This window comes from Caballeronia sp. INML3B, assembly GCF_023631305.1.
Lineage (GTDB): Bacteria > Pseudomonadota > Gammaproteobacteria > Burkholderiales > Burkholderiaceae > Caballeronia > Caballeronia turbans.
In genome coordinates this window covers 1-57,671 of record NZ_JALQDI010000001.1, presented here as the reverse complement: position 1 = coordinate 57,671, position 57,671 = coordinate 1, and the positions used below count along the sequence as shown (strand labels likewise).

The following is a 57,671-nucleotide window of genomic DNA, read 5'->3' as shown; positions in this document are numbered from 1 at the left end:
GCACAGACCGGGATTGAGCTTCTGCTGGAGCAGCGTTTCAGATGCGTCCGTGACCATCACGTCGGCTTTGCCTTCGAGGATCTGCTTGAAGATCGTCACGTTGTCCGGGTACTCGATCAACTGCGAGTGGGGAAAGAACTGCTTCGCGAAGCGCTCGTTCGTGCCGCCCGGATTGACGATCGTGCGCACGTTCGGCTGATCGATCTGCGCGACGGTCTGGTACTTGTCGACATCGTCGCAACGGACAATCGGCGTTTTGCCGTCTTCCATGTACGGCGCCGTGAAGAACGCGCGCTTCTGCCGCTCGAGCGTGGTCGAGACGCCCCCTACGGCGATATCGCACTTGGCGACGAAATCGTTCATCAGATTCGACCAGGACGTTTTCACGTACTCGGCCTTCGCGCCGAGCGACTTCGAGAGGCTCTCCGCCAGATCGATGTCGATCCCCTCGAATTGCCCGTCCGGGCGCAGGAAAGAGTACGGCTTGTAGTCGCCCGTCGTGCAGACGCGCAGCGTGTGACGCGCGAGGATTTCGTCGAGCCGGGAGGCCGCCGTGACGGGGGCGGGCGCGGCGGGCTTCGCGCCCGCCACGGTGCCGGCCTGAATGGTTTGAGCGTGCGCGACGCTCGTGAGCGCGACCGACAGTGCGAGTGCAGAGGCGGCAAGACTGACAGACGTGCGTTGCATCGATTCTCCTGGTTCTAGTTGTATGGTCCGTCGATGATACCGATGCCTTCGTTCTCCGGACACTCGTCCGAAAGGCATAGGCCGCGCTGCATGAGACATTCCGAATTGCCGGTCTCAGTCGGAGAACGCCTGGCCGGTCCGGTAGAATGAACGATTCTTTGCCTTCAGCATCGAGCGACGTGGCACACACTCTTCTGAACGACACCTTCCTGCGCGCGCTCCTGCGCCAGCCGACCGACTACACGCCGATCTGGCTGATGCGCCAGGCGGGGCGTTATCTGCCGGAGTACAACGCGACGCGCGCCCGCGCGGGCAGTTTTCTCGGCCTCGCGAAGAATCCCGATTACGCGACCGAAGTGACGCTTCAGCCGCTCGAACGCTTTCCGCTCGACGCCGCAATTCTCTTCTCCGACATTCTCACCGTCCCCGACGCGATGGGCCTCGGCCTGAACTTCGTGCAGGGCGAAGGTCCGCGTTTCGAGCGCACGGTGCGCACCGAGGACGACGTGAAGCGCCTCGCCGTGCCGGACATCGGCGGGACGCTGTCCTACGTCACCGATGCCGTGAGCCAGATCCGCCGCGCGCTCACCGATGCGCAAGGCCGCCAAAAGGTGCCGCTGATCGGCTTCTCCGGAAGCCCGTGGACGCTCGCTTGCTACATGGTCGAAGGTGGCGGATCGGACGATCATCGCACGGTCAAATCGATGGCTTATGCGCGTCCAGACTTGATGCACCGCATCCTCGATGTGAACGCACAAGCCGTGACGGCGTACCTGAACGCGCAGATCGAAGCGGGCGCGCAGGCCGTGATGATCTTCGACACCTGGGGCGGTGCGCTCGCGGATGGCGCGTATCAGCGCTTCTCGCTCGACTACATCGCGAAGGTGGTCGCCGGTCTGAAGCGCGAGCAAGAAGGCGTGCGCGTGCCCGTCATCACGTTCACGAAGGGCGGTGGATTGTGGATCGAAGAAATCGCCGCGACGGGTGTCGATGCCGTCGGGCTCGACTGGACCATGAATCTCGGCAAGGCGCGGGAAAAAGTCGGAACGCGCGTGGCGCTGCAAGGGAACATCGATCCGAACGTGCTCTTCGCGCCGCCTGCGGCCATCCGCACCGAAGCGCGTGCCGTGCTCGAGAGCTTCGGAAACTTTCCGGGCCACGTTTTCAATTTGGGCCACGGAATCTCGCAATTCACGCCGCCGGAGAACGTCGCGGAGCTCGTCGACGAGGTGCATCGTCACAGCCGCGAAATGCGCACGCGACAGACACCGCACTAAAAGGGCGTAGCAAAACCGGCGCCGCGACTTATGCTGCGGCGCAGCGTCCATGTGTCGGGGTAAGTAATCAGGGGCTGGAGCATCTCGCTCGGATCGCCCACCTCGGGCGGCGTTCCCCGATGTCAAGACTGACTTATGCACATTTTGTTCGCTGCGGCGCGCCATCAGACGTATGGCCCCCGGCAGCCAATAACATGTCTCTATGTATGCTTTAAGCTCATGATTTTTAAGGAATTCGGAGAGCTTTGCCCGAAATGTGGGCTAACGCACATAAGGCTTTCGTGACATTGTTTGCGGCGCCATCGAATGCACTTCTCAACAAAGTTATCCACAGGCCTGTGGAAAGCATCGGAAATCCAAAAATAATCGACGGTTTACAGGCGATTCTGATGTTTCACTTTAACTTCTCCCCGCTGGCGCACGTTGCAGTGTCAAACCGCCGTAGGCGGGGTCGCGCACGGTGACCGGCCTGTACGTGCGCGTCGCGGTCGATCAGCCTATGCCCGGGCTGTTCGACTACCGCTATGCGCTGCCGGATGCGCCTGTCGTCGGCATGCTGGTGCAGGTGCCATTCGGGCGACGCGAGGTCGTCGGGCTGATCTGCGAAATCGCCGATTCGAGTGACGTGCCTGTCGTGAAACTGCGCGCGGTTACCGCAATCTGTGACGGTTGCGCGCCGCTTTCCGACGCGTGGATCGCGCTCGCCAGCTTCGCCGCCGATTACTATCAGCGCGGTCTGGGCGAAGTCGCGCTGCCGGCGCTGCCTCAGGCGTTGCGGGATGCCTCGCGCTGGAACCGACTTTTCGCCGCGGAGCCGCGCTATCGGCTTTTGCCGGAGGGGCGCGCGCAACTTCCCGACGCGCTGCCCGCGCGCGCCAGCGCCCTGCGCCGTCTGGCCGATGCGCTCGCCGAACAGCCATCGCTGGGCCTGTCCGACGCCCGCGCGCTGCATCCGAAAGCAAGCGTGACTTTCGACGATTGGCTCGTGCGCGGCTGGATCGAGACGGCGACGGCGCAGACCGATGACACCGTCGACGATGCGCAAGCGCTCCCGACCGGCGCCGCGCCGCTGCCGGTTCTGACCGACGAGCAACGCGATGCCGTCGATGCGATCTCCGGCGCACGAAGCTTCGCGCCCTTCTTGCTCCACGGCGTGACGGGCAGCGGCAAGACCGAGGTCTACCTGCACGCGCTCGCCGTATTACTCGCGGCGCGGCCGGACGCGCAAGCGCTCGTCCTCGTCCCGGAAATCAACCTGACGCCGCAGTTCGAAGCCGCGTTCCGCGCGCGGTTCGCGGCGCTCGCGGACGGTTCGATCGTCACGATGCACAGCGGCCTTGCAGAAGGCGAGCGTGCGCGCAACTGGCTGGCGGCGCACACGGGTAGCGCGCGCATCGTGCTCGGCACGCGCCTCGCGATTCTCGCGTCGATGCCGAAGCTCGCGTTCATCGTCGTCGACGAAGAGCACGATCCCGCTTACAAGCAGCAGGAAGGCTTGCGCTACTCGGCGCGCGATCTGGCGATCTATCGCGCGAAGCAGCTCGACATCCCCGTCGTGCTCGGCTCGGCGACGCCGTCGCTCGAAACCTGGTGGCAGGCCGAGCAGGGCCGCTACACACGGCTCACGCTCACGCGCCGGGCCGTCGCCGAAGCGGCATTACCGGCCGTGAAGCTCATCGACCTCGAAGAGGAAAGACGGCGCGGCCGCGCATCGGTCGACGGACTGGCGGGCCCGCTCATCGCCGCCCTGAAAACGCGCGTCGAGCGCGGCGAACAGAGTCTCGTGTTTCTGAATCGACGCGGCTATGCGCCGATTCTGTCGTGCGACGCCTGCGGATGGGTTGCGGGCTGTCCGCGCTGCAGCGCCTACGCTGTGCTGCACAAGCCGGAGCGCGCGCTGCGCTGCCATCACTGCGGTTGGGAATCGCGCATTCCGAAGTCGTGTCCGGACTGCGGCAACATCGACATCGCGCCGATGGGCCGCGGCACGCAGCGCGTCGAGGAAACGCTCGCGAGCGTGGTGCCGGGCGCGCGCGTGCTTCGCATCGACGCCGACAGCACGCGCCGCAAAGGCAGTGCGCAAGCGCTTTTCTCCGACGTTCATGCAGGCGAGGTCGATATTCTCGTCGGCACGCAGATGATCGCGAAGGGCCACGACTTCCGGCGCGTGACGCTCGTCGGCGTGCTCAACGCCGACACCGCGCTCTTCTCGCACGACTTTCGCGCGAGCGAGCGGCTCTTCGCTCAACTGACGCAGGTGAGCGGCCGGGCGGGACGGGCGGGCTTGCCGGGCGAAGTGATGATTCAGACGCGCTATCCGCGTCACGCGCTCTATCAGGCGCTATCGCGGCAGGATTACGTGGGTTTCGCCAACTCGACGCTGGCCGAGCGGCGCGACGCGCGACTGCCGCCGTTCGTCTATCAGGCGATGTTGCGTGCCGAAGGCCGCACGCTCGAAGCGGCGCTCAAGTTTCTGGAGGACGCGGCGGCGGCGTTCGCGCCTTTGCCCGGCGCCGAACGCGTGACCGTCTACGATGCGGTGCCGCTCACCATCGTGAAAGTGTTCAATGTCCACCGCGCGCAACTGCTGCTGGAAAGTGCGTCGCGGGCCGCCCTGCAAACGTCGTTGCGCGCGTGGCAACCGGCGCTGCGCTCGCTCAAGGGCGTACTGCGCTGGAACGTCGAGGTCGACCCGCTGGACGTTTGATCCGCGGCTCGACCGGCTTTTCAGACTTCGGCGCGGGAAACGTCGCCGGCTGCGCGGCCGCCCTGATCGGAAGCATCACCGGATCGATGCACATGCGGCGACGCGCCCCGCACGAACAATACGACGCAGACTGCGAACATCGCCCAAACGCTGGCTACCACCACCCAAGTGCTCATGCTCGTTGCTCCCCGAGACCGCGGTGCCTTGATCGACCGCGAATGCCGCGCCGTGCTCGGCGCATTGCGTTTATATCGGCGGCGCCGGGGGATTTACTTAGGGGTTGTCCCAAAAATATCGGATTAGGGAAACTACTAGGCAACAACCGCCAGACACCGGCCGGCGGTGCATCGTCCAGAGCCTTGTGCCATAAGGGTTTCATTGTGGTGCAACCCTAGCGAAAATCTCGGTTGCACCTTTTAAATCAGCGGAGTACGATTCGCCAACTTTTTAGTCATGGCCGGGTTCTGCACGACCGGCAAACGAAGGAAATATGGCGAGCACAACCCTAGGCGTCAAAGTCGACGATCTGCTGCGTTCCCGGCTCAAAGACGCCGCGACGCGCCTCGAGCGCACTCCTCACTGGCTGATCAAGCAGGCGATCTTCGCGTATCTGGAGCGTATCGAGCACGGCCAGCTCCCGCCGGAGCTGTCGGGTGCGAACGGTGCGTCCGAAATGGCCGATGCCGCACCCGTCGACGGCGACGAAGAAGGCGCGCCGCATCCCTTCCTCGACTTTGCGCAGAACGTGCAGCCGCAATCCGTGCTGCGCGCGGCGATCACGGCCGCGTATCGCAGGCCGGAGCCGGAGTGCGTGCCGTTTCTGATCGGCCAGGCGCGCCTGCCCGCGAACGTCGCTGCCGAAACGGAAAAGCTCGCGACGAAGCTCGTCGAAGCGCTGCGGGCGAAAAGCTCGGGCGGCGGCGTGGAAGGGCTGATCCACGAGTTCTCGCTGTCGAGCCAGGAAGGCGTCGCGCTGATGTGTCTCGCCGAAGCGCTCCTGCGCATTCCCGACCGCGCCACGCGCGACGCGCTGATTCGCGACAAGATCAGCAAGGGCGACTGGAGATCGCACATGGGCCAGGCGCCGTCGCTGTTCGTGAACGCGGCGACGTGGGGCTTGATGATCACCGGCAAGCTCGTGACGACGAACAGCGAAGCAGGCCTGTCCTCCGCGCTGACGCGTCTCATCGGCAAGGGCGGCGAGCCGCTGATCCGCAAGGGCGTCGACATGGCGATGCGCCTGATGGGCGAACAGTTCGTCACCGGCGAGACCATTTCCGAAGCGCTCGCGAACAGCCGCAAGTACGAGGCGCGCGGTTTCCGCTATTCCTACGACATGCTCGGCGAAGCCGCGACGACCGAGGAAGACGCGCAACGCTACTACGCGTCCTACGAGCAGGCGATTCACGCGATCGGCAAGGCTGCGGGCGGGCGCGGCATCTACGAAGGCCCGGGAATTTCGATCAAGCTGTCCGCGCTGCATCCGCGCTACTCGCGCGCGCAGCAGGAACGCACGATGAACGAGCTGCTTCCGCGCGTGCGGTCGCTCGCGCAACTGGCGCGGCGTTACGACATTGGTTTGAACATCGACGCCGAAGAAGCCGATCGCCTCGAAATCTCGCTCGATCTGCTCGAAGCGCTGTGCTTCGATCCTGAACTGGCCGGCTGGAACGGTATCGGTTTCGTGGTGCAGGGGTATCAGAAGCGCTGCCCGTTCGTGATCGACTATCTGATCGATCTCGCGCGCCGCAGCCGTCATCGTTTGATGATTCGCCTCGTCAAAGGCGCGTACTGGGATACGGAAATCAAGCGCGCGCAAGTCGATGGCCTCGAAGGCTATCCGGTCTACACGCGCAAGATCTACACGGACATCTCGTATCTCGCGTGCGCGAAGAAGCTGCTCGGTGCGCCGGATGCCGTTTATCCGCAATTCGCGACGCACAACGCGTTCACGCTGTCGGCGATCTATCACCTCGCGGGACAGAACTACTATCCCGGCCAGTACGAGTTCCAGTGCCTGCACGGCATGGGCGAGCCGCTCTACGAAGAAGTCACCGGCCGCGACAAGCTCAACCGCCCGTGCCGCGTGTATGCGCCGGTCGGCACGCACGAGACGCTGCTCGCGTATCTCGTGCGGCGTTTGCTGGAAAACGGCGCGAACACGTCGTTCGTGAACCGCATCGCCGATGAATCCATTCCGGTGAAGGAACTCGTGCGCGATCCGATCGACGAAGCGCAGCAGATCACGCCGCTCGGCGCGCCGCACGCGAAGATTCCGCTGCCGCGTCAGTTGTACGGCAACGAGCGCTTCAACTCGATGGGCCTCGATCTCTCGAACGAGCATCGTCTGGCGTCGCTGTCGTCGGCGTTGCTGGCGAGCGCGCATCATCCGTGGCGCGCGGAACCGATGCTCGAAGGCGGCACCATCATCGAGAACGGCATGCCGGCGCGCGACGTGCGCAATCCGTCGGATCTGCGCGATCTCGTCGGCACGGTCGTGGAGGCATCGCCGGAACAGGTGAGCGCCGCGATCGCTAACGCGGTGGCCGCCGCGCCGATCTGGCAGGCCACCCCCGTCGAAGATCGCGCCGATTGCCTCGCACGCGCCGCGGACCTGCTCGAAGCGCAGATGCACACGCTGATGGGCCTCGTCGTGCGCGAAGCGGGCAAGTCCTTGCCGAACGCCATCGCCGAGATTCGCGAGGCCATCGATTTCCTGCGTTACTACGCGTCGCAAATTCGCGCCGAGTTCTCGAACGATACGCATCGTCCGCTCGGTCCGGTTGTGTGTATCAGCCCGTGGAACTTCCCGCTCGCGATCTTCATGGGCCAGGTCGCCGCCGCGCTCGCGGCCGGCAATCCGGTGCTCGCGAAGCCCGCCGAGCAAACGCCGCTGATCGCCGCGCAAGCCGTGCGCATCCTGCGCGAAGCGGGCGTGCCCGCCGGCGCGGTGCAACTGCTGCCGGGCAATGGCGAAACGGTCGGCGCGGCGCTGGTAGCCGACCCGCGCACGCGCGCCGTCATGTTCACCGGCTCGACGGAAGTCGCGCGCCTCATCAACAAGACGCTGTCCGAGCGCCTCGACCCGGACGGCCGTCCGATTCCGCTGATCGCCGAAACCGGCGGCCAGAATGCGATGATCGTCGATTCGTCGGCGCTCGCGGAGCAGGTGGTCGCGGACGTGCTGCAGTCGTCGTTCGACTCGGCCGGGCAGCGCTGCTCCGCACTGCGCGTGCTGTGCCTGCAGGACGATGTCGCCGATCGCACGCTCGAAATGCTGACGGGCGCGATGAATCAGCTTGCGGTCGGCAATCCGGATCGCCTGTCGACGGACGTCGGTCCCGTGATCGACGCCGACGCGAAGAGCGGCATCGACGCGCACATCGCCGGCATGCGCGACAAGGGCCGCAACGTCACGCAGCTGCCACTGCCCGACAACTGCGCGCAGGGCACGTTCGTGCCGCCGACGCTCATCGAACTGGACAGCATCGACGAACTGAAACGCGAAGTGTTCGGCCCGGTGCTGCATGTGGTGCGTTACCGCCGTTCGAACCTTGATAAACTCCTCGACCAAATTCGCTCGACGGGTTATGGCCTCACGCTCGGCATCCATACGCGTATCGACGAAACCATCGCGCATGTGATCGCGCGGGCGCATGTGGGCAACATCTATGTGAACCGGAACGTGATCGGCGCGGTGGTCGGCGTTCAGCCGTTCGGCGGCGAAGGTCTGTCGGGCACGGGCCCGAAGGCGGGCGGCGCGCTGTACTTGCAGCGCCTGCTGGCGAAGCGTCCGACCGGTCTGCCGAAGTCGCTCGCGAGCACGCTCGTCGTCGATCAGGCTGCATCGAAGGACACGCCCGCCGCGGCGCTCACCGCGTTGCGCGACTGGGCGATCGGCGAACGCGATCCGCAGACGGCCGCACGCTGCGACGGCTATCTGCAACACGTGATGGCCGGCGCGACGGCGGTTCTGAACGGCCCGACGGGCGAGCGCAACACCTACACGCTCGGCGCGCGCGGCACGGTGCTGTGCGTGGCCGCGACGGCGAGTGGCGCGCGCGCTCAACTGGCCGCCGCGCTCGCGACGGGCAACAAGGCGTTGTTCTCGGGCTCGGCGGGTGAGCAACTGGTGGCGTCGCTGCCGGCGTCGCTCAAGCCGTTCGCTTTCGTGAAGAAGGCGGGCGATGCCGCCGCCGACTTCGACGCCGTTTTGTTCGAAGGCGACAGCGATGAATTGCTGGCGCTCGTGAAAGAAGTCGCGAAGCGCCCGGGACCGATCGTATCGGTGCAGGGCGTGGCTGCGGGAGCGTTCGCCGACGCTGGCCACGACGGCGAGGACTACGCGCTCGAACGTCTGCTGACGGAACGCTCGGTGAGCGTGAACACGGCGGCGGCGGGCGGTAATGCGAATTTGATGACGATCGGTTGAGACACCCCTCGAGCGCTCGATTCAAACGAATTCAAACAAGCGGCAGCAGGCACGGCGATCCCGGCACAGGCTGCCATCCACACTGGAACCAGGAGAAGCTATGAAGCACACGATGACCAAGCTGGCAGCAGCCATGACGCTCGCCGGCCTGTCGTTCGCGGGGACCGCATTTGCGCAGCAAGCCGAGGACGTGAAGGTCGGTTACGCCGGACCGCTGACCGGCGCGCAGGCGCACTACGGCAAGGACATGCAGAACGGCATCACGCTCGCTGTCGAAGATTTCAACGCCACGAAGCCGGTGATCGGCGGCAAGCCGGTTCGCATCGTGCTGAACTCGGCCGACGATCAGGCCGACCCGCGCACGGGCACGACCGTCGCACAGCGCCTCGTCGACGACGGCATCAAGGGCATGCTCGGCCACTTCAATTCGGGCACGACGATCCCGGCGTCGCGCATCTACGCGAACGCGGGCATCCCCGAAATCGCGATGGCGACGGCGCCCGAGTACACGACGCAAGGCTTCAAGACGGCCTTCCGCATGATGACCTCCGACACGCAGCAAGGCTCGGTCGCGGGCGAGTTCGCGGTGAAGAACCTGAAGGTCAAGAAGATCGCGATCGTCGATGACCGCACGGCATATGGCCAGGGTCTCGCCGACCAGTTCGAGAAGGCGGCGAAGGCGGCCGGTGGCACGATCGTCGACCGTGAATTCACGAACGACAAGGCTGTCGACTTCAAGGCGATTCTGACCAAGATCAAGTCGATGAACCCGGACCTCGTGTACTACGGCGGCGCGGATTCGCAAGCCGGCCCGATGGTCAAGCAGATGAAGACGCTCGGCTTCCGCGCACCGCTGATGGCGGGCGAAATGGTGAAGACCGACACGTTCGTCAAGATCGCGGGTGACGCGGCCGAGGGCACGGTGGCATCGCTCGCCGGCCTGCCGATGAACGAAATGCCGGGCGGCGCCGAATACGAAGCGAAGTACAAGAAGCGCTTCAACGAAGACGTGCAGACCTACTCGCCGTACGCCTACGACGGCGCGATGGCGATGTTCAACGCGATGAAGGCGGCCAACTCGACGGACCCGGCGAAGTACCTGCCGTTCCTCGCGAAGACCGACATGCAGGGCGTGACGGCGAAGCACCTCTCGTACGACTCGAAGGGCGACCTGAAGAACGGCGGTATTACGCTGTACAAGGTCGTTGGCGGGAAGTGGACGACGTTGCAGAGCGTGGGCGGGAAGTAAGCGCTCGCGGTCGAGCCAGAAGAAAGCCTCGTGATTCAGGTCACGAGGCTTTTTTGTTTTCCGCGCCGCGCTTATCCCCCGTCACCATCGCTCGGACAAGATTCTCCCGCGTCCACACGCTCATCAGCACCGCGGCCGCGACATGCACGCAAACGCAGACCTCGATCGCAACGGACAGCCACGCATGAACCTCCTGCGGCCAGTCCTCGCCCCAGAACGCATCGAGCCTCATGATCCAGCCGGACACCGCGAGCGCCAGGATGAGCAACCAGAGAAAGAGCGCCATCAACCCGCCGAGCGGATTGTGTGAAACATGGCGCACCGGCTTGCCCTTCGCAAGCGATTGCAGATAGTCGAAGAGATGCGAACGCGTCGGCCACCACGCTGAAAATCGCGCGTGACGCGATCCGATGAAACCCCACACGATGCGCGCGACAACGAGCCCGGCCGCGACATATCCGAGCATGCGATGCGTGGAATCCGTCGGCCCGAACAGATTCCACAAGACGATGCCTGCGACGGCCCAATGCGTGAGCCGCACCCACGCGTCCCAGACTCGCACGCGTGCCACGGACATGACGCTTACTCGACTTCCGACTTCACGACAGCCAGCGTCTTCGTGTCGTAATAAATCTCGACTTTCTTGCCGTTCTTGTCGTGGCCGTAAATCTCGTAGCAGTTGCCATCGACCTTGAATTTGCGAATCTTGTAGCCTTGCGCTTCGAGTTGCGCCTTGGCATCCGATTCCTTCATCCATTCGCTTTTCGGATGCGCGGTGCAATCAGCCTTCGCGAAGGCCGCGCCCGAAAAGCACAATGCCAATGACAACGCCAGAATCTTAAGCATCGCTAACTCCCAGTGTTTTTGAACTGGCTACTCTACTGCCACCGGGAGTGCGCTGCAAGAAGATTGAAAGTTTGTCTCTTACCGCTGTCCTTGCTGGCGAATTTGTTCGAGTGTCGCGCCCGGCGTGCTCTGTTCTTGCGGAATGCGGATCTCGATCACCGCGGGCAAGCCGGAATTTCGCGCGCGTTCGAATGCCGGCATGAACTGGTCCGTCGTTTCGACGAGTTCCCCATGCGCGCCGAACGCGCGCGCATACGCGGCGAAGTCCGGATTCGTGAGCCCCGTCCCATGCACGCGATTCGGATAATGCCGCTCCTGATGCATGCGGATCGTTCCGTACTGCGCGTTGTTCACGACGATGAAAATCACCGGCAATTCATATTGCATCGCTGTGGCGATTTCATGACTCGACATCATGAAGCAGCCGTCGCCTGCGAACGCGATCACCGTGCGTTCCGGATACAGCGACTTCGCGGCGATCGCGGCGGGCACGCCGTAACCCATCGCCCCGCTCGTCGGCGCGCACTGCGACCGGAAATGCCGATATGAATAGTGCCGATGCAGCCACGTCGCGTAATTTCCCGCGCCGTTCGTGAGGATCGAATCGGCGGGAATCGTTTCGGCGAGCTGGCGCATGATTTCGCCGAGCTGGACATCGCCAAGCATCGGGCGCGGCTTGCGCCATTCGAGATACGCGGCGTGCGCGGCTTCGGCCTCGCCATGCCACGCGATGTTCGCGGGCGGCGTCAGCGCCGCGAGCATCGACGCGATTTCCGGCATGCCCGAGACGATCGGAAGATCGGCGCTGTAGACGCGCCCGAGCTCCTCCGCGCCCTGATGCACGTGAATGAGCGTCTGCTTCGTCTTCGGGATGTCGAGCAGTGTGTAGCCGCCCGTCGTCGATTCGCCCATGCGCGGGCCGAGCACGAAGAGCACGTCGGCATCGCGCACGCGCGCGGCGAGTGCCGGATTGATGCCGAGGCCGACATCGCCGGCATAGTTCGGATGCTCGTTCGAGAGCGTGTCCTGATAGCGGAATGCGCAGCCCACCGGCAACTGCCATTGCTCGACGAAGCGTGCGAAGTCCTGCGTCGCCTCGAGCGTCCAGCCGCTGCCGCCCGCGATCACGAACGGCTTCTTCGCCTGGGCAAGCAACTCGCGCAACCGCTCGATTTGCGCCGCCGACGGCGATGCCGCCACGCGCTGATAACGCGGCGCCGGCGGCACGGCTGCGACCGTTTCCGTCAGCATGTCTTCCGGCAGCGCGAGCACGACCGGCCCCGGACGGCCCGACGTCGCGGTGTGGAACGCGTGGCTCATGTATTCCGGCACGCGGCGCGGATCGTCGATCTGCGCGACCCATTTCGCCATCTGCCCGAACATCCGGCGATAGTCGATTTCCTGAAACGCCTCGCGGTCCATGTGTTCCCGCGCGCATTGGCCGATGAGCAGGATCATCGGCGTCGAATCCTGAAACGCGGTGTGCACGCCGATCGACGCGTGCGTCGCGCCCGGCCCGCGCGTGACGATCGCGACGCCCGGCTTGCCCGTCAGCTTGCCGACCGCCTCGGCCATGTTCGCCGCGCCCGCCTCGTGGCGGCAGACGATCGTCTGAATGTGCGAGGTCTCGTCGTGCAGGGAATCGAGCACGGCGAGAAAGCTCTCGCCGGGCACGCAGAACACGCGCTCGACGCCGTGATGCACGAGCGCATCGACGACGAGACGCGCGCCGGTGGTTTGACTTTCGGGAAAAACGGACTGCGCGGAGGGGACAGCGGACGCCATGCGAAGAAGTCTCCTGTGAGTGTCCGGACGCTCGTACAGGCGAGCCGGACGGTGAGCGAACTGCCCTAAAGCTTACGCCGTCGGGCGAGCGTTCGGACAGAAGCAAAGCGGAATCTTTTTCCGGCGCGCGCAACCTTCGCGCGCCCGGCGCCGCATTTCCATCAGCCGAAATACCCCTTTTTCTCACCCTTTATCCAGCGATGGACGAAGGGTGAAGTTCGCAATAATGGCCTCACTGAAAAGCGGACACGGCAATGAGCCAAGTGGGTCCGCTTGCTAAAGATCGCAGTTACACCTCATCGGGGGCAAGTTTGAATATTCGTAAATTCATTGGCGCGAACAGCCGCGACGCATTGCGCCAGGTTCGTGAAGCGCTCGGCCCCGATGCCGTGGTGTTGTCGAATCGAACGCTGGATGACGGCTCCGTCGAGATCGTCGGCGTCGCGGACAGCGATATCGCGTCGATCTCGCCGGCCGCGAAGGAACAGGCAGTGCGTTCGACGAGCACGCCGCGCGCCGCACTGGCGGCTGCGGCGGCCGCGATGCCGGCAAAACAATCCGCCGCGAATCCCTACGCGAGCGGCGACGTGTTCTCGTCGGTCTTCGGCGCGAACACCGACGCCGACGATGAAGACGAGTTCGCGCACGAACACGACGCGACGTCCGGCGAAGAAGCGCCGCGCACGATGGCCGAATCGAACCCGTGGCTGATCGAGCACGCGAAGCGCATCGCGCAGCAGGCGACGATGCCGTCGAACCGTCCGCTGACGGCGTCCGCCGCGATCGCACGCGGCATGGGCGTGCCGGTGCCGGTCGCCGCGCATGAGACGCGCGCCGACAAGATGCCGGAAGCCGGCAAGTACGCGATTCGCCAGCAAGCGCAGGCGCAGGCTCAAACGAGCCGCGTCGAGGCCGCCGGTCAGACGCGCGCTCAATCGAAGGTCGAAACGCCTGACTGGGCACGCGAGGCCGCGCAGGTCGCCGCACGCCGTGCCGCGCAGAAGATCAACGCGAGCGCGCCGCACGCCGACGCACCGGCGGCAAGCACCGCGACGGCCGCGCCCGAAGGCGCCTTCGAAGGTCTGCCGGCGAACGCGGCGGCCGTCGTGACCGAAGCGATCCGCGCGCGCATGGAGCAAGTCGTCAACGAAACGGTGATGAACGAGCTTTCGTCGATGCGCACGATGATGGAAGAGCAGTTCTCCGGTCTGCTGTGGGGCGAGCGCCAGCGCCGCAACCCGACCGGGGGCCTGCTGACCAAGCGTCTTTTCGCCGCCGGTTTTTCCGCGCAGCTCGTCCGCATGATGGTGGAGAACATGCCGGAAATGGAAAACGTGGAAGGCGCGCTCGAATGGGTGCAGCAGGTGCTCGAATCGAATATCCCGGTGATGGATAGCGAAGACGCGCTGATGGAGCGCGGCGGCGTGTTCGCGCTGATGGGCCCGACGGGCGTCGGCAAGACGACGACCACGGCGAAGCTCGCGGCGCGCTGCGTGATGCGCTTCGGCGCGAGCAAGGTCGCGCTGCTCACGACCGACAGCTACCGGATCGGCGCGCACGAGCAGTTGCGCATCTTCGGCAAGATCCTCGGCGTGTCGGTGCACGCGGTGAAGGACGCCGCCGACCTGCAGCTCGCGCTTTCCGAGCTGCGCAACAAACATATCGTGCTGATCGACACGATCGGCATGAGCCAGCGCGACCGCATGGTCTCGGACCAGATCGCGATGCTGTGCGGCGCGGGCCATCCGGTGCAGCGCATCCTGCTGCTCAACGCGACGAGCCACGGCGACACGCTCAACGAAGTCGTGCAGGCATACAAGAGCGCGGCGGATCAGCCGCCGCTCGCGGGCTGCATCCTGACCAAGCTCGACGAAGCGACGAATCTCGGCGGCGTGCTCGATACCGTCATCCGCTACAAGCTGCCGGTGCATTACGTGTCGACCGGCCAGAAGGTACCGGAGAACCTGTACGTCGCGACCAAGCGTTTCCTCATCAAGAGCGCGTTCTGCATTCCGCGCGACGGCTCGCCGTTCGTGCCGCAGGACGAAGAAGTGCCGGCGCTGCTCTCCGCACTGTCCGCGCGCGCCACGACCGAACTGCATGAGGTGCACTTTGGATAAGTTCGTGCTCGACCAGGCGGAAGGTCTGCGACGGCTGCTCACGCGCGCCGGTTCGCGCGTGGTGGCGGTGGCGGGCGGGCCGGCGGGCATCGGATGCACGTCGGCGGTGGTGAATCTCGGCGCGGCGCTGTCCGTGCACGGCAAGGATGTGCTCGTCATCGACGAGCATCGGGGCGCGGGCTCGGCGAGCCGCATGCTGGGCCTCTCCGATGCAGGCGCGCTCGCCGCTGTGATGTCGGGCCGCCGCGCGCTCGCCGATGTCGTCGAGCGCACGCCGTTCGGCTTCTCGCAGATCGCCGCGCCGCGCCACGAGCGCATCAGTCACGACGCCGCGCAGTGCCGCGCATTGCTCGATGGTCCGGCGGACATCGTTCTCATCGACGCGCAACTGGACCGTCACGGCGCACTGTCGACGCTCGCGGCGCAGGCGCATGACTTTCTCATCGTGACGCGGGTGGCCGCGTCGGCGATCACCGAGGCGTATGCGTGCATGAAGCGCCTGCACTACGCCCATGCGATCGGCCAGTTCCGCGTGCTCATCAATCACGTGCAGAACCCGGCCGACGCGGCGGTCGCGTTCGACAACCTGTCGGGCGTCGCGAGCCGGTATCTGGCCGTGTCGCTCGTGCAGGCAGGGTATGTGTCCGAGGATGCGCGCGTCGCTCGGGCGAAGGAGCTTTCACGCTGCGCAGTCGAAGCGTTCCCGGCTACGGCCGCGGCGCGCGACTACCGCGCGATCGCTGCGGAGCTCCTGCACTGGCCGATGCGCCCCGCGCCGTACATGCGCGCGGCGAACGGTCAGCCAGACGCGCGAATTCCGGTTGGCGACTCTGAACAGGGCGGGCGGGAGGCGGCGCATCGTGTGGCCGCGCTTCACGACTTTGCAATGACCAGCACGGCGTCGATGTGATCAAGATAGGTGACCAAGATGTATAACGCCCAAGGCAAACTCTCACAGTCGGACGTCCTGACGAAATATGCGCCGCTCGTTCGCCGACTGGGGCTTCAGCTCGTCGCCAAGATGCCGGCGAGCGTCGATCTCGACGATCTCATCCAGGCCGGCATGATCGGACTCATGGACGCGGCGAGCCGCTACAAGGAAGATCAGGGCGCGCAATTCGAAACCTACGCGAGCCAGCGCATTCGCGGCGCGATGCTCGACGAGCTGCGCGCGAACGACTGGCTGCCGCGCAGCATGCGCAAGACGTCGCGCGAAGTGGAATCGGCGGTGCACAAGGTCGAGCAGAACCTCGGCCGCTCCGCGAGCGAGACGGAGATCGCCGAGCACATGAACATGCCGCTCGACGAATATCAGTCGATGCTCCAGGATCTGCACGGCAGCCAGCTGATCTACTACGAAGACTTCGACCGCTCCGCCGACGACGAGCCGTTCCTCGACCGCTATTGCGTCGATCGCTCGGACCCGCTTTCGGCGCTGCTCGACGACAGCCTGCGCGGTGCGTTGATCGAAGCGATCGACAAGCTGCCCGAGCGCGAGAAGCTGCTGATGAGCCTCTACTACGAACGCGGTCTGAACCTGCGCGAAATCGGCGCGGTGATGGAAGTCAGCGAATCGCGTGTGTGCCAGTTGCACAGCCAGGCGGTCGCGCGTCTGCGCACGAAGCTGCGCGAGCAGGCGTGGACGAGCGTCGAGGCGTGATCCGGCCTTGAGCCGGGGTGCCCGCCTGCATGCGGGCACGTCGATCAATTCGCTTCGAAGTCGCGCGTTTCGGCGAAGACGGTTTTCCCTTCGCCGAGACTTTTTGCGCGATACATCGCGCGGTCGGCGGCGCGCAGCACGGCGGTGATGCCGGATTGTTGCGCGGCCGTCGCGCTGGAAAGCAGACACGCGCCGATGCTCGCCGATACCGACACCGGCCGCTCCTGCACCGAGGTCATCGCGCCGAGCACCGAGTGAATGCTGTCGGCCACCGACAGCACCGCCGCGCGATCGCGTACCTGATGCGCGAGCACGACGAACTCGTCGCCGCCCAGACGCGCGATCGTGTCCGTCTTGCGCATGCGCTTCGCGAGCGATTGCGCGAAGGCTTGCAGCAGCATGTCGCCGACGGCGTGACCGTAGGTATCGTTCACTTCCTTGAAGCCGTCGAGGTCGATGAGGAGGAGCGCGGCGGCGTGGTCGCCATCGGCATCGCGCGTGCTCATCGCGCGATCGACGACCCGCTCGAGCGCGTATCGGTTGGACAGACCGGTGAGCGGATCGGTCGATGCCTGACGTGCGAGATCGCGATTCGCGTTGCCGAGCCGATCGACGAGCACGCTCAAATACACCGATGCGCCCAGCACGCTCAAGCCCAGCCCGATCGCGGCGGGAAGATTGGCGCGCCACCACGGCTGCCAGATACCGAGCGCGATCACGATGATGAGCGCCGTCGCGCACGACACGGCGAGCGTGCGCTTGCCGTATCGGCATCCCGAGCCGATCAGAAACCAGAACATCACCCAGATGAGCGGCAGCGCGATCGCACCGCCCGCCGCGAGCGCGAGCCCGAGCAGGGTTTGATCGGCGATGGTCGTGACGGTGAGACGCTTCTCCGAAGGCGAACTCATGCGGCTCACGATCAGGAGCGTCACCGCGCCGTAAGACACATAGAGCGCGACGAGGCGTGCAACCAGCAGTGCATCGTATGAAGGGCGTAGCCAGGCGAAGACGCCGTAGGCCAGAAGAACCGCCGCTCCCATCCAGACCCGCAGCGTGGCCTGCTCGCGTTCGGGATTCCGGTGTTCGGACCATGCGAAGGCATAAGTCCGGCGTGCCGGTTGATGCGCCTGCTCCATACTGAACCCCTGGATGGTGATTTCTTTCTTTTATCTTGCTGTCATGTACTGCGGCCCCGTCGCGTGGCATCGGCTGGATGGAGTGGCATCGAATTGCGCCGAGCGAGCGATCCGCTATTTTGCAACGTTTTGTGAAGACGCTGTGTTTCGTGTAATAACGGCTTTCGGACTTCTATTTCTGATTCACTGTGATGCGCGACGAATCTCTTTCTCTGGCTGGCGAATGGCTGCCGGTTTGCAATAGCGAAGACGTTCCCGAAGGCGGTGCGCGCGGGTTCGTCGTCGCCGATGAGCGGATCGTCGTGTGGCGTGACAGTGTCGGCGCGGCGCATGTGTGGCGCGATTACTGTCCGCATCGGGGCGCGCAGTTGTCGCTCGGACATGTGATGCGCGATCAGATCGTGTGCCCTTATCACGGCTGGCGTTACGACATCGAAGGGCAGTGTCTGCACATTCCGTCGAATCCGTCGCTGCGTCCTTCGAAGCGTGCCTGCGCGACGACCTTCGTCAGCGAGGAGAAGTACGGCGTCGTGTGGATGTGCTTGAGCGAAGCGGCTTACGCGCTCGATTTCTTTCCCGAAGCCGCGATTCCCGGGGGGCGGCGCATCAATCTCGCGCCGCAGACTGTGAGGTCGTCGGCGCCGCGCGTCGTCGAGAATTTTCTCGATATGGCGCACTTTTCGTTCGTGCATGTGGGGATTCTGGGCGAAGAGACGCATACGGAAGTGCCGGACTATGAAGTCGTGCGGACTTCAGATGGCGGACTCGAAGCGCGGCAGTGTCGATACTGGCAGCCCGCGGGGATTCCGGGGCAGGGCGGCGGCGCGATGATCGACTATGTGTATCGCGTCAAGCGGCCGTTGATCGCGAGTCTCACGAAAATGGCATCGGGCGGGCAGGGCGCGCTGCATATCATGCTGGCGGCGTCGCCGGTGACGCAGACGGAGACGCGCGCGTGGCTCGTGTCGATTCATGAGGACGACACGACGCATTCCGATCAGGCGCTCTACGACTTCAATATGGAGATCCTGATGCAGGACACGCCGATCGTCGAGTCGCAATGGCCTCGGCGTCTGCCGCTCGATCTCGATGCGGAGCTGCATCAGCGGTGTGATCGGATGGCGGTGGCGTATCGGAGGTGGTTGGCGGGGATGGGGTTTGGGTGGGGGACGATGGTGGGCGAATCGGGAGCGTTTTCCGGCGAGCGCTAGTTCAGCCGGGCCGGCGGAATCGCGGACAGAAACAACCAACGAACGACAACCGGATCGAGGGGGAATTCATTGGCGCGCCCGGCTGGGATCGAACCAGCAACCCCTGCCTTCGGAGGGCAGTACTCTATCCATTGAGCTACGGGCGCATCGGAGAAAGGCCTTGCGTGAGGGAGCGCCCGAAAACAAAAGGCGCCTACAAGGCCCATGCGAATCCGAGAGAATACCTGTTTTCCATGACTTCGTCCATCGCACGGGCCTGGACGCATCGCGCGAAGCATCACACGATTCGGGTAAACGCCCGCACCGCCGCCCCGGCCACCTCGCGCCGACAGTTAAGCGTTCCGTCTATAATCGACCGTGCCTTTCCCCAAGGCCCGCGCAAGCGCAATGCGGTAGCTGTCACGCTGTCACTGAACCGACTCACACCAAAAAACGGGAGACGAGACAAGCATGAGCGAAGCACCCCACGGAGCCCCGATCAAGACACCCGGCCAACTCATCGCCGCGGTCATCGCGGGATTCGGCATCCCGGTCGCCATCATCATTCTGCTCGCGGTGTATGTGAACAACTCGACGCGTACCGGCGCGGGCACGGACATCGAGCAGTCGGTGAAGGAGCGCATCGCGCCCGCCGCGCAGGTCGATATCCGCGATGCCAACGCACCGCGCGTCTACAAGACCGGCGAAGAAGTTTTCAAGGCCGTCTGCTCGGCCTGTCACGCAGCGGGCACCGCTGGCGCACCGAAGTTCGGCGATGCCGGCGCGTGGGCCCCGCGCATCGGCGAAGGCTACGACACGCTCCTGCACAACGCGCTCAACGGCAAGGGCGCGATGCCCGCACGCGGCGGCGCCAGCCCCGACGATTACAGCGACTTCGAAATTGCGCGCGCGGTTGTCTATATGGCGAACGGCAGCGGCGGCAAACTGGCCGAACCGGCGCAACCCGCGTCGGGCGCAGCGGCGAGCGCGGGCGCATCAGGTGCGGCAGCGGCTTCGGGCGCGGCGGCTCCGGCGGGAGCGAGCGCGAATGAGAACGCGCAGGCGGCGGCAGCCGTCGCGGCGCTGGCATCGGTGCCGCAGGCTGCATCGGCGGCGCCGGCGGCCGGCGGTCAAAGCGCGGATGCCGCGCAGGCCGGCAAGGCACTCTACGAGCAAGTCTGCCAGGCGTGTCACGCGGCCGGCGTGCTCAACGCGCCGAAGTTCGGCGACAAGGCCGCATGGGCGCCGCGCCTGAAGGAGCCGATGGACACCGTCTATAACTACGCGCTGCACGGCAAAGGCGCGATGCCGCCGAAGGGCGGATCGAACGCGCCGGATGCGGACGTGAAGGCGGCCGTCGATTACATGGTGAACGCGGCGAAGTAACCTTCCCGAGTGCAATGAGAAAAACCCTGCGTCTTGCGGCGCAGGGTTTTTTGTTTGGAGCACGAAGAAGGCATCAAGGTTTCTGCAGCATCGCCTTGAGCATCGCCATACGATCCTTCGGCGACAGCGGCTTTTCCTCGGCGGTCGGTGGCGGCGCATCGTCGAGCAGCATCTCGGGGATGAAGCGCGAGGGCTCGCACACCACCGTCTCCCGCGCGCGCTTTCTCTTCTTGCACCAGTTCAGATGCAGACTGCGCTGCGCGCGCGTGATCGCGACATACATCAGCCGGCGCTCTTCCTCGATGCGCGAATCGTCGATGGGCGCGTCGTCGTCCGAGCTGCCGCGATGCGGCATGATCCCTTCTTCGACGCCCACCAGAAACACGTGCGGATACTCCAGTCCCTTCGACGCATGCACCGTCGACAACCGCACCGCATCCGGATCTTCCTCCTTGCCTTCGAGCATCGACATCAGCGCGACGGTCTGGATCAGGCCGAGCAGGTTCTTGCCTTCATCGGCGAACCCGTCGGCGGTGTCGTAGCCTGTCTGCTCCGTTCCCGGCGCGGCTTCGGGCTTCGTGCCCTTGCGCTTGAGCCATTCGAGAAACTCGAGCACGTTCTGCCATTTCGACTGCGCCTGGCGCTCGTCGTACGCATCGTAGAGATACGACTCGTAGTGGATGGCTTCCATCATGTCGTCGAGCACTTCGGTCGCGGGATCGCGCGCCGCCCGGTCCGACAGCCGGCGAATCCATTCGCAGAAGGTGCGTAGCGGCTCGACCTGCCGCGCAGACAGACGCGCCTCGATGCCGCCCATGAACACCGCCTCGAAGAGCGACACCTTCGCCGCGCCCGCGAACGCGCCGAGCGCTTCGAGCGTGGTATTGCCGACGCCTCGCCGCGGAGTCGTGATCGCGCGAATGAACGCGGGATCGTCGTCGGGATTGGCGATCAGGCGCAGATACGCGATGAGATCCTTGATCTCCGCCTTGTCGAAAAACGACTGCCCGCCCGACAGCACATAAGGAATGCGCTCGCGCCGCAGCACTTGCTCGAAGATGCGCGCCTGAAAATTGCCGCGATAAAGAATCGCGTAGTCGCGGAACTGCGTGCGCCGCTCGAACTTGTGCGCCGAGAGCCGGAACACGACGGATTCCGCCTCGTGCTCCTCGTCGTTGCAGCCGGTGACGGTGATCGTGTCGCCCATGCCGTGCTCGGACCACAGTTTCTTTTCGAACAGCTTCGGATTGTTCGCGATGACATTGTTCGCCGCCGTCAGGATGCGCACCGTCGAGCGATAGTTCTGCTCCAGCTTGACGACGTGCAGCTTCGGAAAATCCTTGCCGAGCTGCGCGAGGTTTTCGAGCGTTGCGCCGCGCCAGCCGTAGATGGCCTGATCGTCGTCGCCGACCGCCGTGAACGCCGCGCGCGGGCCGGCGAGCTGCTTCAGCAATTCGTACTGACAGGCGTTGGTGTCCTGATACTCGTCGATCAGCAGATAACGCAGGCGGTTCTGCCACTTGTCGCGCACCTGCTCGTTCTCGGCGAAAAGCTGCGCGGGACGCAGGATCAGATCGTCGAAATCGAGCGCCTGATACGCGTGCAGCGTCGCCGCATAGCTGCGATACACGATCGCCGCCTGGTGCTCGTCGTCGTTGCTCGCGAGCACGGACGCCTGATCCGGCGACACCATCGCGTTCTTCCACAGCGAGATGATCGACTGGATCTTGCGGATCAGACCCTTGTCGGTCGTGCCGAGTTGTTCCTGGACCATGCCGAAACAGTCGTCCGAATCCATGATCGAGAACTGCGGCTTCAGCCCGACGTGCTCCGCTTCCTGCCGCATGATCTGCACGCCGAGCGAGTGGAAGGTGCAGATCGTCAATTGATTGACGGGAATCTTGCGGCCTTCCTTGCCGGGCGTCGTGAGCGTCTTGCCTTCGAGCAGCTTCGCGGTGCGCTCGCGCATTTCGAGCGCCGCCTTGTTCGTGAACGTGAGCGCGGCGATGTGCTTCGGCTCGAAGCCGCGTCCTTCGATCAGATGCGCGATCTTCTGTGTGATCACGCGCGTCTTGCCGCTGCCCGCGCCGGCGAGCACGAGACAGGGACCATCGAGATAGCGCACGGCTTCGCTTTGCGCGGCGTTGAGACCAGCGGACATCGTATTGGGCTTCTGGAGTTTGGGGCGCGCTTGCTGAAACCCGCGCGCGGAGGAGAGCGCGATGTTAACACGATAGCGGCGGCGCGGTTCCGGCCCTCGTTCGTGCCACAATATCCGATCGAATTTACGACAGGACGATGCCCGCATGAGCACAGCACTGAAAGTCGGCGTGATGGGCTACGGCCTCGCCGGCGCGACATTTCACGCACCCGTCATCGAGCACTGCGGCCGGGCGGAAGTGACGGCCATCGCGACGAGCCAGGCCGAACGCGCGACGGCGGATTATCCGAACGCGCGGATCGTCGCGGACTTCGAGGCGCTGCTCGCCGTCGACGGGCTCGAATGTGTCGTCGTGGCGACGCCGAACGACACGCACTTCGATCTCGCGCATCGCGCGTTGTCGGCGGGCAAGCATGTGGTCGTCGACAAGCCGGTCACGCTTTCCGCGCGCGACGCCCGCACGCTCGCCGATCTCGCGAAACAGAAGGGGCTGCTTTTCGCGCCGTTTCACAACCGCCGCTGGGACGGCGATTTCATGACGGTGCGCGCGCTCGTCGAAAGCGGACGGCTTGGGCGCATCACGCATTACGAATCGCATTTCGACCGTTTTCGCCCGAAAGTGCCGCAGCGCTGGCGCGAGGAAGCGGAGCGCGGCGGCGGCCTGCTGTTCGATCTGGGGCCGCATCTGATCGATCAGGCGCTGACGCTCTTCGGCGCGCCGCAGACGGTGACGGCGTTCGTCAAGGCGCATCGCGATCACGCGCACGCGCCGGATTACGTGCATCTCGTGCTCGGCTACGACGACAAGGAAGTGATCCTGCACGCCAGCGCGCTCGCGGCGCTGGAACCGCCACGTTTCGCGATCCACGGCACGCGGGGCAGCTATGTGAAAAACGGGCTCGATACGCAGGAAGACCAGTTGCGTTCCGGCATGCGGCCCGGCAATCCGGAGTTTGCGAAGAATCCGCCGGGCGTGCTGCGCGAAGTCGATGGCGATCTCGACCTGCGTCATGAATTCGCCACGAAGGACGGCGCGTATATCGAGTTTTATCGCGCGCTGGCGGCGTCGATTCAGGACGGCAAGCCGTTTCCCATTTCGCCGCAGGACGCGGTCGATACGATGACGATCATCGAACTGGCGATTCAGAGTGACCGGGAAGGGCGGCGCGTGCCGTTTCGGCAACTCGCCTGAACATCGTTCAGCGGACGTGTTCGGTGTCCATCGAACGCGCCCGAATCCGTTTGACAAGCCCTATTCGGTCGCGTAAATTCTGCCGCACGCGTCGGGAGAGCGCGTGGTTTCGTTCATGCAGCGAAGACCGCGCCGCCGAAGGGGCATACCCGCAAACTCTCAGGCAAAAGGACCGACGGCGTCGAGGAATTCGTTTCCTCGCACTCTGGAGAGCGGCAGCGGCTTCCTCATGAAGCCAGTTGCCCACCGAAGGGGCGCGCGATGAACCGCAGCACGACCGTGCACGGTTCGCGCAATCTCTCAGGTACCGAGGACAGAGGGGTCACGCATCGCATCCGCTACGGGGCATGAGCCTTGCGCGCTGCTTTCGGCAGCACGAAGAGGCATCGGCCGAGCGAAATGTGCGCGGCGTGGCCTTTTTGTTTCGCGAACCGAGGCCCCGATGACCGAACTTCAACACACGCCCCTGCACGCCGCCCACCTCGCGCTCAACGCGCGCATGGTCGATTTCGGCGGCTGGGACATGCCCGTCAACTACGGTTCGCAGATCGACGAGCATCGCGCCGTGCGCACCGACGCCGGCATGTTCGACGTGTCGCACATGCGCGTCGTCGATTTCGAGGGCGACGCCGTCCGCGAATTCTTCAGGTACGCCATCGCCAATAACGTCGACAAGCTCACGACGCCCGGCCGTGCGCTCTACTCGTGCCTGCTCAACGGCAACGGCGGCGTGATCGACGATCTGATCGTCTACTACTTTTCCGAAACGAGTTTCCGCGTGGTCGTGAACGCGGGGACGGCGGAAAAGGACATCGCCTGGTTCGGCCAGTTGAATGCCGAAGGCGAATTCAATCTTTCCATCACGCCGCGCCGCGATCTCGCGATCATCGCCGTTCAGGGCCCGACCGCGCGCGAAAAGACCTGGCAAGTGCTGCCGGACACGCGCGCGCAAACTCAGGACATCAAGCCATTCAACGCGGCCGTTTTCCCGTCGACGCAATATGGCGAGTTGATGCTCGCGCGCACCGGCTATACCGGCGAGGACGGCTTCGAGATCGTCGTTCCGGCGACACAAGTCGAAGCGTTGTGGAACGCGCTCGCCGCCGTGGGCGTGAAGCCCGCCGGCCTCGGTGCGCGCGACACGCTGCGTCTCGAAGCCGGCATGAACCTGTACGGTCAGGACATGGACGAGACGGTTTCGCCGCTCGACGCCGGCCTCGCATGGACCGTGGATCTGAAAACGCAGCGCGATTTCGTTGGCCGCAGCGCGCTCGAGGCGCACGGCTCCAAGGCCAATTTCGTCGGGCTCGTGCTGATCAAGGAAAACGGCAAGGCGGGCGGCGTGCTGCGCGCCCATCAGAAAGTCGTCACGCCGCACGGCGACGGCGAGATCACGAGCGGCACCTTTTCGCCGTCGATGCAGGAATCCATCGCCTTCGCGCGCGTGCCGGCGGCTGTCGCCGTCGGAGACACGGTGCAGGTCGTCATCCGCGACAAGCAACTTCCGGCGCGCGTGGTAAAACTTCCGTTCGTGCGCAACGGCAAGGTTCTCGTCGAGCTGTCGTAACGCCGTCGCGCCCGTTTCCTCGAATCAAGAACCTCACGAAAGCACACGCAAGGAGCATCCAATGAGCATCCCGGCCGATCTGAAATACACCGAATCGCACGAATGGGTCCGCACCGAATCCGATGGCACGCTGACCGTCGGCATCACCGATCACGCGCAGGAAGCGCTCGGTGACATCGTCTTCGTCGAGCTGCCCGCGGCGGGCAAGACCGTGACCGCGGGCGATGCGATCGCCGTCATCGAATCGGTGAAAGCGGCATCGGACATCTACGCGCCGGTCTCGGGCGAAATCGTCGCATCGAACGACGCGCTCACGTCGGCGCCCGATCAGGTGAACGGCGCGCCGTACGAAAGCTGGCTCTTCAAGATCAAGCCGGCGGGCGACGCCGGCCTGGACAAGCTGCTCGACGCCGAAGGCTACGGCAAGTCGATCGGCGAATAACTCATCTCAATGACGATTGCGGCTCAACGGTGAGCCGCATCGCAGGAACTCACATGAAGCTCGAACACCCGGATCGCCTGATGAACCGCACTTCCCTGTCACTCGCCGCGCTCGAATGCCACGACGCATTCGCCGAGCGGCACATCGGCCCCGATGAAGCGGACCAGCGCGCGATGCTCGAAGCGCTCGGTTTCGCGTCGCGTGCGGCCTTCATCGACGCGGTGATTCCTGAATCGATCCGCCGCAAGGAAACGCTGCCGCTCGGCGCGTTCACGCAGCCGAAGAGCGAAGCGGAAGCGCTCGCGTCGCTGCGCCGGCTGGCGGACGAGAATCTGGTGTTTCGAACCTACATCGGCCAGGGTTATTACGGCACGCACACGCCGGCGGTGATCCTGCGCAACGTGCTCGAAAATCCGGCGTGGTACACGGCTTACACGCCGTATCAGCCGGAGATTTCGCAAGGCCGTCTGGAAGCGCTGCTCAATTTCCAGCAGATGGTGATGGACCTGACCGGCCTTGCGATGGCGAACGCCTCGCTGCTCGACGAAGCAACGGCCGCAGCCGAAGCGATGACGCTGCTGCAACGCGTCGGCAAGCCGAAATCGAACGTGTTCTACGTCGCCGATGACGTGCTGCCGCAGACCATCGAAGTGGTGAAGACGCGCGCGAAGCCCGCGGGCATCGAAGTGAAGGTCGGCCCGGCCGCGGATGCTGCGAGCGCGAACGCGTTCGGCGTGCTGCTGCAATACCCCGGCGCGAATGGCGATGTGCGCGACTATCGCGCGCTCGCGGAAGCAATCCACGCGGCGGGCGGCCATGTCGTCGCGGCGGCGGATCTGCTCGCGCTGACGCTCATCACGCCGCCGGGCGAATGGGGCGCGGATGTCGCAATCGGCAATACGCAGCGTTTCGGCGTGCCGGTCGGCTTCGGCGGGCCGCATGCGGCGTACATGGCCGTGCGCGACGAATTCAAGCGCCAGATGCCGGGGCGTCTCGTCGGCGTGACCGTCGATGCGCAAGGCAATTCCGCGCTGCGCCTCGCGCTGCAAACGCGTGAACAGCACATTCGCCGCGAAAAGGCGACGTCGAACGTCTGCACGGCGCAAGCGCTGCTCGCGATCATGGCCAGCATGTATGCCGTCTATCATGGCCCGCGCGGCCTGAAGACGATCGCGTTGCGCGTGAACCGCGTGGCGTCCATTTTTGCGGCCGGCGTGAAGAAGCTCGGCTATGCGATCGCCAACGACACGTTCTTCGACACGATCACGATCGACAGCGGCGCGAGCACGACCGCGCTGCATCAGGCTGCGTACGCCGCGCATATCAACCTGCGCCACGTGAGCGCGACGCAAGTCGGCGTATCGCTCGATGAAACCACCACGCGCGACGACCTGCTCAAGCTCTTCGCGCTGTTCGCCGAAGTCGCGGGCAAGACCGAAACGTTCGATATCGACGCGCTCGATCAGGCCGCAGCCGATCCGCTGCCGGCGCAACTACATCGCACGAGCGCGTACCTCACGCATCCGGTCTTCAATCGCCATCACTCCGAACACGAAATGCTGCGCTATCTGCGCAGCCTCGCCGACAAGGATCTCGCGCTCGACCGCACGATGATCCCGCTCGGCTCCTGCACGATGAAGCTCAACGCGACATCCGAAATGCTGCCCGTCACGTGGCCCGAGTTCGCGCAGATTCACCCGTTTGCGCCCGGCGAGCAAACGGTCGGCTATCGCACGATGATCGATCAGCTCGAACAGATGCTCGTCGCGTGCACGGGTTACGCGGCTGTTTCGCTGCAGCCGAACGCCGGCTCGCAAGGCGAATACGCGGGGCTGCTCATCATCCACGCGTATCACGAATCGCGCGGCGAAGGGCATCGCAATGTGTGCCTGATTCCGGCGTCCGCGCACGGCACGAATCCGGCGTCGGCGCAGATGGCGGGCATGCAGGTCGTCGTCGTCGCGTGCGATTCGAACGGCAACGTCGATATCGAAGATCTGAAGGCGAAGGCCGAAAAGCATTCAGCGAATCTCGCGTCGATCATGATCACGTATCCGTCGACGCACGGCGTATTCGAGCGCAACGTCCGCGAGATTTGCGACATCGTGCATTCGCACGGCGGCCAGGTGTATGTCGACGGCGCGAACATGAACGCCATGGTCGGCCTGTGCGCGCCTGGCCAGTTCGGCGGCGACGTGTCGCACCTGAACCTGCACAAGACGTTCTGCATTCCGCACGGCGGCGGCGGGCCGGGTGTCGGTCCGGTTGCAGTCGGCGCGCATCTGGCGAAGTTCCTGCCGAATCAGGCATCCACGGGTTACAAGCGCGACGACGCGGGCATCGGCGCGGTGTCGTCGGCGCCTTACGGCTCGGCCGCGATCTTGCCGATCTCGTGGATGTACATCGCGATGATGGGCGCGCAAGGTCTCACTGCCGCCACCGAAAGCGCGATCCTCGCGGCGAACTATGTCGCCAAGCGTCTCGCGCCGCACTATCCGGTGCTGTACAGCGGCGCGGGCGGACTCGTCGCGCACGAGTGCATTCTCGACGTTCGGCCGATCAAGGAATCGAGCGGCATCTCGGTGGAAGACGTGGCGAAGCGCCTGATCGACTACGGCTTCCACGCGCCGACGATGAGCTTCCCCGTGCCCGGCACGCTGATGGTCGAGCCGACGGAATCGGAATCGAAGGAAGAGCTCGACCGCTTCATCGACGCGATGATCGCGATCCGCGAGGAAATCCGTGCGGTGGAAGAAGGCCGCGCCGATCGCGAGGACAACGTGCTGAAGAACGCGCCGCACACGGCGACGGTCGTCGCGGCGGATGACTGGACGCACACGTACACGCGCGAGGCGGCGGCGTATCCGGTGAAGTCTCTGGTGGCGCGCAAGTACTGGTCGCCGGTCGGACGCGCGGATAACGCGTATGGCGATCGCAATCTGATGTGCTCGTGCGTGCCCGTATCGGAGTACGCGGACGAGTAAGGCATCGCGAAGGACCTGAGAGGGCGCCGCCCGGAAGCGTAAAGCATTGTCGGGCGGTTTTGCGGCGCGTTCCAGAACAGCTAACATCTCACCCCGGACCAAAAAGCCAAACCAGGGAGTTCACATGGCGTTCAAGGTGCGAGAGGTGAAAGGGACGATCCGCGCGCGCGCGGCGCGAGCGATGCTCGGCGCGCTGCTCGTCGCCGCGTCGTCCGCGCAGGCCGCGATGAATTTCTGCGCCGCGCCCGCGATGCAGACGAGCGAACGCACCAATGCCGATCCCGGTGTGAAGGCGCTGGTGAAGATGGTGCAATCGCACGTGAACGATCAGCCGAAGGCGCGCGCGAAGCTGCACACCGAAGGCACGCTGCCGCACGAGGGCATCTACGACGAGAGCGTCGAAGCGGAGAAAGACCTCGGCCTCATGCGCGATGCCGCACTCGCGTGGCGCGCGACCGGCGACGAGCGCTATCTGCGGCTCGTCGACCGCTTCCTGTTCGCGTGGACGACGACCTATCAGCCGAGCTTCAATCCGATCGACGAGACGAACTTCGAATCGTTGATCCTGGCGTACGACCTCACGGCGAGCGCCTTGCCGGTCAAGACGCGCAACGCGGCGAACGCGTTCATCACGAAAATGGTGAACGGCTACATCGCCGACATGGACAAGCAGCCCCGGCCGCTCACCGGCAATTACCGGAACAACTGGCAGAGCCATCGCGTGAAGCTGGTGGCGATGGGCGCGTTCACCATCGACGACCGCAAGCTCATCAATGCGGCGCAGCGGCTTTTCGTCGAGCATATCGGCGACAACATCGCGCCGGACGGATCGACGGTCGATTTCGCCGAACGCGATGCGCTTCGCTACGTGACGTACGATCTTCAGCCGCTCGTGACGGCGGCGCTCGCCGCGCGGCGGCACAACCGCAACTGGCTGCCGGAGCGCGCGCAGTCGGGCGCGACGCTCGCCGAGGCGCTCAACTGGCTCACGCCCTACGCGCTCGGCACGAAGACGCACGATGAATTCGTGAAGTCGTCCGTGCCGTTCGACGCCAAGCGTCGCGAGGCGGGCTTGCCGGGTTTCTCGGGTCAGTGGGATCCGAAGAACGCGGCGGAACTCTTTCATCTGGCGGCGCGGCTTGACGGCCGCTACGCGCCGGTCGCGCTGCGGCTTGCACCGACCCCGCCCGCCTGGCTCGCGGTGTGTCTGCCGCTGCCGGCGCGCTAACTCTTACACGCAGGAGCAGTCATGGCAGTCAGCGTATTCGACCTCTTCAAAGTCGGCATCGGACCTTCGAGCTCGCACACTGTCGGACCGATGCGCGCAGCATTAATGTTCGCGCAGGGGCTCGAGCGCGACGGGCTGCTGGAACCGACCGCATCGGTGAAATGCGAGTTGTACGGCTCGCTCGGCGCGACGGGCAAGGGCCACGGCACGGACCGCGGCGTGATGCTCGGCCTGATGGGGGATGCGCCCGATACCGTCGATGCTTCGAGCATCGTTCCGCGACTCGAAGCGGTGCGTGCGTCGAAGACGCTCGCGTTGCTCAACAAGCGCAAGATTCCGTTCACGATCAAGGAAAACATCGCGTTCTATCGGCAGGCGCTGCCGGAGCATCCGAACGGCATGAAGCTCTACGCGTTCGATGCGGACGGCGCGTTGCTGCGCGAAGCGACGTACCTGTCGGTGGGCGGCGGATTCGTCGTGACGGCAGGCGCGGCGAACACGGCGGTGCTGACGGCGCACGAGCAGTTGCCGTATCCGTTCCATACCGGCGACGAGCTGATGAAGATGTGCGCTGAATCGGGCAAGTCGATCGCGCAGTTGATGTGGGAAAACGAGCGCGTCTGGCGCAGCGAGGACGAGATTCGCACGGGCCTTTTGCGCATCTGGGACGTGATGCAGGATTGCGTCGCGCGCGGCTGCGGTATCGGCAATCCGGATGCGGAAGGGCACTTGCCGGGACCGTTTCAGGTGAAGCGGCGCGCGCCGCAGTTGTACAAGGCGCTGGCGGGCAAACCGGAGCAGGCCTTGCGCGATCCGCTTTCGATGATCGACTGGATCAATCTCTACGCGATCGCGGTGAATGAAGAGAATGCGATCGGCGGGCGCGTCGTCACGGCGCCGACCAATGGCGCGGCGGGGATCATTCCTGCGGTGCTGCATTACTACGACCGGTTCGTGCCGGGGTCGAACACGCAGGGCGTCATCGATTTTCTGCTGACGGCGGCCGCGATCGGCATTCTGTACAAGATGAATGCTTCCATCTCCGGCGCGGAAGTCGGATGTCAGGGGGAAGTCGGCGTCGCCTGTTCGATGGCGGCGGGCGCGTTGGCCGCGGTGCAAGGTGGAACACCGGCGCAGGTGGAGAACGCAGCCGAGATCGGGATGGAGCATAACCTCGGGCTGACGTGCGATCCGGTCGGCGGGATGGTGCAGATTCCGTGCATCGAGCGCAATGCGATGGGTTCCGTGAAAGCCGTCAACGCCGCGCGCATGGCGATGCGCGGGGACGGGTCGCATTACGTTTCGCTCGATTCGGTCATCAAGACGATGCGGGAGACCGGCGCGGATATGAAGACCAAATACAAGGAAACTTCGCGCGGTGGGTTGGCGGTGAATATTGTGGAGTGTTGAGCAAAAGCGTGGACGGCCTGTCCACGCTCACAGCGAGACGCAAGCTCACGCCCCAATCAAATTCACCACCTTCACATTCCTGGTATCCGGCACTTCCGCATAAGACAGCACCTTCAACTGCGGCAGGCTCCTGCGCAGAAACCTCGCCAGCATCGCGCGCAGCGAGTGCTGCACGAGCAACACCGGCGGCAATCCCAGATTCTGCTGACGCATGATCGCGTTCTGCGTCGAGTTCATCAGCGTCTGTGCGAGGCCCGGCTCGAGCCCGGGATTGGTCCCCGTCGACAAAGCCTGCGACAACACCCGTTCCAGCGTCGGATCGAGGCCCATCACCTGTAGATCGTCGGTGCCCGGATACCACTGCTGCGTGATCGCGCGGCCGAGCGCGAGACGGACCGCCGCCGTGAGATCGTATGGATCGGACATGCGCGGCGCATGCTCCTGCAACGCGTCCAGGATCGTGCGCATGTCGCGGATCGGCACACTTTCGTCGAGCAGATTCTGCAACACCTTCTGCAGCGTCGTGAGCGACAGCACCTTCGGCACCAGATCGTCCGTGAGCGGCGGCGTGTCCTTGCCGATGCGCTCCAGCAGCGCCTGCACTTCCTGTCGCCCGAGCAACTCGGCCGCATGCGTTACCACGAGATGATTCAAATGCGTCGCGACGACCGTGCTCGCATCGACGACCGTGTAGCCGTACACCTGCGCCTGCTCGCGCAGATTCGTGTCGATCCACACCGCCGGCAGGCCGAATGCCGGATCCTGCGTCTGCGCGCCCGGCAGGGCAGCCGATACCTGACCCGGATTGATCGCGAGCCACTGGCCCGGGAAGGCTTCGCCAACACCGACCTCGACGCCCTTCAGCGCAATGCGATAGCCATTCGGCCGAAGTTCGAGATTGTCGCGAATGTGAATGACCGGCGGCAGAAAGCCGATTTCCTGCGCGAACTTCTTGCGAATTCCCTTGATACGCTTGAGCAACTCGCCGTCGCTGTTGCGATCGACGAGCGGAATCAGCCGATACCCCACTTCCAGCCCGAGCGGATCGATGAGCGATACATCCTCCCAGCTCGCCTCCGCATTCTCCGCCGACGCGGCTGCGGCGCTTGCCGCGAGCGGCGTGACATCGGTGACGGCGCTCGCTTTCTTCTTCGCCTCGGCGCGCTTGTTCATCGAGCGCGCGGCGTAGATGAGACCGCCGCCGAGCAGCATGAACGCGAAGTGCGGCATGCCCGGAATCAATCCCATGACGCCGATGATCACGCCCGTGATCATCAGCACGCGCGGATTCTGGAACAACTGGCCGGTAAGCTGCGTGCCGATGTCCTCTTCTGTCGCGACACGCGACACGATCACGCCCGCCGCCGTCGAGATGATGAGCGACGGAATCTGCGCGACGAGGCCGTCGCCGATGGTCAGCAGCGTGTAGTTGGTCGCCGCGTGCGCGAAGTCCATGTCGTGCTGAAGCATGCCGACGATCAGCCCGCCCACCACGTTGATCACCATGATCAGAAGACCGGCGATCGCATCGCCGCGCACGAACTTGCTCGCACCATCCATCGAGCCGTAGAACTCGGCTTCCTGCGCCACGCCTTGCCGGCGCTTCTTCGCGGTTTCCTCGTTGATGAGGCCTGCGTTCAGGTCGGCGTCGATGGCCATCTGCTTGCCGGGCATCGCGTCGAGGGTGAAGCGCGCGCCCACTTCCGCGATACGCCCCGCGCCCTTCGTGATCACCATGAAGTTGATGATCATCAGGATCACGAACACGACGATACCGACCGCGAAGTTTCCGCCGACGAGAAAGTGCCCGAACGATTCGATCACCTGGCCCGCGGCGTCGGGGCCGGTGTGGCCTTCGAGCAGCACGATACGCGTCGACGCGACGTTCAGCGACAGCCGCAGCAGCGTCGAGAACAGCAGCACGCTCGGGAATGCCGCGAAGTCGAGCGGCTTTTGCGTGTACATGCTGACGAGCAGCACCATCACCGCCAGCGCGATGTTGAAGGTGAACAGCAGGTCGAGCAGGAACGCCGGCAGGGGCAGAATCATCATGCCCAAAATCATGCAGATCAGGATCGGGCCGGCGAGCGCCCGAAGGTTCTGCGACCCCAGCGCGTCGGGCCGTTTGGCGAAAAATCCAGCGCGCGCGTTCATGCGGCGGCTCCCTTGTCAGTGTTGTCGCCGGCCAGGGCCTCTGCGGCTTCCTGTTCGGCCTCGGCGTCGGTTACGCCGCCTTTGTCGAGTTCCTTCGGCACGTCGAGATCGGACGGTTCGTCCGGCGCGATGCCGCCATCTTCCTTGTAGCGCTTGAGCTGATAGACCCACGCCAGCACCTGCGCGACCGCGCCATAGAGCGCGCCCGGAATCTCGCGATTGATCTCGACGTTGTGATACAGCGCACGCGCGAGCGGCGGCGCTTCGAGCAGCGGCACGTTGTGCTCGCGGCCCAGTTCGCGGATGCGCGCCGCGACCAGATTCACGCCCTTCGCGACGACTTTCGGCGCGCGCATCTGGCCGTCCGTGTACTTCAGCGCGACGGCGAAGTGCGTCGGGTTCGTGACGATCACATCGGCGGTCGGAATCGCCTGCATCATGCGGCGGCGGGCGGCCGCGCGCTGCTGTGCGCGAATCTTGCCCTTGATGTGCGGATCGCCTTCGTTTTCCTTGTGCTCGCGCTTCACTTCTTCCTTGCTCATGCGCAGCTTCTTCGCGTGCGAGTAGAGCTGGTACGGCACGTCGATGGCCGCGACGAGAAAGAGCCCGCCGATCGCCATGCCGCAGCACACGAAGATCAGGTGCATCGCGTCGGCGAGCGCGAGATCGAGCGGCTTCGTCAGCAGGCCGAGCACTTCGGCCTTGCGGCTCCATATCGCCGAGCCCGCCATGCCGCCGACGACGATCGTCTTCAATACCGACATGCCGAGCTGAACCGGCCCTTGCATCGAAAAGATCTTGCCGAGGCCGCTGACCGGATTCAGGCGCCCGAAGTTCGGCGCAAGCGGCTTCGTCGTGATGAGCCAGCCGCCGAGGGCCATCGGCGCGGCGAGCGCGGCGAAAGCCGTCAGCAGCAGAACCGGCAGCACCGCGAACAGACCTTCCTTGCTCGCGTTTGCCGCGCCGATCATCATCTGGCGCGAGTCGAGCACGGTCGCGTGATCGAAGGTGAACGCGCCGCGCAGGATCGACTGCAAATGCTGGCTCATTGCTCCCGACAAACCCCACACGCCGAAAAATCCCGCCGAAAGGAGAGCGAACGACGCGAGTTCCCGCGAACGCGCAACCTGGCCTTCCTCCCGCGCCTTTTCCAGGCGCTTGGGAGTGGCTGATTCGGTTTTTTCGAGATCGCTTTCTTCTGCCACCGGGCCTTACTCCGTTGTTTCCATCGTTTGCACGTGCGAGCGGCGCGAAGCCGCTTTTTGATGAAAGCGATTATTGCGGAAGGCGTCGAGCGGCCATCGGCGGATAAAGCCGGGGAAAAGGGGGTTATTCGCTAGATGAAAGCGCGGGAAACGAAAGCGGCGCGTGCCTCGCGGGAAGCACGCGCCGTTCGGCAAAGCGAAAAAAAGCGGCGGTCAGGCGCCGGGCACGCGGCCATCCGGGCCGTAGAAACCGCTCTTCGACGGCGCGACCTGCAAGGCGGCGAGCGCCTTGCGGTTGTATTCCATGCGTGTGCGGATCAGCACGCCGTTGTTGTTGTTGCCCTGTTTCGCGCGTCGAGCGGCGGCGGTGAGCAGCGCCCATTGCGCGGCGATCGCGCTGTCGTCCGCGGCGGCGGCTTCCATGCCGACGAAGCCGCCGGGAAAACCGAGCGCCTTCAACTGCTCGTCGCGCGCCTTTTCGAGTGCGGAGATGCGCTCGGTGAGCGCGGTCTTGTTCTCGATGATTTCAGGCAGCGCCGGAAGCGGCTGCGCGGCGATCAGCGCCTTTTCCTCATCGACGAGGAGGGATTCGAAAGCCTGAACAGCGGCGACTTCTTCGGTGACAGTGGCAAGCAGGGCGTCTCTCATTGCATCGCTCGAATAGCGGTTTCACAAAAGCCGCCGGTGCAAGAACGCCGCTCGCCGCCGCGCGCCTGTTTCGCACAGACGCGCAAGGGTCACTACGTTCAGCCGCCGGTCGGCGGGGTTCTCGTTTGCAGCAGGTCGCGGGCGGTGCTGAGAATGCCGTCGGCGATCTTGCTCGTGTCCATCTTCAGGCTGCCGTCGCGGATCGCGGCCTTGATCGACTCGACTTTCGCCGTGTCGATGTCCGAGCCGTTCGATGCGCGCAGGTCCGTCGACAGCGGCGACAAGCTCACCGTCGAATTCGTCGCCGTGCCCGTGCCCGATTGCTGCACGGTGCCAGCGGCGCCCTTCGCGTCGTTTTGCGACGCGCGCTGCAGGTTGTCTTGAAGGCCTGCCAGAGTGGTGTTGCTATTCGATTCGATTTTCACGATGTCCATTCCCGAACGTGTTGAGTCCTTTATCGGCGAGGGTGCTTGAAAACTTTACCCTGCCGGGGGACTGCCAACTGCCGTTCGGCGCGCTCATCGCCCTGAACGCCTTGTCTGGCGGGCATTCAGCGCATTTGCAACAAAATGAAACAAACGTGGGGAACCGAACATAGCCCGCTTCAGAGGGCGATTTCCACCGTCTGACTGTCCTTCACGATGCCGGTGATGATCTGACCGCCGGCCGTTTTTACGCGCACTTGCTGGCCGGGCGCCGCGTTGTTCATCGCGGTGCCTTCGGCCGAAATCGAAAACCCGGAGCCGTCGGCGACGACGTGCACGTTCTGGCCGATGGCGACCGAGCTTGCCGCGCGCAGCATGTCCGTGCGCAGCGGCAGGCCTGCGGGCACGCGCGACAGCGCGACCGCGCCGACAGCCTGCGCCGGATCGGTGACGATGGCCTGCGGCATCGCGGTGATGTCGCCTTCGCGGGCGACGAGATCGGCGTTGCCCAGCACCTCGCCTGGCGCGATTGCGCGCGCCGCTGTATAGAACGTGGCGTTGATCGACACGCGCGCCTGCACATAGAGTGTCCACGGGCGCTCGCCGACGCAGCGCACGCCGACGGTCATGCGGCCCCAGAGGCGCGCGCCGGTCGGCATGAACGGATCGAGCGCGGAGCAGGCGGCGAGGCCGCGCGGGAAAACGGGCGTGACGGTGATCTCGACCTTGCCCGGCAAGCCGGCCGCCTGCTGCTGCAGAAAGTTGAACGCGGCGACGCGGATCGATTCGCCGTCCTGCATCGCGGCGGGCGCTTGCGGCGATGCGGCGGCGGGCGCGGCTGCTGCCGCGGTCGACGGATTGAAGCTCACGCGTCGCATCGGCGAAGCGGCGCCGACGGGCGTCGCGGGACTCGCCGCGACAGGCTTTGAATTCGCGCCGCGGGCGACGCCATCTTCGCGTGTCACGACAACGGGCATCACATCGCGCGAAACCGAAACCGATGCGGCGGGCGCTCTCGCGAGCGCGGGAGCCGCGACCGGCGCGCGCGCGGGCTTCGCCTCGCCCGGTCCGGGAATGACGATCATGCCGCTCGCGTCGTTCATCGAGTCGTCGGCGGCGTCGGCGCGGGCGTCCAGTTCGAGCGCGGCGTTGCGCATCGCGGCGTCGGCGGCTTTCGTCGCGGCGCGATAGCCGCTCGAACGCGCGATTTCGGGTGCGGCGGGCGCCGCGACGGGAACCGCGGCACGCGAAACGGGCGCATTCAGGTTCTTCGCCATGTCGGCCGCCGCGGCCGGATTGGTCTCGGCGTTGCCGGGGATGACGATCGGGCCGTCGCTCTGCTGCGCAAGCGCGCCCGCCGCGACGCTCATGAACAGCGACACGCCGGCCAGAACGCGCAGCGAGCGGCGCGCGAGCGTCATAGCGACGCGAGCCGTAGGGTTCGATGCACGCTTCGCCGACCTGCTCATCAACTTTCTCCGTACGTGATCCGAATCGAGCCGCAAACACGCGGCGGCTCCTAACGAAACGAATTCTAGATATCGGCCGCTGCGGGCAAGCGTCGAATAGAGGCCCCGTTTCCCGGTTATTCGTCGGATTAGTTATTGCGCGCCGCTCCTAAGATGCGTGTCATGCAAAAAGGCCTCGGCGCTGCCGACAGGAGAAACCGGAATGCTAGACAGACTCGACAAGGAATTCGCTTTTGGCCGTGAGGCGCTCGATGTGCGCGCGTATCGGCAGGAATTGCTGTCGTCGAATATCGCCAACGCCGACACGCCCGGCTACAAGGCGCGCGACGTCGATTTCTCGAGCGCGCTCGCGGGCGCGCTCAAGCAGGGCGGCGGCGCCACGAACAATCCGACGCTGAAGATGGCGCAGCCCGTGAGCGTGAGCGCGAGCGGCGGCCTGGCGACGACGGCCAAAGGCCACATGAGCGGCACGTCGACGCTGTCCGCATCAGGCGGTTCGAGCGACGACTACGGCAAGCTCGCGTACCGCGTGCCGAGCCAGCCGTCGCTCGACGGCAACACGGTCGACCTCGACGCCGAGCGCGTGCAGTTCGCGGACAACGCGCTGCACTTCGAGGCGGGCATGACGGTGCTGTCGTCGCAGATCAAGTCGATGCTCTCGGCGATCACATCGAACAGTTAACGCCGTGGCTCCCGCCCGGCATGGGGCCGGAGCCACGGCGCCGAAGCGCCGACTCCACCCGGAAAAGGATTAGCGATGCCCTCTTTGATGAACATTTTCAACGTCGCCGGCTCGGCGATGTCCGCCCAGGCGCAGCGCCTGAACGTCACCGCGTCGAACCTCGCAAACGCGGACAGCACGACCGGCCCGGACGGTCAGCCGTACAAGGCGAAACAGGTCGTCTTCGCGGTCGATCCGCTCGGCGGCGCGCGCACCGCGTCGGGCCAGCAGGTCGGCGGCGTGCAGGTGACCGGCGTGATCGACGATCCGAGCCCGATGAAAACCAGCTACGACCCGAGCAACCCGGCGGCAAACGCGGACGGCTACGTGACGCTGCCCAACGTGGATCCGGTGCAGGAGATGGTCAACATGATTTCCGCTTCGCGTTCCTATCAGGCGAACGTCGAAACGCTGAACACCGCCAAGCAATTGATGCTCAAGACCCTGACCATCGGAACCTGATCAAGACTTCAAGGAACACAACGTGAGCTCCTCCAGCACCACTATCGGCAGCAACGGCACGACCGTCTCGCAGACGCTGCTCGACACCATGAACGGCGCGTCGTCGAGTTCGTCGGCGTCTTCGTCGAGCTCGGCGACCGGCGCGCAGTCGGCGTCGGATCTGCAGAACACCTTTCTCACGCTGCTCGTGACGCAGCTCAAGAATCAGGATCCGACCAACCCCGCCGACAGCTCGCAGATGACCTCGCAGCTCGCGCAGATCAACACGGTGACGGGCATCGGCCAGTTGAACACGTCGCTGTCCTCGCTCGCGACGCAGCTTTCCGCCGGCCAGCAGACGCAGGCCGCGCTGCTCATCGGCTCGAACGTGCTCGCGGCGGGCAACAGCGTGACCGTGTCGAAGGGCGCGTCGTCGAGCTTCGGCGTGCAACTGGCAAACGACGTGAGCGACCTGCAGATCGTCGTGAAGAATTCGTCGGGCCAGATCGTCAACACGCTCGATCTAGGCGCGCAGGGCGCAGGCGTCGTGCCGGTAACAGGCTGGACGCCGGTCGATTCGAAGGGCGCCACGCTCGCCGACGGCAGCTACACGATCACTGCGCAAGGCACGATCAACGGCCAGCAGGCGACCGCGACGACGCTGTCGGCTTCGCAGGTGCAAAGCGTCGTGCAGATGTCGGGTGGTGCGCCGGGTCTGAAGCTCGCGAACGGTTCGACGGTTGCGTTGACGAGCGTCGCTTCGATTCTCTGATTCCCCATTCATTTAGGGCGAGCGTGGTCTCGTCACGGAGATACATCAAATGAGTTACCAACAAGCACTGAGCGGTCTGGGCGCCGCATCGAGCGACCTCGACGTGATCGGCAACAACATCGCGAACGCGAACACGGTCGGCTTCAAGCAAGGCGCGGCGCAGTTCGCCGACATGTATGCAAGCTCGATGGCCACGGCCGTCAGCAACCAGATCGGCATCGGCACGCGTCTCGCCGAAGTGCAGCAGCAGTTCTCGCAGGGCACGATCACCACGACCAACCAGGCGCTCGACGTCGCGATCAACGGCAACGGTTTCTATCAGTTGTCGAACAACGGCTCGATCGTGTACTCGCGCAACGGCGTGTTCCATCTCGACAACAACGGCAACATCGTCAATTCGTCGGGGCTGCAACTCATGGGCTACGCGGCGGATTCGGGCGGCGTCGTCAACAGCGCGAGCACGGTGCCGCTCACGGTGCCGACGGCGAACATCGCGCCGACCGCAACCAAGACGATCACCGCCGCGTTCAACCTGAATTCGCAGGACGACGTCAAGGCAGCCGCCGACTTCGATCCGACCAACGGCAACACCTACAACGCGTCGACGTCCGTCGATGCGTACGACTCGCTCGGCGGCACGCAGAAGGTGTCGGTGTATTTCACGAAGTCGAGCACCAACACGTGGGAAGCGTTCGCGGGCTACGGCGATCCGGTCACGCAGAAGACGGACCTCGGCCCCGTCACGTTCGACGCATCGGGCAACATGACCTCGGGCAAGACGTTCACGTTCACCATCCCGAACGGCGCCGATCCGACGCCCGGCGCGACGCAGACGCTGACGCTCGATCTCTCCGGCACGACGCAGTACGGCGCGAAGAGCGGTCTCACGAACCTGCATCAGGACGGCAACAGCACGGGCGAACTGACGGGCTTCACGGTCGGCACCGACGGCATGCTGACCGGCAACTACTCGAACGGCGAAACCAAGGCGCTCGGCCAGATCGCGATCGCGAACTTCAACAACCAGAACGGCCTGCAGAACCTCGGCGGCAACGTGTACGCGCAGACGGCGGCGTCGGGCGCGGCGCAAGTCTCGGTGCCGGGCTCGACCAACCACGGCACGCTGCAGGGCGGCGCGGTGGAGAACTCGAACGTCGACCTGACGAGCGAGCTCGTGAATCTGATCACCGCGCAGCGCAACTATCAGGCGAACGCGCAGACCATCAAGACACAGCAGACCGTCGATCAGACGCTGATCAATCTGTAAGCATCGTTCGCACGCACTAGACGCATCAGGAAAGAAGGAAGCGATTCATGGACCGTCTGATCTACACCGCGATGACTGGCGCAAGCCAGGCGCTCGAGCAGCAAGCCGTCGTGGCGAACAACCTCGCGAACGCGTCGACCACGGGTTTCAAGGCGCAGCTCGCGGCGTTCCGCCAGGTGCCGATGTCGTTCGAGAACCAGTCCGCCGATGGCACGACGCGCACTTTCGTGCTGTCGTCCACGCCGAACGCGGACTACTCGGCGGGGCCGGTGCAGCAGACCGGCAATCCGCTCGATGTCGCAATTCAAGGACCCGGCTGGCTGTCCGTGCAGGCGGCGGACGGCAGCGAGGCTTACACGCGCGCGGGCAACCTGCACGTCGATCAGAACGGCCAGCTCGTCACGGCGAACAACCAGCCGGTGCTCGGCGGCGGCGGCCCGCTGTCGATTCCGCCGGGCGCTGAAGTCACGATCGGCAAGGACGGCACGATCTCCGCGCTGATTCCGGGTGACCCGCCGACGGCAATCGCGGTCGTGGATCAGCTGAAGCTCGTCAATCCCGATCCGGCGACGCTCACGCGCGGCGACGATGGCCTCTTCCGGACCGCGACCGGCGACCCCGCCGATGCGGACCCGAGCGTGGTCGTCGCGGGCGGCGCGCTCGAAGGCAGCAACGTGAACCCGGTCTCCGCGATGGTCTCGATGATCACCAACGCGCGGCAGTTCCAGATGCAGACCAAGCTGATGGAATCGGCCGATCAGAACGAACAGTCGGCCAACAAGCTGCTCAACTTCTCTTGAGCGGCGAACGCAAGCTACACAGGACACGAAAGACATGAATCGCTCTCTCTACATCGCCGCGACCGGCATGAACGCGCAACAGGCGCAAATGGACGTGATCTCCAACAACCTCGCTAACGTGGGCACGAACGGCTTCAAGGGCTCGCGTGCGGTGTTCGAGGATCTGCTGTACCAGACCACGCGCCAGCCGGGTGCGAACTCTACGCAGCAAACCGAGTTGGCATCGGGCGTCCAGCTCGGCACCGGCGTGCAACAGGTCGCAACGGAGCGCCTCTACACCCAGGGCAATCTGCAGCAGACCGGCAACTCGAAGGACGTCGCGATCAACGGCCAGGGCTTCTTTCAGGTGACGATGCCCGACGGCACGACCGCCTACACGCGCGACGGCTCGTTCCAGACCAACGCGCAAGGCCAGCTCGTCACGTCGAGCGGGTATCAGCTGAACCCGGCCATCACGATTCCGCAAAATGCGACGGCGATCACCATCGGCTCGGACGGCACGGTGTCGATCACGCAGCCAAACAGCACGGCCAGCACGACGGTCGGCTCGATTCAGCTCGCGACCTTCATCAACCCGGCCGGTCTCGAAGCGCGCGGTGAAAACCTGTTCTCCGAAACGGGCAGCTCGGGCGCGCCGAACGTCTCCCAGCCGGGCCTGAACGGCGCGGGCTCGCTGCAGCAAGGTTACGTTGAAGCGTCGAACGTGAATGTCGTGCAGGAACTGGTGAACATGATCCAGACGCAGCGTGCCTACGAGATCAACAGCAAGGCCGTGACCACGTCCGACCAGATGCTGCAGACGCTCTCGCAGATGCAGGTTTAACGCTTCATACGAGTCACCAAGATGTCGCCTACTCAAATCCTCTCGCGTGCAACGATTGCCGCGCTCATTGCAGCGCTCGGCGCGTGCGGCCTCGTGCCGAAAGAGCCGATCGTCCAGCAGCCGATGACCGCGCGTCCGCCGCAACCGCCCGTCGGCACGCGTTCGCCGGGCGCGATCTACAACGCGGGCTACGCGGGCCGGCCGTTGTTCGAAGACCAGCGGCCGCGCAACGTGGGCGACATCCTGACCATCGTGATCTCGGAAAACGTCAACGCGACGAAGTCGTCGGCGGCGAACACCAACCGCGCCGGCAACGGCTCGTTCGCCGTGCCGACGACGCCGGGCATCTTCGGCGGTCTCTTCAACAACACGAACCTGTCGGCCACCGGCGCCAACAAGTTCACGGCGGCGGGCGGCGCGAGCGCGGCCAACACGTTCAGCGGCACGCTCACCGTGACGGTCACGGAAGTGATGTCGAACGGCAACCTCATGGTGAGCGGTGAAAAGCAGATGCTCATCAACCAGGGCAACGAATTCGTGCGCTTCTCCGGCGTCGTCAACCCGACGACGATCTCGGGCAGCAACACCGTCTTCTCCACGCAAGTCGCCGACGCGAAGATCGAATATTCGGCGAAGGGTTATATCGACGAAGCTCAGAACATGGGCTGGCTCCAACGCTTCTTCCTCAACGTCGCGCCGTTCTGATCATGAATCCGTTTCTCCGTTTCGTTTCGTTCTCGCTCGCGGCCGCGCTCGTCGCCATAGGCTCTGCGCAGCACGCCCACGCCGAGCGTCTGAAAGACCTCGTCTCGTTCCAGGGCGTGCGTGACAATCCGCTGATCGGCTACGGTCTCGTCGTCGGCCTCGACGGCACCGGCGACCAGACCATGCAGACGCCGTTCACGACGCAGTCGCTCACCAACATGCTCGGCAACCTCGGCATCACGGTGAACCCGGCGACGACGCAGAACATGCAGTTGAAGAACGTCGCCGCCGTGATGGTGACGGCGACGCTGCCGCCGTTCGCGCGCCCAGGCGAAGCGATCGACGTGACCGTGTCCTCGCTCGGCAACGCGAAAAGCCTGCGCGGCGGCACGCTGCTGATGTCGCCGCTGAAGGGTGCGGACGGCCAGGTCTATGCAATGGCGCAGGGCAACCTCGTCGTCGGCGGCGCGGGCGCGAGCGCGAACGGCAGCAAGGTGCAGGTGAACCAGCTCGCGGTCGGGCGCATCTCGGCCGGCGCGATCGTCGAGCGCGCGGTGCCGTCGGCGTTGCAGCAGCAGGGCGGCGTCATGCAGATGGAACTGCGCGAGATGGATTTCGACACGACGCAGCGCATCGTCGCGGCGGTGAACAACCAGTTCGGCATGGGCACGGCGCTCGCGCTCGACGGCCGCACGATTCAACTGCGCGCGCCGCAGGATGCGAGCGAGCAGGTGTCGTTCATGGCGCAGTTGCAGAACATCGACGTGCGTCCGGCGCAGGCCGCCGCGAAGGTGATCCTGAACGCGCGCACCGGCTCGATCGTGATGAACCAGATGGTCACGCTGCAGAACTGCGCGGTCGCACACGGCAACCTGTCGGTGGTCATCAACACGAAGACGGCGGTGAGCCAGCCGGGCGCGTTCTCGAACGGGCAGACGGTCGCGGCGAAGGAATCCTCGATTCAACTGAAGCAGGACAGCGGCGCGCTCAAGATGCTGAGCGCGGGCGCGAACCTCGCGGATGTCGTGAAGGCGCTCAACGCGCTCGGCGCGACGCCGGCGGATCTCATCTCGATCCTTCAGTCGATGAAGGCCGCGGGCGCACTGCGCGCAGACCTCGAAATCATCTAAGGAACGAAGCCTCATGAACTCGAACACGACCGGCATCGCCAGCACCGCGCTGGCATCGACCGATACGACGAGCGGCTTTTCGAGCCTGTCGAACCGTTTCGCGCTCGACACGCAGGGCTTCGACGCGCTGCGCGCGCAGGCCGGCGCGAATCCGCAGCAAGGACTCAAGGAAGCGGCCAGGCAATTCGACGCGGTTTTCACGCAGATGATGCTCAAGAGCATGCGCGACGCGACGCCTTCGGACAGCCCGTTCGAATCGAACGATACGAAGTCGTTCACGTCGATGCTCGATCAGCAGCTTTCGCAGCAGATGTCGTCGAAGGGCATTGGCGTCGCGGACATGATGCTGAAGCAGCTCATGCGCAACGCGGGCGGCCAAGCCGGCGCGGACGCCAGGAACGGCGCAGGCGCGATGAACGCGATGCAGACGCTCGGCGGCGTGTCGGGCGGCGGCGACCTCGACGCGAACGCGGGCAATCTCGCCGCGATGAACGCGATGGCGAAGGCGTACGCGGCGGCGCAGGCCAACAAGAGCAGCGCGTCGCTCGCGGGCAAGGGCTACACGGCGGCGGATTCGCTCGAAGCACCGGCGCGCGGCAACGGATCGGACAAGGTCAACGCGTTCGTCGACCGCCTCGCGGTGCCGGCGCAGGCCGCGAGCGCGGCGACCGGCATTCCGGCGCGTTTCATCATCGGGCAGGCGGCGCTCGAATCGGGCTGGGGCAAGCGCGAGATCAAGCACGCGAACGGTTCGACGAGCCACAACATCTTCGGCATCAAGGCGTCGAGCAACTGGACCGGCAAGACCGTCAATTCGGTCACGACCGAGTACGTCAACGGCCGGCCGCAGAAGGTCGTCGAAAAGTTCCGCGCCTACGATTCGTACGAGGAAGCGCTGACCGATTACGCGAGCGTCATCAAGAACAATCCGCGCTATGCGCCGGTGATTCAGGCTTCGCGCGATGTCGCGGGCTTCGCGCACGGCATGCAGAAGGCGGGCTACGCGACCGATCCGCAATACGCGAAGAAGCTCATCTCGATCATGCGCCAGATCGTCTGACGCAATCAGCCGATGTATGCGGCCGTCTTCTTGCTAGGAAGACGTCGTACGCGCGAATTGCCGAGCGCGAAAAGCGCGATTGTTCGGATCTTTTTCGGCAGCAAACGTTTTACGTTCGTAGGGACGGCGCACCACATACATTTTTCGCCGGGCACCCCTAAACTTTTGAAGACGTGTGCCGCTAACCTGAATAACCGAAGTGCCGGACCGATTCGGGTTCGGATCGACGCGCGACGTTCGGATGTCCGACCGGCGCGCGAGCACAATGAACACGGCTAGCCCCATGAACACCAATTACATGCATGACGTTGCCGACGAGGACATCGCGCCCAACGTGGATTTCGGCCGGCGCAATCCGCTCGAAATCGGCGTGGCGCTGCGCAATCTCGCCAATCGCGGCGACTTTCTGACGGCGCAATACGGCGACGGGCAAATCGTCACACGGTTGCTCGATGTCGACGTAACCGCGCATCGCTTCACGTTCGACTGGGGCGGCGTGGCGGAGCAGAACCGCGGCGTGCTCGCGTCGCAGAGGCTCGTTTTCAACGCGGCGCCGGAAGGCGTGCGCGTCGAGTTCACGACGCCGCCGGCGCGCGAGACGGTGTTCGACGGCCGACCGGCGTTCGAGGCCGAGTTTCCGACGGTCTTGTATTACATGCAGCGGCGCGAATATTTCCGCGTCGAGGCGCCGGTGCTCGATCCTTATATCTGCACGGGTTCGCTGCCAGAGGGGGAGCGGTTCCGCTTCGAGGTGCATGACCTGTCGCTGGGGGGGGTCGCGTTGCGCACGACAGATGAGCGCGTTGCCAATCTCGAGATGGGCATCGTGATTCAGGATGCCGAGCTGCATTTCAGCGCCAATGGCAAGGTTACGGTGGATATGAAGCTGGTTTCGAAGCGGGAATCGACAACGGCGAAGGGGGATTGCCGATATACCATCGGGTTCAAGTTTGTTTCGATGCCGGGGTCGGCGGAGAATACGCTGCAGCGGCTCATTACTCAGTTGGAGATGAAGCGGCGTTCTTTGGTGAAGTGATTTTTTTCGCCGGATCCCGTTTTCGTATTGGTTTATTAGCGTTGCCCCTGTGCGGGGCGGCAGTCACTTTCTTTGCTGCTGCAAAGAAAGTAACCAAAGAAAGCAGCTCGATACGCCCGCGGTCACACGCAGTTTGGCCATGCTTGCCATGCGATCGTGGGCTGCCTAAGTGTCGCCCTCATAGGACTAATCCGGCTTGGATCGCGCACGGTCTGTCGCCCCGCGCCGCATAGCCAATTGGTTCAGCACCAAATAGCTCCAGCCCGCTTCGCGGCCGACCGGTCCTCAATTCGGTCTGCCCGTACTCTTTTTGCTAACGGCTCTATCTCGCCGCATTGGTAATTCGTTGGTTTCCCTTGCAAACCCAGCGGCAGCGCGTAGCGCTGTGCCGGCGCTATTTCGTGCTGAACCTGTGTCCTTAGAGGGCTAGCTTGTCAGACCGTGTGCGATCCAAGCCCGACGGGGCCTATGAGGGCACTCGCTACAGAGCCCACGATCGGCTGGCAAGCGTGGCCAAACTGCGTGTGACTGCGGGCGTCTCGAGCTGCTTTCTTTGGTTACTTTCTTTGCAGCAGCAAAGAAAGTGACTGCCGCCCCGCACAGGGGCAACGCTAATAAACCAACAAGAAAACGGGATCCGGCGAAAGCAGAAGCAACGCCAAAACCAAACCGTAAAGGCAAAAGCAATCAGATGGAATAACCCCAAAAGCCCCCTCTGTTCGACCCATCGCTTTACACGCCGATAGCCAACAATTCACCCTATCGAAAGAGGCACGCATTCATGGCTACCACGACCGCAAACCAGCAACCCATCGTTCCCGCAAAGAGCGGCAAGCTCAAAAAGATCCTGATCATCGCCGTTGGCGCGATCGTGCTCCTCGGCGCGGGAGCCGGCGGCGCTTACTTCTTCCTCGGCAAGAATCACGGCCCCGCGAAACCGGCGCCCGAACCGCCGCCCGTGTTCTTCCCGCTCGAATCGCTCACGGTCAACCTTCAGTCCGACGACGGCACCATGCACTATCTGCGCGCCGGCCTCACGCTCAAGCTCAAGGACGAAAAAGTCCAGTTGCTCGTCACCGAGCGCATGCCCGAAGTCCGCAGCCGCGTGCTGCTCCTGCTCTCCGGCAAACGCCCCGACGATCTCGCGACCGTCGACGGCAAGAAACAGCTCGCGGGCGAGTTGCGCGCAGCGGTCGAGACCGCTGCAAGCTCGGCCGAGAAGCCGGTGCGCGTCGAAGAGGTGCTGTTCACCGAATTCGTCGTCCAGTAACGCCGCATCAGCGAGTAAAGAGTCATGGGCCACGAAGAGTTCATGTCGCAAGAGGAGGTCGATGCCCTCCTCAAGGGCGTCACCGGCGAAATCGATCAGGAAGCTGACGAGAAAAAGCCCGCCGGCGTACGTCCCTACAACATCGCGACGCAGGAACGCATCGTCCGCGGCCGGATGCCCGGCCTCGAAATCATCAACGACCGCTTCGCGCGCCTCATGCGCGTGGGCATCTTCAACTTCATGCGGCGTTCAGCGGAAATTTCCGTCGGCCCGGTGAAGGTGCAGAAGTACAGCGAATTCACGCGCAACCTGCCGATCCCGACCAACCTCAACCTGGTCCACGTGAAGCCCTTGCGCGGCACATCGCTGTTCGTGTTCGACCCGAACCTCGTGTTCTTCGTGGTCGATAACCTGTTCGGCGGCGACGGGCGCTTTCACACACGCGTCGAAGGCCGCGAGTTCACGCAGACCGAGCAGCGCATCATCAGCAAGCTGCTGAACCTCGTGTTCGAACACTACGCGACGTCGTGGCGCAGCGTGAAGCCGCTGCAGTTCGAATACATGCGCTCGGAGATGCACACGCAGTTCGCCAACGTGGCGACGCCGAACGAGATCGTCATCGTGACGCAGTTCACGATCGAATTCGGCTCGACGGGCGGCACGCTGCACATCTGCATGCCGTACTCGATGATCGAGCCGATCCGCGACGTGCTCTCCTCGCCGATCCAGGGCGAAGCGCTCGAAGTGGACCGCCGCTGGGTGCGCGTGCTGTCGCAGCAAGTGCAGTCGGCCGAAGTGGAGTTGACGGTGGATCTCGCCGAGATTCGCTCGTCGTTCGAGCAGCTTCTCAACATGCGCGCGGGCGACGTGCTGCCGATCGACATTCCGGAACAGGTCGTCGCCAAAGTGGACGGCGTGCCGGTCATGGAATGCGGCTACGGAATTTTCAATGGTCAATATGCGCTGCGCGTGCAAAAGATGATCAGCGCGAGCGACACGATGAAGGAAGGTGGATATGAGTGATCTGATGCAGAACGATGCGCCCGGTGCGCAAGAAAAAGGCGAAGAGCTCCTTTTGGACGATTGGGCGAGCGCGCTCGCCGAGCAAAACGGCAACGACGCGCCGGTTGCCGCGAGCGCCGGCGTGTTCCAGCCGCTGTCGAAGGCGGCGGCGCCGTCGACGCGCAACGACATCGACATGATTCTCGACATCCCCGTGCAGATGACGGTGGAGCTCGGGCGCACGAAGATCGCCATCCGTAACCTGCTGCAACTCGCGCAAGGCTCGGTCGTGGAACTCGACGGCCTCGCGGGCGAGCCGATGGACGTGCTCGTGAACGGCTGCCTCATCGCGCAGGGCGAAGTGGTCGTGGTGAACGACAAGTTCGGCATTCGCCTGACCGACATTATCACGCCGTCCGAACGCATCCGGAAGTTGAATCGATGAAACGCCTGGCCGTCGCGCTGCTCTGCTGCACACCTCTTCTTGCCGTCGCCGCCGACATGAACGCGGTGAACCACGCCGCGCAAATCGCCTCGGGCGTCGGCGCTGGCACCGCGGTGCCGTCGCTGGGTTTCGGCGCGGTGCTGCAGACGCTCGTCGGGCTCGTCGTCGTGATCGGCTTCGTGTTCGGCTGCGCGTGGCTCGCGCGCAAGTTCGGCTTTCAGGGCGGCAAGCGCGGCGGTCTCGTGAAGGTGGTGGGCGGCGCATCGCTCGGCAACAAGGAGCGCGTCGCGGTCGTCGAAGTGGGCGATACGTGGCTCGTGCTCGGCGCGGGCCCCGGCAACGTGCGGCTGCTGCACACGATGCCCGCCGGATCGGCGGAAGTGGACGGCGTCAGTATGCCGGCGCCGCCGCCGTCCGGGAGCTTCGGCGCGAGGTTCCGCGATGCCCTCGCCGGCGAAGCGAACAAGCGGCTCCAGAAGTTCGTCAAGTAAGTTCGTTCGTTTGACCGATACATCGGGCGCGATCCGCAAGGATCGAACGCCCGATGTTCGTTTACGGCGAGCGCTTCACAATAGAACGAGTTGGCGCGGGTTTTCCCCTCTGTTCGCGCCATCGTTCGACATCCGCGTGGCCGACAATTCAGCCTATCGAAACAGGCAGGTTTTCATGGCTATCACGTTCGTCATTTTCCAAGGTCAGCGGTTTCTCGATGCCTTCGCAAGCATCGCGGGCAAGCGTCTCAAGCGGTTCGTCGGCGGGAGCAAGTAATGCATGTCAGTCGCAACATCGTGCGCGGCGTGAAGATCGCGCTGCCGGTCATCGCCGGTCTGATGCCGTATCTCGCGTTCGCGCAGAGCACGGCGGGCCTGCCGGCCTTCAACACGAGCCCCGGCCCGAACGGCGGCACGACGTACTCGCTCAGCGTGCAGACGATGCTGCTGCTGACGATGCTCTCGTTCCTCCCCGCGATGGTCCTGATGATGACGAGCTTCACGCGCATCATCATCGTGCTGTCGCTGTTGCGCCAGGCACTCGGCACGACGAGCACGCCGCCGAACCAGGTGCTCGTCGGCCTCGCGCTGTTTCTCTCGTTTTTCGTGATGTCGCCCGTGCTCGATCGCGCCTACACCGACGCGTACAAGCCTTTCTCCGAAGGCCAGATCGCGATGGACCAGGCGATGACGCGCGGCGTCGCGCCGTTCAAGCAGTTCATGCTGAAGCAGACGCGCGAATCGGATCTCGCGCTCTTCGCGCGCATCTCGAAGGCCGCGCCGATGAACGGTCCTGAGGACGTGCCGCTGTCGCTGCTCGTGCCGTCGTTCGTCACGAGCGAACTGAAGACGGGCTTTCAGATCGGCTTCACGATCTTCATTCCGTTTCTCATCATCGACATGGTGGTGGCGAGCGTGCTGATGTCGATGGGCATGATGATGGTTTCGCCAACGACGATCGCGCTTCCGTTCAAGCTGATGCTGTTCGTGCTGGTCGATGGCTGGCAGTTGCTGATCGGCTCGCTCGCGCAAAGTTTCGTATCCTGAGGAGACGCCCATGACACCCGAATCCGTCATGACGATGGCGCATCAGGCGATGTACGTCGCCTTGCTGCTGGCCGCGCCGTTATTGCTGGTCGCGCTCGTCGTCGGTCTGGTCGTGAGCCTGTTCCAGGCGGCGACGCAGATCAACGAGTCGACGCTGTCGTTCATTCCGAAGCTGATCGCGGTGGCGGTGACGCTCGTGATCGCGGGACCGTGGATGCTGTCGACGCTGCTCGACTACATGCGCCACGTTTTCACGATCACGCCCGCGATCACGGGCTGACTTTCGCTCGATGTTCTCCGTCACTTACGCGCAACTGAACGGCTGGCTCACGGCGTTTCTGTGGCCGTTCGTGCGCATTCTTGCGTTGATAGCAACCGCGCCCGTGCTGAGCCACATGGCGATTCCGATGCGCGTGAAGATCGCGCTCGCCGCGTTCATTTCGCTGATCGTCGCACCGACGCTTCCCGCCATGCCTCAGGCGACGGTGTTTTCCGCGGCGGGCGTCTGGATCATCGTCAACCAGTTTTTGATCGGCGCGGCCATCGGCATGGTGATGCAGATCGCGTTCGCCGCTGTCGATGCGGCCGGCGAGTTCATCGGCCAGCAGATGGGGCTCGGTTTCGCAATGCTTTACGATCCGCGCGCGGGCGGCAATGCGGTGGTGGTTTCGCGTTATCTGAATACGCTCGCGATGCTCGCGTTTCTCGTCTTCGACGGGCATCTGCAGTTGGTGAGCGCGCTTATCGCGACGTTTCAGAGCGTGCCGATCGAGGCGAATGTCGTCGCGGCGGCGTCGCATGCGCAAGGCTGGCGTGTGCTGGTGGGTTATGGCGGCAGCGTTTTTTCGACGGGGTTGCTGCTCGCGTTGCCAATCGTGGCGGCGTTGTTGATCGCGAATCTCGCGCTTGGGATTCTTAATCGCGCTGCGCCGCAGATCGGGATTTTTCAGGTGGGGTTTCCTGTGACGATGCTCGTCGGGCTTCTTTTGCTCCAGCTTATGGTGCCCAATCTCATGCCGTTTTTTCAGCGGATTTTCGATGGGGGGATTTTGGAGGCGGGAAGAGTGGCTCGAGGGATGTTCTGATGTCCGCAGCCTGTCAGCGATACTCGTCGATTTCAATCGTGCGGCGCGTGGAAGGCGCAGAAGTGCAAATAGATAACGAAGGTGCGGTTTCAGGACGCATGGAAAGCTGATGTTCGTTTTGCTAATAAACCAACGCCACACGGCGATCCGGCAAAAAACGGCAAAGCAGTCTACCGGCCATCCGCGCGACGCTTTGCGGCCCATTCAACCAGGCCCGCGCCGATACATGCCACAACCTCGCTCCAGTCAGCATGAGACGGCCGCCTCAACAGCCGCATGGTCGGATACCAAGGACTGTCCTCCCGATAGTAATGCCATCGCCAATCGCCATCCGCCGGCAGCATCAACCAAACGGGCTTGCCCAACGCGCCCGCAACATGCGCCACCGACGTATCGACAGTAACGACAACATCGAGCGCAGCGATCGCACTGGCGGTATCGGCCATGCTAGTCAAGAGCACGCCGACATCGTGAAAATTACCCAACCGCGCCGCATACCCCGCCGCTTCCCGCGCCCCCTCGCCCTTCTGAAGACTAAAGAACTCGGCGCCATCGATCGCGAAAAGATCATCGAGCACGGACAGTGACGGCAGCGAGCGCGCCGCGTCGTTCTCGTGGCTCGGTTCGCCCTTGAAGACCACACCGACCTTCACCGCGCTCTCGTGGACTTGCGGCATGCCGGACACCCCGAAACACGGCGCGCGCAAATAAGGCACCGATTGCGGCAACGCCTCCAGATCGAGTGGCAGGAACACGGGGATCGCGTGCGGATAGACCCAGTAATCGAACGCCGGAAGCACATCGGCCGCCTTTACATCGATGACCACGGCCGCTTCTCCCGATGCCTCGAATAGCGAGACGAGCGGCGTCTGACAAACCACGCCGACGCTTGCCGCGCCCGCGCGCTCGCGAAGAATGCGCGCAAAGCGGAAGAAGAAGACTTCATCGCCGAGCCCGAACTCGCTCCAGATGACAATGCGCTTGCCCGCGAGGGGTTCGCCGTTCCACTTCGCGATGCCCGTCGGCGGCTGCGCTTTCGTGCGTCGCTCCCAGCCGAACTGTTCGGCAAGACTTTCGCGCAGCGCGAATCCCTCGTTGAGCCGCCCGCGCGCGATCGTGTGAAGCGCGAGACGAAGGTGTATCAGGTGGTCGTTCGGCATCCGTTCAACGCAACGCGCGAGCAGCGCATCGACACGCTCGGGCTCGCGCCACCGCAAAAGTTCGGCCTTCGCATAAAGAATCACTTCGACGCGGTACGGATAAGCGGCGATGGCTTCCTCGCACACGGCGATGCACGCCCGTGCGTTTTCCGCGGCGATCATCGCCATCGCGTAATCGCGTGGACTGGCGATGTCGCGCTTACGAATGATGAGTTCGATCGCGCTTTCGGGCGCCGCGTCGGCGATATCGTCGCGAACGAGGACGAGCCGCTCGCATTGCGCGACATGCGAGACCGACTGCGCGAGGTCGAGGATATCGATCGACTGCGACGATGCTTTCGCCGGCTTGCCGATGGTGAAGCGCCACTTGAGCGCGGAGTCGTCATTTGGGGGCACCGTCACGAGCAAATGACCGCCGGGCTTGAGCAAATCGAGCCATCGCGACAAGGACTGCGCCGGATTGTCCTGCGCGGCAAGACACACGCTCGCGTGAACGAAGTCGAACGACGCGTCGCTCTGACCCGCCATGTGTGACTCGCCTCCGAGCGACGTATTCCACCAGAGCAAGTTAGTCATTCCGGGAAACAGATGGTGTCGTTCCCTAAGCGGACATCGGTCCGGTCCGATGTCGATGCCACTTCCAGTCAGATAGCGCCGCACGAACACCCACTCGCCCGCGCGGCGCTCGATCGTCCTGTTCACCTCTTCCATCGTTAACGCTCTCTTGTGAACGGCTTGGGAATGCTGAGCACATCGGCGCTTTCATTATGGGCAGAATCGCACCGTCACGCGCGATGCCCGCGGCAGGTTGCACGCTTCGTGAAATCGCGCGCGGAGGTTGCCGGAAGCGAAACGCTGTCAGCGGCCGCAATGTACATTGCACGGCCCGGGCGTTTGTGAAATTTCGGCTGAGATGAGCGTTTGGCGAGCGCGAAGACGCGGTCGCGCGAGGCGAAAAAAAAGCATCGTCCGACGCCTCGAACGATGCTTCTCCGATGCGAACCGGGCAATCGGCCCGGCTGCGATCAACTCCCGATGTAATCGAACAACGACATCTTCTGAATCTGCGAAAACGCCATCTGGGCCGCCTGCAACGAGTTCTGCGTCAACTCATACTGGCTGATCGACGAAACCAGATCGATGCTCGTCAGATTCGCAATATCGCTCGCCGTCTGCGTCTGGCTCGTCTGCATGGAGGTCTGCGTCGACTGCACTTCCTGCTCGCGTCCGCCTACCACCGTCTGCGCCGACAGCACGTTGTTGAACGTATTGTTCACCTTCGTGCCCGCCGTCGTCAGCGCATTCGTCAACGCTGCCTGAGCGCCCGGCGATCCCGTCGGCTGCTTGAGCGCGCTCACGATCGTGTCGAGCGTCGCGAAGATGTCGTTGTTGTCGGTCGCCGCCGGCTGCACGGTGAACGAGTCCTTGTCCGCGGGCGTGCCGTCGATCGTCACCTTCTGGCCGCCGAGCGTGATGTCGGTCTTGCCCGTGTACGCCACGTTCGTCGGCAACGTGTTGTCCGGCGGAACCGACGTGATCGAATAGCTCGTCGTCCCGTCCGTCTGCGAGACGGAGAACGAAATCGTGTACTGGCTCGCATTGCCCGGGTTGCTCGTGTCGCTCACGCTCACCGGGCCGATCGTTCCCGTGCCCGAATTCGTATCGGCGGCACGCGACACCGGATCGCTCTCTATCGGCGATACGCTCTGGAAGATCGACAGACCCGTGTCGCCCACGGGAATCGAACGGCCCTCGCTGATCTGCACGCTGCGCTGGCCCTCGTCGCCGGCATAGCTCGCGCCGGTGCCGGACGAATTGTTCGAGAACGGCGCCGTGCCGCCCTTGAGCCCCGAGAAGATGTAGTTGCCGTTGCTGTCCGTGGTGTTCGCAAGGCTGAAGAGCTGATCGCGCAAGCCCTGGATCGTGTTCGCGATCGCCGTGCGGTCCGAATCGGTGAGCGAACCGTCGCCCGCATGCACGATCTGCGTCTGGACGCTCTGGAGCGCGCTGCTCACGCTGCTCAACGTGGCGTCTTCCTGTTGCAGCGACGACAGCGCCGTCGTCTGGTTCGTGCTGTATTGCGCGAGCGCGCCGCTCTTCAACGTGAGCTGCACCGCCTGCGCCGCGCCGAGCGGATCGTCGGATGCGGTGAGAATGCGCTTGCCCGATGAAATCTGCTGATACATCGAGGCGAGCGTGCTCTGCTGGTCGCTCATCGAAGCGACGTTCAGGTTGAAGTACTGGGAACTGGAAATACGCATCGCGTTTAACCTCAGTTGAACATGCCGAGCAGCGACTGGAACAGCGTCGAGGCGGTCTGGATCACCTTGCTGTTCGCTTGATAAAGCTGCTGATACTGAATAAGGTTGGCCGCCTCTTCGTTCAGGTTCACGCCCTGCACCGATTGCTGCGCCGAAGTCGCTTGAGTCAGCAGCGCGGTCTGCGCCGTGCTCGTCGCCTTGAGCTGATTGGTCGTATTGCCGATCGTGTTGACGTAGTTCGCGTACGAACTCGTCAGCGTGTCGGTGCCGCCGTTGAGCGATTTCGCCGACACCAGGTTCGCCATGGCGAGCGCGTTGCTGCCGTCGCTCGTGCCGCCCTTGTTCTGCGCGATCTTGAACGCGTCGTTGTCCTTAGGCGTGCCGCTGATGGTCGCGGAAACGCCATTCGCCGAGACCGTCATGCCCTTCGTCGCATCGTAGGGAATGGTCTGGCCGATGGCGTAGCTGGTCCCGTCGACGGTCACCGCCACGTCCGACGTGAAGCCGTTCGCCGTCGCGCTGTAGGTCAGGTTGATGTCCGACGACATCGCGTTCTGCGTCACCGTCGCCGACGAAATCGACGCCGTGCCGGTGTTCGTGCTCGCCGCCGACGTCACCGCGGGCGACGCCGCCGCGATCGCCGCGCCGTTGCTCGTCGTGAGCTTGAAGTTGTCGAGCGCGGCGCGTGTCGGCTGGATCGTGAACGAGTCGCCCTTCTGCACGCCGGTCAGCGAAGACACGTCGATGTTCAGGCCGTTGATCGTCTTCTGCGTTTCCGTGGCCGGATCGATCGAACCGAGCTGCTGTCCTGTCGCCGGGTCCGTCACCGTGTACTTGCTGCCGTCGTAGGTGACGGTGAAATCGTTGGCGGGCGGCTGCGTGCCGTCGACGATCGTCGCGGTCGGCGTGCCGGTGCCCTTGTTGCGCGCGTTGGCGATGATGTTCGGATCGCTGGTCGCGAACAGCTTGCCGCCGGGCTGGCCGCTCAGGTCGAGGCCGAGCGCGTTCTGACCGTTCAGCTGGCTGGCGAAGCTCGTCGCGATGGCGCCGAGTTGCGCCTGCGCCGGGTCGAGCGTCTGCGTGCGGAAGTCGATGAGGCCGCCGATCACGCCGCCGGTGAGCGCCGAGCTATCGACGTATTGCGTGTTCGCGGCTGTCGGCGTGGTGCCGTCGCGGCTCTGGAACGCGACCGCGAGTTCGCTCGGATCGGACGCCGAAGGCACCGCTTGCAGCCCGTATTGCGTATTGCCGACGACGAGCGGCTGCCCGTTGCCGATGAAAACGTTGTAGTTGCCGTCCTGCTGCACGACCTGCACGCCGATCATCGAGCTGAGGTTGGTGACGAGCTGATCGCGCTGATCGAGCAACTGGTTCGGCTGCTGGCCGCCCGCGCTGGCGATGTTGATCTGCTTGTTGAGATCGGCGATCTGTTGCGAGTAGCTGTTGATCTGCGAGACGGCGCTCGTCAGTTGGGTGTTGACGCTCTGACGCAACTGGTCGTATTGCTCGCCGGCCGAGTTGATCTGATCCGCGAGCGTCTGGGCGCTGCTCATCAGCGACTGGCGCGCGGCGGCGCTGCTCGCGGAGTTCGCCACCGACTGCAGGCCGGAAAAGTAATTGGTGATGCCTTGCGCGATGCCTTTGGTCGGATCGCCCACGAGATTGTTCAGTTGCGAGATCAGCGAGTAGTACGTGCTCGCCGCGCTGCTCGACGCTTGCGTGTTGTTCACTTGCGTCGTCAGGTACTGGCTGTACTGACGCGTGACGGTGACGGCCTGCACGCCGTTGCCGAGATAGCCGGAGCCTGTGAACTGGCCGGAAGACTCCTGATACGAAACCTTCTCGAGCGTATAGCCCGGCGTCGCGGCGTTGCTGATGTTCTGTCCCGTGGTCGTGAGGCCCCATTGGGCTGCGTTCAGACCTGAAAGACCAATGCTGAAAATGTTATTGGACATGCGTTGAATCCTGGTGAGGCGGCGTTGGATCGGGCGCTGCCGCAATGGCTGATTTGTTTATCGGCGGATTGCCGGGGAAGTTGAGGGTTTGCTCTTCGTTTGCCGGCTGGGGCGGGCGCCGGCGCGTGCGCTTGGCGCGATGGGGCCATTATCGGAGGGGTTTCGCAATGGCTATTGCGCGAAGAGCGAGGGGTTTATGGGTTATTTCTTTGGTTTTGCTTCTGCTTTCGCCGGATCCCGTTTTCTTTTTGGTTTATTAGCACTGCCCCTGTGCGGGGCGGCAGTTACTTTCTTTGCTGCTGCAAAGAAAGTAACCAAAGAAAGCAGCTCGATAAGCCCGCAGTCACACGCAGTTTGGCCACGCTTGCCAGCCGATCGTGGGCTGCCTAAGTGTCGCCCTCATAGGTCCAACCGCGCTTGGATCGCGCACGGTCTGACGAGCTAGCCCTCTAAGGACACAGGTTCAGCACGAAATAGCGCCGGCACAGCGCTACGCGCTGCCGCTGGGTTTGCAAGGGAAACCAACGAATTACCAATGCGGCGAGATAGAGCCGTTAGCAAAAAGAGTACGGGCAGACCGAATTGAGGACCGGTCGGCCGCGAAGCGGGCTGGAGCTATTTGGTGCTGAACCAATTGGCTATGCGGCGCGGGGCGACAGACCGTGCGCGATCCAAGCCGGATTAGTCCTATGAGGGCGACACTTAGGCAGCCCACGATCGCATGGCAAGCATGGCCAAACTGCGTGTGACCGCGGGCGTATCGAGCTGCTTTCTTTGGTTACTTTCTTTGCAGCAGCAAAGAAAGTGACTGCCGCCCCGCACAGGGGCAACGCTAAT

Annotated in this window: 46 protein-coding genes, 1 tRNA gene and 2 riboswitches (1 of these 49 running past the window's edge); of the genes, 32 read left to right on the top strand and 15 right to left on the bottom strand. The window is 64.1% G+C overall.

Annotation, left to right across the window (positions count from 1 at the left end):
• Positions 1-687 carry the 5' portion of a transporter substrate-binding domain-containing protein gene (locus NCS58_RS00235; RefSeq protein WP_061116582.1) on the bottom strand. Its footprint begins 153 nt before the window's first position, so only the first 687 of its 840 coding nucleotides appear in the window; its start codon is at positions 685-687; its stop codon lies beyond the left edge, outside the window.
• A gap of 179 nt (positions 688-866) precedes the next feature.
• Here NCS58_RS00235 and hemE point away from each other — a divergent pair, with 179 nt between their 5' ends.
• From hemE to NCS58_RS00215, 4 genes are all read left to right on the top strand, one after another.
• The gene (gene hemE, locus NCS58_RS00230; protein WP_250537568.1) at positions 867-1,964 is read left to right on the top strand and encodes a uroporphyrinogen decarboxylase; all 1,098 of its coding nucleotides are present in this window, start codon (positions 867-869) and stop codon (positions 1,962-1,964) included.
• A 460-nt stretch (positions 1,965-2,424) separates the two neighbouring features.
• Entirely contained in the window at positions 2,425-4,671 is a 2,247-nt protein-coding gene (locus NCS58_RS00225) for a primosomal protein N' (RefSeq protein ID WP_250537567.1), read from the top strand.
• Positions 4,672-5,161: 490 nt separating this feature from the next.
• Entirely contained in the window at positions 5,162-9,103 is a 3,942-nt protein-coding gene (putA, locus tag NCS58_RS00220) for a trifunctional transcriptional regulator/proline dehydrogenase/L-glutamate gamma-semialdehyde dehydrogenase (RefSeq protein WP_061116579.1), read from the top strand.
• 100 nt (positions 9,104-9,203) lie between these two features.
• A complete protein-coding gene (locus tag NCS58_RS00215) occupies positions 9,204-10,352 on the top strand; it encodes a branched-chain amino acid ABC transporter substrate-binding protein (RefSeq protein ID WP_061116578.1) in 1,149 nt (382 codons plus the stop codon).
• Positions 10,353-10,392: 40 nt separating this feature from the next.
• On the opposite strand, the gene NCS58_RS00210 is transcribed toward NCS58_RS00215, so the two are convergent.
• The 3 genes from NCS58_RS00210 to NCS58_RS00200 all read right to left on the bottom strand — a co-directional run bounded on the left by NCS58_RS00210 (position 10,393) and on the right by NCS58_RS00200 (position 12,983).
• Complete coding sequence (locus NCS58_RS00210) at positions 10,393-10,929, bottom strand: cytochrome b/b6 domain-containing protein (RefSeq protein ID WP_250537566.1); 537 nt, start codon at positions 10,927-10,929, stop codon at positions 10,393-10,395.
• A gap of 5 nt (positions 10,930-10,934) precedes the next feature.
• Positions 10,935-11,198 (bottom strand): PepSY domain-containing protein, encoded by a 264-nt coding sequence (locus NCS58_RS00205; RefSeq protein ID WP_250537565.1) that lies wholly within the window; start codon positions 11,196-11,198, stop codon positions 10,935-10,937.
• A gap of 78 nt (positions 11,199-11,276) precedes the next feature.
• Positions 11,277-12,983 carry a thiamine pyrophosphate-binding protein gene (locus NCS58_RS00200; protein ID WP_250537564.1) on the bottom strand — a complete coding sequence of 569 codons (1,707 nt, stop codon included), beginning with the start codon at positions 12,981-12,983 and terminating at the stop codon, positions 11,277-11,279.
• 311 nt (positions 12,984-13,294) lie between these two features.
• Between NCS58_RS00200 and flhF the strand changes: the two genes are divergently transcribed.
• From flhF to NCS58_RS00185, 3 genes are read left to right on the top strand one after another with little or no spacing between them, the layout of a single operon-like run.
• Positions 13,295-15,103, top strand: a complete 1,809-nt coding sequence (flhF, locus tag NCS58_RS00195) for a flagellar biosynthesis protein FlhF (RefSeq protein WP_061116575.1) — start codon at positions 13,295-13,297, stop codon at positions 15,101-15,103.
• Positions 15,096-16,013, top strand: coding sequence for a MinD/ParA family protein (locus NCS58_RS00190; RefSeq protein WP_250537563.1), 918 nt, complete (start codon positions 15,096-15,098; stop codon positions 16,011-16,013). The genes flhF and NCS58_RS00190 overlap by 8 nt, the downstream gene beginning before the upstream one ends.
• A gap of 18 nt (positions 16,014-16,031) precedes the next feature.
• Complete coding sequence (locus NCS58_RS00185) at positions 16,032-16,763, top strand: RNA polymerase sigma factor FliA (protein ID WP_061116573.1); 732 nt, start codon at positions 16,032-16,034, stop codon at positions 16,761-16,763.
• Positions 16,764-16,807: 44 nt separating this feature from the next.
• Here the strand turns inward: NCS58_RS00185 and NCS58_RS00180 are convergent, their stop codons facing one another.
• Positions 16,808-17,902 carry a GGDEF domain-containing protein gene (locus tag NCS58_RS00180; RefSeq protein WP_250477222.1) on the bottom strand — a complete coding sequence of 365 codons (1,095 nt, stop codon included), beginning with the start codon at positions 17,900-17,902 and terminating at the stop codon, positions 16,808-16,810.
• Positions 17,903-18,093: 191 nt separating this feature from the next.
• On the opposite strand from NCS58_RS00180, the gene NCS58_RS00175 reads away from it, so the two are divergent.
• Entirely contained in the window at positions 18,094-19,113 is a 1,020-nt protein-coding gene (locus NCS58_RS00175) for an aromatic ring-hydroxylating dioxygenase subunit alpha (RefSeq protein WP_250537562.1), read from the top strand.
• 70 nt (positions 19,114-19,183) lie between these two features.
• Here the strand turns inward: NCS58_RS00175 and NCS58_RS00170 are convergent.
• Positions 19,184-19,259, bottom strand: a tRNA-Arg gene (locus NCS58_RS00170).
• A gap of 304 nt (positions 19,260-19,563) precedes the next feature.
• Here NCS58_RS00170 and NCS58_RS00165 point away from each other — a divergent pair.
• Positions 19,564-20,478 (top strand): cytochrome c5 family protein, encoded by a 915-nt coding sequence (locus tag NCS58_RS00165; protein WP_250537561.1) that lies wholly within the window; start codon positions 19,564-19,566, stop codon positions 20,476-20,478.
• 73 nt (positions 20,479-20,551) lie between these two features.
• Here NCS58_RS00165 and NCS58_RS00160 read toward each other — a convergent pair whose 3' ends face one another.
• Entirely contained in the window at positions 20,552-22,639 is a 2,088-nt protein-coding gene (locus NCS58_RS00160) for a UvrD-helicase domain-containing protein (protein WP_250537560.1), read from the bottom strand.
• A gap of 145 nt (positions 22,640-22,784) precedes the next feature.
• Between NCS58_RS00160 and NCS58_RS00155 the strand changes: the two genes are divergently transcribed.
• The 6 genes from NCS58_RS00155 to NCS58_RS00130 all read left to right on the top strand — a co-directional run bounded on the left by NCS58_RS00155 (position 22,785) and on the right by NCS58_RS00130 (position 31,462).
• A complete protein-coding gene (locus NCS58_RS00155; protein ID WP_250537559.1) occupies positions 22,785-23,831 on the top strand; it encodes an oxidoreductase in 1,047 nt (348 codons plus the stop codon).
• Positions 23,832-23,913: 82 nt separating this feature from the next.
• A riboswitch (glycine riboswitch) is annotated at positions 23,914-24,016 on the top strand.
• A gap of 10 nt (positions 24,017-24,026) precedes the next feature.
• Positions 24,027-24,158, top strand: a riboswitch (glycine riboswitch).
• Between the two features lie 115 nt (positions 24,159-24,273).
• Positions 24,274-25,398, top strand: coding sequence for a glycine cleavage system aminomethyltransferase GcvT (gcvT, locus tag NCS58_RS00150; protein ID WP_250477217.1), 1,125 nt, complete (start codon positions 24,274-24,276; stop codon positions 25,396-25,398).
• A 61-nt stretch (positions 25,399-25,459) separates the two neighbouring features.
• Entirely contained in the window at positions 25,460-25,840 is a 381-nt protein-coding gene (gcvH, locus tag NCS58_RS00145; RefSeq protein WP_061116567.1) for a glycine cleavage system protein GcvH, read from the top strand.
• 53 nt (positions 25,841-25,893) lie between these two features.
• Entirely contained in the window at positions 25,894-28,824 is a 2,931-nt protein-coding gene (gcvP, locus tag NCS58_RS00140; protein WP_250537558.1) for an aminomethyl-transferring glycine dehydrogenase, read from the top strand.
• 124 nt (positions 28,825-28,948) lie between these two features.
• Positions 28,949-30,052: an alginate lyase family protein gene (locus NCS58_RS00135; RefSeq protein ID WP_061116565.1), complete on the top strand. Its 1,104-nt coding sequence runs from the start codon at positions 28,949-28,951 to the stop codon at positions 30,050-30,052.
• 21 nt (positions 30,053-30,073) lie between these two features.
• The gene (locus NCS58_RS00130; protein ID WP_061116564.1) at positions 30,074-31,462 is read left to right on the top strand and encodes an L-serine ammonia-lyase; all 1,389 of its coding nucleotides are present in this window, start codon (positions 30,074-30,076) and stop codon (positions 31,460-31,462) included.
• A gap of 45 nt (positions 31,463-31,507) precedes the next feature.
• On the opposite strand, the gene flhA is transcribed toward NCS58_RS00130, so the two are convergent.
• The 5 genes from flhA to flgA all read right to left on the bottom strand — a co-directional run bounded on the left by flhA (position 31,508) and on the right by flgA (position 37,363).
• Complete coding sequence (flhA, locus tag NCS58_RS00125; RefSeq protein WP_250537557.1) at positions 31,508-33,616, bottom strand: flagellar biosynthesis protein FlhA; 2,109 nt, start codon at positions 33,614-33,616, stop codon at positions 31,508-31,510.
• A complete protein-coding gene (gene flhB / locus NCS58_RS00120) occupies positions 33,613-34,821 on the bottom strand; it encodes a flagellar biosynthesis protein FlhB (protein WP_061116562.1) in 1,209 nt (402 codons plus the stop codon). Before flhB ends, flhA begins: the two co-directional genes overlap by 4 nt.
• Before the next feature lie 213 nt (positions 34,822-35,034).
• On the bottom strand, positions 35,035-35,469 hold the full coding sequence (locus NCS58_RS00115; RefSeq protein WP_061116561.1) for a flagella synthesis protein FlgN: 435 nt from the start codon (positions 35,467-35,469) through the stop codon (positions 35,035-35,037).
• 98 nt (positions 35,470-35,567) lie between these two features.
• Positions 35,568-35,894 carry a flagellar biosynthesis anti-sigma factor FlgM gene (gene flgM / locus NCS58_RS00110; RefSeq protein ID WP_061116909.1) on the bottom strand — a complete coding sequence of 109 codons (327 nt, stop codon included), beginning with the start codon at positions 35,892-35,894 and terminating at the stop codon, positions 35,568-35,570.
• A 179-nt stretch (positions 35,895-36,073) separates the two neighbouring features.
• Positions 36,074-37,363, bottom strand: a complete 1,290-nt coding sequence (gene flgA, locus NCS58_RS00105; protein WP_250537556.1) for a flagellar basal body P-ring formation chaperone FlgA — start codon at positions 37,361-37,363, stop codon at positions 36,074-36,076.
• 202 nt (positions 37,364-37,565) lie between these two features.
• Between flgA and flgB the strand changes: the two genes are divergently transcribed.
• From flgB to fliR, 17 genes are all read left to right on the top strand, one after another.
• Positions 37,566-38,045, top strand: a complete 480-nt coding sequence (gene flgB, locus NCS58_RS00100; RefSeq protein ID WP_250537555.1) for a flagellar basal body rod protein FlgB — start codon at positions 37,566-37,568, stop codon at positions 38,043-38,045.
• 75 nt (positions 38,046-38,120) lie between these two features.
• The gene (gene flgC / locus NCS58_RS00095) at positions 38,121-38,546 is read left to right on the top strand and encodes a flagellar basal body rod protein FlgC (RefSeq protein ID WP_035499295.1); all 426 of its coding nucleotides are present in this window, start codon (positions 38,121-38,123) and stop codon (positions 38,544-38,546) included.
• Positions 38,547-38,634: 88 nt separating this feature from the next.
• The gene (locus NCS58_RS00090; RefSeq protein WP_284502085.1) at positions 38,635-39,297 is read left to right on the top strand and encodes a flagellar hook assembly protein FlgD; all 663 of its coding nucleotides are present in this window, start codon (positions 38,635-38,637) and stop codon (positions 39,295-39,297) included.
• A gap of 49 nt (positions 39,298-39,346) precedes the next feature.
• On the top strand, positions 39,347-40,564 hold the full coding sequence (flgE, locus tag NCS58_RS00085; protein ID WP_061116557.1) for a flagellar hook protein FlgE: 1,218 nt from the start codon (positions 39,347-39,349) through the stop codon (positions 40,562-40,564).
• Positions 40,565-40,611: 47 nt separating this feature from the next.
• On the top strand, positions 40,612-41,364 hold the full coding sequence (gene flgF / locus NCS58_RS00080) for a flagellar basal-body rod protein FlgF (protein WP_250537554.1): 753 nt from the start codon (positions 40,612-40,614) through the stop codon (positions 41,362-41,364).
• Between the two features lie 34 nt (positions 41,365-41,398).
• Positions 41,399-42,187, top strand: a complete 789-nt coding sequence (flgG, locus tag NCS58_RS00075; protein WP_250477211.1) for a flagellar basal-body rod protein FlgG — start codon at positions 41,399-41,401, stop codon at positions 42,185-42,187.
• Between the two features lie 21 nt (positions 42,188-42,208).
• The gene (locus NCS58_RS00070) at positions 42,209-42,892 is read left to right on the top strand and encodes a flagellar basal body L-ring protein FlgH (protein WP_096031949.1); all 684 of its coding nucleotides are present in this window, start codon (positions 42,209-42,211) and stop codon (positions 42,890-42,892) included.
• A gap of 2 nt (positions 42,893-42,894) precedes the next feature.
• The gene (locus tag NCS58_RS00065; protein ID WP_061116553.1) at positions 42,895-44,022 is read left to right on the top strand and encodes a flagellar basal body P-ring protein FlgI; all 1,128 of its coding nucleotides are present in this window, start codon (positions 42,895-42,897) and stop codon (positions 44,020-44,022) included.
• Between the two features lie 13 nt (positions 44,023-44,035).
• Entirely contained in the window at positions 44,036-45,082 is a 1,047-nt protein-coding gene (flgJ, locus tag NCS58_RS00060) for a flagellar assembly peptidoglycan hydrolase FlgJ (RefSeq protein WP_250537553.1), read from the top strand.
• 283 nt (positions 45,083-45,365) lie between these two features.
• Positions 45,366-46,118: a flagellar brake protein gene (locus NCS58_RS00055; RefSeq protein ID WP_250537552.1), complete on the top strand. Its 753-nt coding sequence runs from the start codon at positions 45,366-45,368 to the stop codon at positions 46,116-46,118.
• A 781-nt stretch (positions 46,119-46,899) separates the two neighbouring features.
• A complete protein-coding gene (fliL, locus tag NCS58_RS00050) occupies positions 46,900-47,388 on the top strand; it encodes a flagellar basal body-associated protein FliL (RefSeq protein ID WP_061120247.1) in 489 nt (162 codons plus the stop codon).
• A 24-nt stretch (positions 47,389-47,412) separates the two neighbouring features.
• A complete protein-coding gene (gene fliM, locus NCS58_RS00045) occupies positions 47,413-48,411 on the top strand; it encodes a flagellar motor switch protein FliM (protein ID WP_061120246.1) in 999 nt (332 codons plus the stop codon).
• Entirely contained in the window at positions 48,404-48,835 is a 432-nt protein-coding gene (fliN, locus tag NCS58_RS00040) for a flagellar motor switch protein FliN (protein WP_061120245.1), read from the top strand. The genes fliM and fliN overlap by 8 nt, the downstream gene beginning before the upstream one ends.
• Entirely contained in the window at positions 48,832-49,326 is a 495-nt protein-coding gene (fliO, locus tag NCS58_RS00035; protein ID WP_061120244.1) for a flagellar biosynthetic protein FliO, read from the top strand. The genes fliN and fliO overlap by 4 nt, the downstream gene beginning before the upstream one ends.
• Before the next feature lie 276 nt (positions 49,327-49,602).
• Positions 49,603-50,373: a flagellar type III secretion system pore protein FliP gene (fliP, locus tag NCS58_RS00030; RefSeq protein ID WP_250537551.1), complete on the top strand. Its 771-nt coding sequence runs from the start codon at positions 49,603-49,605 to the stop codon at positions 50,371-50,373.
• 10 nt (positions 50,374-50,383) lie between these two features.
• Positions 50,384-50,653 carry a flagellar biosynthesis protein FliQ gene (fliQ, locus tag NCS58_RS00025; protein WP_008352562.1) on the top strand — a complete coding sequence of 90 codons (270 nt, stop codon included), beginning with the start codon at positions 50,384-50,386 and terminating at the stop codon, positions 50,651-50,653.
• 10 nt (positions 50,654-50,663) lie between these two features.
• Positions 50,664-51,458 carry a flagellar biosynthetic protein FliR gene (fliR, locus tag NCS58_RS00020; protein ID WP_061120242.1) on the top strand — a complete coding sequence of 265 codons (795 nt, stop codon included), beginning with the start codon at positions 50,664-50,666 and terminating at the stop codon, positions 51,456-51,458.
• Positions 51,459-51,628: 170 nt separating this feature from the next.
• Here the strand turns inward: fliR and NCS58_RS00015 are convergent, their stop codons facing one another.
• The 3 genes from NCS58_RS00015 to flgK form a co-directional block, all read right to left on the bottom strand.
• Positions 51,629-53,329 carry a class I SAM-dependent methyltransferase gene (locus tag NCS58_RS00015; RefSeq protein ID WP_250537550.1) on the bottom strand — a complete coding sequence of 567 codons (1,701 nt, stop codon included), beginning with the start codon at positions 53,327-53,329 and terminating at the stop codon, positions 51,629-51,631.
• 314 nt (positions 53,330-53,643) lie between these two features.
• A complete protein-coding gene (gene flgL / locus NCS58_RS00010) occupies positions 53,644-54,879 on the bottom strand; it encodes a flagellar hook-associated protein FlgL (protein WP_061120239.1) in 1,236 nt (411 codons plus the stop codon).
• A gap of 11 nt (positions 54,880-54,890) precedes the next feature.
• Entirely contained in the window at positions 54,891-56,834 is a 1,944-nt protein-coding gene (gene flgK / locus NCS58_RS00005) for a flagellar hook-associated protein FlgK (protein ID WP_250490396.1), read from the bottom strand.
• Positions 56,835-57,671 lie beyond the last annotated feature (837 nt).

Bases quoted from the DNA above. Each gene is read 5' to 3' on its own strand.
- NCS58_RS00135 (WP_061116565.1), top strand. From the start codon at position 28,949: ATGGCGTTCAAGGTGCGAGAGGTGAAAGGGACGATCCGCGCGCGCGCG.
- NCS58_RS00215 (WP_061116578.1), top strand. From the start codon at position 9,204: ATGAAGCACACGATGACCAAGCTGGCAGCAGCCATGACGCTCGCCGGC.
- fliM (WP_061120246.1), top strand. From the start codon at position 47,413: ATGGGCCACGAAGAGTTCATGTCGCAAGAGGAGGTCGATGCCCTCCTC.
- fliL (WP_061120247.1), top strand. From the start codon at position 46,900: ATGGCTACCACGACCGCAAACCAGCAACCCATCGTTCCCGCAAAGAGC.
- flgB (WP_250537555.1), top strand. From the start codon at position 37,566: ATGCTAGACAGACTCGACAAGGAATTCGCTTTTGGCCGTGAGGCGCTC.
- NCS58_RS00115 (WP_061116561.1), bottom strand. From the start codon at position 35,469: ATGAGAGACGCCCTGCTTGCCACTGTCACCGAAGAAGTCGCCGCTGTT.
- gcvT (WP_250477217.1), top strand. From the start codon at position 24,274: ATGACCGAACTTCAACACACGCCCCTGCACGCCGCCCACCTCGCGCTC.
- fliR (WP_061120242.1), top strand. From the start codon at position 50,664: ATGTTCTCCGTCACTTACGCGCAACTGAACGGCTGGCTCACGGCGTTT.
- flgJ (WP_250537553.1), top strand. From the start codon at position 44,036: ATGAACTCGAACACGACCGGCATCGCCAGCACCGCGCTGGCATCGACC.
- NCS58_RS00180 (WP_250477222.1), bottom strand. From the start codon at position 17,902: ATGGAGCAGGCGCATCAACCGGCACGCCGGACTTATGCCTTCGCATGG.
- NCS58_RS00165 (WP_250537561.1), top strand. From the start codon at position 19,564: ATGAGCGAAGCACCCCACGGAGCCCCGATCAAGACACCCGGCCAACTC.
- NCS58_RS00065 (WP_061116553.1), top strand. From the start codon at position 42,895: ATGAATCCGTTTCTCCGTTTCGTTTCGTTCTCGCTCGCGGCCGCGCTC.
- flgF (WP_250537554.1), top strand. From the start codon at position 40,612: ATGGACCGTCTGATCTACACCGCGATGACTGGCGCAAGCCAGGCGCTC.
- putA (WP_061116579.1), top strand. From the start codon at position 5,162: ATGGCGAGCACAACCCTAGGCGTCAAAGTCGACGATCTGCTGCGTTCC.
- fliN (WP_061120245.1), top strand. From the start codon at position 48,404: ATGAGTGATCTGATGCAGAACGATGCGCCCGGTGCGCAAGAAAAAGGC.
- NCS58_RS00175 (WP_250537562.1), top strand. From the start codon at position 18,094: ATGCGCGACGAATCTCTTTCTCTGGCTGGCGAATGGCTGCCGGTTTGC.
- flgA (WP_250537556.1), bottom strand. From the start codon at position 37,363: ATGAGCAGGTCGGCGAAGCGTGCATCGAACCCTACGGCTCGCGTCGCT.
- flgE (WP_061116557.1), top strand. From the start codon at position 39,347: ATGAGTTACCAACAAGCACTGAGCGGTCTGGGCGCCGCATCGAGCGAC.
- NCS58_RS00185 (WP_061116573.1), top strand. From the start codon at position 16,032: ATGTATAACGCCCAAGGCAAACTCTCACAGTCGGACGTCCTGACGAAA.
- fliP (WP_250537551.1), top strand. From the start codon at position 49,603: ATGCATGTCAGTCGCAACATCGTGCGCGGCGTGAAGATCGCGCTGCCG.
- NCS58_RS00210 (WP_250537566.1), bottom strand. From the start codon at position 10,929: ATGTCCGTGGCACGCGTGCGAGTCTGGGACGCGTGGGTGCGGCTCACG.
- NCS58_RS00055 (WP_250537552.1), top strand. From the start codon at position 45,366: ATGAACACCAATTACATGCATGACGTTGCCGACGAGGACATCGCGCCC.
- flgG (WP_250477211.1), top strand. From the start codon at position 41,399: ATGAATCGCTCTCTCTACATCGCCGCGACCGGCATGAACGCGCAACAG.
- NCS58_RS00015 (WP_250537550.1), bottom strand. From the start codon at position 53,329: ATGGAAGAGGTGAACAGGACGATCGAGCGCCGCGCGGGCGAGTGGGTG.
- flhA (WP_250537557.1), bottom strand. From the start codon at position 33,616: ATGAACGCGCGCGCTGGATTTTTCGCCAAACGGCCCGACGCGCTGGGG.
- gcvP (WP_250537558.1), top strand. From the start codon at position 25,894: ATGAAGCTCGAACACCCGGATCGCCTGATGAACCGCACTTCCCTGTCA.
- flgC (WP_035499295.1), top strand. From the start codon at position 38,121: ATGCCCTCTTTGATGAACATTTTCAACGTCGCCGGCTCGGCGATGTCC.
- fliQ (WP_008352562.1), top strand. From the start codon at position 50,384: ATGACACCCGAATCCGTCATGACGATGGCGCATCAGGCGATGTACGTC.
- NCS58_RS00160 (WP_250537560.1), bottom strand. From the start codon at position 22,639: ATGTCCGCTGGTCTCAACGCCGCGCAAAGCGAAGCCGTGCGCTATCTC.
- NCS58_RS00200 (WP_250537564.1), bottom strand. From the start codon at position 12,983: ATGGCGTCCGCTGTCCCCTCCGCGCAGTCCGTTTTTCCCGAAAGTCAA.
- NCS58_RS00070 (WP_096031949.1), top strand. From the start codon at position 42,209: ATGTCGCCTACTCAAATCCTCTCGCGTGCAACGATTGCCGCGCTCATT.
- NCS58_RS00205 (WP_250537565.1), bottom strand. From the start codon at position 11,198: ATGCTTAAGATTCTGGCGTTGTCATTGGCATTGTGCTTTTCGGGCGCG.
- gcvH (WP_061116567.1), top strand. From the start codon at position 25,460: ATGAGCATCCCGGCCGATCTGAAATACACCGAATCGCACGAATGGGTC.
- flgL (WP_061120239.1), bottom strand. From the start codon at position 54,879: ATGCGTATTTCCAGTTCCCAGTACTTCAACCTGAACGTCGCTTCGATG.
- flgK (WP_250490396.1), bottom strand. From the start codon at position 56,834: ATGTCCAATAACATTTTCAGCATTGGTCTTTCAGGTCTGAACGCAGCC.
- NCS58_RS00155 (WP_250537559.1), top strand. From the start codon at position 22,785: ATGAGCACAGCACTGAAAGTCGGCGTGATGGGCTACGGCCTCGCCGGC.
- fliO (WP_061120244.1), top strand. From the start codon at position 48,832: ATGAAACGCCTGGCCGTCGCGCTGCTCTGCTGCACACCTCTTCTTGCC.
- NCS58_RS00130 (WP_061116564.1), top strand. From the start codon at position 30,074: ATGGCAGTCAGCGTATTCGACCTCTTCAAAGTCGGCATCGGACCTTCG.
- NCS58_RS00090 (WP_284502085.1), top strand. From the start codon at position 38,635: ATGAACGGCGCGTCGTCGAGTTCGTCGGCGTCTTCGTCGAGCTCGGCG.